The organism is Klebsiella sp. JN_Kp127, assembly GCF_040062505.1.
GTDB lineage: Bacteria > Pseudomonadota > Gammaproteobacteria > Enterobacterales > Enterobacteriaceae > Klebsiella > Klebsiella quasipneumoniae.
Genome location: NZ_JBEAHS010000032.1, coordinates 1 through 55895, shown reverse-complemented (window position 1 = coordinate 55895; position 55895 = coordinate 1). Strand labels below are relative to the sequence as shown.

At 55.7% G+C, this 55895-nt stretch carries 55 protein-coding genes, 1 other RNA gene, 1 pseudogene and 1 other annotated feature; of the genes and pseudogenes, 23 read left to right on the top strand and 34 right to left on the bottom strand.

Translation table 11 applies throughout. The features are described from left to right. The first annotated feature begins 550 nt into the window (after positions 1-550). Positions 551-871, top strand: coding sequence for a hypothetical protein (locus tag ABLV04_RS09925; RefSeq protein WP_064154444.1), 321 nt, complete (start codon positions 551-553; stop codon positions 869-871). Between the two features lie 98 nt (positions 872-969). Here ABLV04_RS09925 and ABLV04_RS09920 read toward each other — a convergent pair whose 3' ends face one another. The 3 genes from ABLV04_RS09920 to ABLV04_RS09910 form a co-directional block, all read right to left on the bottom strand. Continuing rightward, positions 970-1218: a GlsB/YeaQ/YmgE family stress response membrane protein gene (locus ABLV04_RS09920; RefSeq protein ID WP_004203110.1), complete on the bottom strand. Its 249-nt coding sequence runs from the start codon at positions 1216-1218 to the stop codon at positions 970-972. A gap of 203 nt (positions 1219-1421) precedes the next feature. Further along, positions 1422-1832 (bottom strand): 1,4-dihydroxy-2-naphthoyl-CoA hydrolase, encoded by a 411-nt coding sequence (gene menI, locus ABLV04_RS09915; RefSeq protein WP_023290099.1) that lies wholly within the window; start codon positions 1830-1832, stop codon positions 1422-1424. Further along, positions 1829-4885 (bottom strand): FAD-binding and (Fe-S)-binding domain-containing protein, encoded by a 3057-nt coding sequence (locus ABLV04_RS09910; RefSeq protein WP_032453253.1) that lies wholly within the window; start codon positions 4883-4885, stop codon positions 1829-1831. The genes menI and ABLV04_RS09910 overlap by 4 nt, the downstream gene beginning before the upstream one ends. A gap of 218 nt (positions 4886-5103) precedes the next feature. Here ABLV04_RS09910 and ydiK point away from each other — a divergent pair, with 218 nt between their 5' ends. Then, complete coding sequence (gene ydiK, locus ABLV04_RS09905) at positions 5104-6216, top strand: AI-2E family transporter YdiK (RefSeq protein ID WP_023290101.1); 1113 nt, start codon at positions 5104-5106, stop codon at positions 6214-6216. A 188-nt stretch (positions 6217-6404) separates the two neighbouring features. Continuing rightward, positions 6405-6512: antisense sRNA RprA (gene rprA / locus ABLV04_RS09900), an RNA gene on the top strand. Positions 6513-6598: 86 nt separating this feature from the next. On the opposite strand, the gene ppsA is transcribed toward rprA, so the two are convergent. Continuing rightward, the gene (ppsA, locus tag ABLV04_RS09895) at positions 6599-8977 is read right to left on the bottom strand and encodes a phosphoenolpyruvate synthase (protein ID WP_004203115.1); all 2379 of its coding nucleotides are present in this window, start codon (positions 8975-8977) and stop codon (positions 6599-6601) included. 75 nt (positions 8978-9052) lie between these two features. On the opposite strand from ppsA, the pseudogene ABLV04_RS09890 reads away from it, so the two are divergent. The 4 genes and pseudogenes from ABLV04_RS09890 to hemP all read left to right on the top strand — a co-directional run. Next, positions 9053-9169 (top strand): annotated as a pseudogene (locus ABLV04_RS09890) (hypothetical protein); the annotation flags it as partial. Positions 9170-9316: 147 nt separating this feature from the next. Next, on the top strand, positions 9317-10150 hold the full coding sequence (locus ABLV04_RS09885; protein WP_002909061.1) for a pyruvate, water dikinase regulatory protein: 834 nt from the start codon (positions 9317-9319) through the stop codon (positions 10148-10150). Positions 10151-10304: 154 nt separating this feature from the next. Further along, entirely contained in the window at positions 10305-11351 is a 1047-nt protein-coding gene (gene aroH / locus ABLV04_RS09880; RefSeq protein ID WP_032453261.1) for a 3-deoxy-7-phosphoheptulonate synthase AroH, read from the top strand. 155 nt (positions 11352-11506) lie between these two features. Next, the gene (gene hemP / locus ABLV04_RS09875) at positions 11507-11686 is read left to right on the top strand and encodes a hemin uptake protein HemP (RefSeq protein ID WP_023290103.1); all 180 of its coding nucleotides are present in this window, start codon (positions 11507-11509) and stop codon (positions 11684-11686) included. A 29-nt stretch (positions 11687-11715) separates the two neighbouring features. Here the strand turns inward: hemP and selO are convergent, their stop codons facing one another. The 4 genes from selO to ABLV04_RS09855 form a co-directional block, all read right to left on the bottom strand. Next, a complete protein-coding gene (gene selO / locus ABLV04_RS09870; protein ID WP_023290104.1) occupies positions 11716-13158 on the bottom strand; it encodes a protein adenylyltransferase SelO in 1443 nt (480 codons plus the stop codon). A 113-nt stretch (positions 13159-13271) separates the two neighbouring features. Beyond that, entirely contained in the window at positions 13272-13736 is a 465-nt protein-coding gene (locus tag ABLV04_RS09865) for an NlpC/P60 family protein (RefSeq protein ID WP_002909082.1), read from the bottom strand. Positions 13737-13817: 81 nt separating this feature from the next. After that, positions 13818-14567: a vitamin B12 ABC transporter ATP-binding protein BtuD gene (btuD, locus tag ABLV04_RS09860; protein WP_032453263.1), complete on the bottom strand. Its 750-nt coding sequence runs from the start codon at positions 14565-14567 to the stop codon at positions 13818-13820. Then, the gene (locus ABLV04_RS09855) at positions 14567-15118 is read right to left on the bottom strand and encodes a glutathione peroxidase (protein ID WP_004203124.1); all 552 of its coding nucleotides are present in this window, start codon (positions 15116-15118) and stop codon (positions 14567-14569) included. The genes btuD and ABLV04_RS09855 overlap by 1 nt, the downstream gene beginning before the upstream one ends. A gap of 236 nt (positions 15119-15354) precedes the next feature. Between ABLV04_RS09855 and ABLV04_RS09850 the strand changes: the two genes are divergently transcribed. Then, on the top strand, positions 15355-16155 hold the full coding sequence (locus ABLV04_RS09850) for a MetQ/NlpA family lipoprotein (protein WP_004203125.1): 801 nt from the start codon (positions 15355-15357) through the stop codon (positions 16153-16155). Between the two features lie 45 nt (positions 16156-16200). Here the strand turns inward: ABLV04_RS09850 and btuC are convergent, their stop codons facing one another. Continuing rightward, entirely contained in the window at positions 16201-17178 is a 978-nt protein-coding gene (btuC, locus tag ABLV04_RS09845) for a vitamin B12 ABC transporter permease BtuC (protein ID WP_023290108.1), read from the bottom strand. A 121-nt stretch (positions 17179-17299) separates the two neighbouring features. Beyond that, on the bottom strand, positions 17300-18733 hold the full coding sequence (locus tag ABLV04_RS09840) for a H+/gluconate symporter (RefSeq protein ID WP_023290109.1): 1434 nt from the start codon (positions 18731-18733) through the stop codon (positions 17300-17302). 276 nt (positions 18734-19009) lie between these two features. Between ABLV04_RS09840 and ABLV04_RS09835 the strand changes: the two genes are divergently transcribed. From ABLV04_RS09835 to ABLV04_RS09825, 3 genes are read left to right on the top strand one after another with little or no spacing between them, the layout of a single operon-like run. Beyond that, positions 19010-19924 carry a LysR family transcriptional regulator gene (locus ABLV04_RS09835; protein ID WP_023290110.1) on the top strand — a complete coding sequence of 305 codons (915 nt, stop codon included), beginning with the start codon at positions 19010-19012 and terminating at the stop codon, positions 19922-19924. Positions 19925-19961: 37 nt separating this feature from the next. Continuing rightward, the gene (locus ABLV04_RS09830) at positions 19962-21227 is read left to right on the top strand and encodes a D-amino acid dehydrogenase (RefSeq protein ID WP_322965994.1); all 1266 of its coding nucleotides are present in this window, start codon (positions 19962-19964) and stop codon (positions 21225-21227) included. Next, positions 21224-21577 carry a RidA family protein gene (locus tag ABLV04_RS09825; RefSeq protein WP_077263840.1) on the top strand — a complete coding sequence of 118 codons (354 nt, stop codon included), beginning with the start codon at positions 21224-21226 and terminating at the stop codon, positions 21575-21577. Before ABLV04_RS09830 ends, ABLV04_RS09825 begins: the two co-directional genes overlap by 4 nt. Positions 21578-21629: 52 nt before the next feature. On the opposite strand, the gene ihfA is transcribed toward ABLV04_RS09825, so the two are convergent. The 10 genes from ihfA to ABLV04_RS09775 all read right to left on the bottom strand — a co-directional run bounded on the left by ihfA (position 21630) and on the right by ABLV04_RS09775 (position 30491). Then, on the bottom strand, positions 21630-21929 hold the full coding sequence (gene ihfA, locus ABLV04_RS09820) for an integration host factor subunit alpha (protein ID WP_002909098.1): 300 nt from the start codon (positions 21927-21929) through the stop codon (positions 21630-21632). Positions 21930-21933: 4 nt separating this feature from the next. Next, positions 21934-24321, bottom strand: coding sequence for a phenylalanine--tRNA ligase subunit beta (pheT, locus tag ABLV04_RS09815; RefSeq protein ID WP_023290113.1), 2388 nt, complete (start codon positions 24319-24321; stop codon positions 21934-21936). A gap of 15 nt (positions 24322-24336) precedes the next feature. After that, positions 24337-25320: a phenylalanine--tRNA ligase subunit alpha gene (gene pheS / locus ABLV04_RS09810; protein WP_002909105.1), complete on the bottom strand. Its 984-nt coding sequence runs from the start codon at positions 25318-25320 to the stop codon at positions 24337-24339. A gap of 63 nt (positions 25321-25383) precedes the next feature. Next, positions 25384-25508: a sequence feature (Phe leader region), on the bottom strand. Beyond that, positions 25459-25503, bottom strand: coding sequence for a pheST operon leader peptide PheM (pheM, locus tag ABLV04_RS09805; RefSeq protein WP_001386830.1), 45 nt, complete (start codon positions 25501-25503; stop codon positions 25459-25461). It overlaps the preceding feature by 45 nt. A 118-nt stretch (positions 25509-25626) precedes the next feature. After that, positions 25627-25983 (bottom strand): 50S ribosomal protein L20, encoded by a 357-nt coding sequence (gene rplT / locus ABLV04_RS09800; protein ID WP_000124850.1) that lies wholly within the window; start codon positions 25981-25983, stop codon positions 25627-25629. A 50-nt stretch (positions 25984-26033) separates the two neighbouring features. Continuing rightward, on the bottom strand, positions 26034-26231 hold the full coding sequence (gene rpmI, locus ABLV04_RS09795; protein ID WP_001124225.1) for a 50S ribosomal protein L35: 198 nt from the start codon (positions 26229-26231) through the stop codon (positions 26034-26036). A gap of 92 nt (positions 26232-26323) precedes the next feature. Continuing rightward, positions 26324-26866, bottom strand: coding sequence for a translation initiation factor IF-3 (infC, locus tag ABLV04_RS09790; RefSeq protein ID WP_004189469.1), 543 nt, complete (start codon positions 26864-26866; stop codon positions 26324-26326). 3 nt (positions 26867-26869) lie between these two features. Beyond that, a complete protein-coding gene (thrS, locus tag ABLV04_RS09785) occupies positions 26870-28798 on the bottom strand; it encodes a threonine--tRNA ligase (RefSeq protein WP_017900777.1) in 1929 nt (642 codons plus the stop codon). Positions 28799-29229: 431 nt separating this feature from the next. After that, positions 29230-29463: a hypothetical protein gene (locus ABLV04_RS09780; protein ID WP_023290114.1), complete on the bottom strand. Its 234-nt coding sequence runs from the start codon at positions 29461-29463 to the stop codon at positions 29230-29232. A 269-nt stretch (positions 29464-29732) separates the two neighbouring features. Further along, the gene (locus ABLV04_RS09775) at positions 29733-30491 is read right to left on the bottom strand and encodes a YdiY family protein (protein WP_004203142.1); all 759 of its coding nucleotides are present in this window, start codon (positions 30489-30491) and stop codon (positions 29733-29735) included. Positions 30492-30846: 355 nt separating this feature from the next. Here ABLV04_RS09775 and pfkB point away from each other — a divergent pair, with 355 nt between their 5' ends. The 3 genes from pfkB to ABLV04_RS09760 all read left to right on the top strand — a co-directional run bounded on the left by pfkB (position 30847) and on the right by ABLV04_RS09760 (position 33135). Next, positions 30847-31779, top strand: coding sequence for a 6-phosphofructokinase II (gene pfkB / locus ABLV04_RS09770; RefSeq protein ID WP_023290115.1), 933 nt, complete (start codon positions 30847-30849; stop codon positions 31777-31779). A 93-nt stretch (positions 31780-31872) separates the two neighbouring features. Then, complete coding sequence (gene ghoS / locus ABLV04_RS09765; protein ID WP_023290116.1) at positions 31873-32157, top strand: type V toxin-antitoxin system endoribonuclease antitoxin GhoS; 285 nt, start codon at positions 31873-31875, stop codon at positions 32155-32157. A gap of 105 nt (positions 32158-32262) precedes the next feature. Further along, entirely contained in the window at positions 32263-33135 is an 873-nt protein-coding gene (locus ABLV04_RS09760; protein WP_023290117.1) for a fructosamine kinase family protein, read from the top strand. Positions 33136-33178: 43 nt separating this feature from the next. On the opposite strand, the gene tonB is transcribed toward ABLV04_RS09760, so the two are convergent. Continuing rightward, on the bottom strand, positions 33179-33925 hold the full coding sequence (gene tonB, locus ABLV04_RS09755; RefSeq protein WP_147733279.1) for a TonB system transport protein TonB: 747 nt from the start codon (positions 33923-33925) through the stop codon (positions 33179-33181). 210 nt (positions 33926-34135) lie between these two features. Here tonB and ABLV04_RS09750 point away from each other — a divergent pair, with 210 nt between their 5' ends. Beyond that, entirely contained in the window at positions 34136-34432 is a 297-nt protein-coding gene (locus ABLV04_RS09750) for a YciI family protein (protein WP_002910042.1), read from the top strand. A 685-nt stretch (positions 34433-35117) separates the two neighbouring features. After that, positions 35118-35765, top strand: a complete 648-nt coding sequence (locus ABLV04_RS09745) for a YceI family protein (RefSeq protein WP_072421536.1) — start codon at positions 35118-35120, stop codon at positions 35763-35765. Positions 35766-36042: 277 nt separating this feature from the next. On the opposite strand, the gene ABLV04_RS09740 is transcribed toward ABLV04_RS09745, so the two are convergent. Beyond that, on the bottom strand, positions 36043-36216 hold the full coding sequence (locus ABLV04_RS09740) for a YciY family protein (protein WP_023290120.1): 174 nt from the start codon (positions 36214-36216) through the stop codon (positions 36043-36045). Between the two features lie 143 nt (positions 36217-36359). Between ABLV04_RS09740 and cls the strand changes: the two genes are divergently transcribed. Both cls and ABLV04_RS09730 read left to right on the top strand, forming a co-directional pair. Further along, the gene (gene cls / locus ABLV04_RS09735) at positions 36360-37820 is read left to right on the top strand and encodes a cardiolipin synthase (RefSeq protein WP_023290121.1); all 1461 of its coding nucleotides are present in this window, start codon (positions 36360-36362) and stop codon (positions 37818-37820) included. 34 nt (positions 37821-37854) lie between these two features. Next, positions 37855-38184, top strand: a complete 330-nt coding sequence (locus ABLV04_RS09730; RefSeq protein ID WP_002910079.1) for an HI1450 family dsDNA-mimic protein — start codon at positions 37855-37857, stop codon at positions 38182-38184. A 63-nt stretch (positions 38185-38247) separates the two neighbouring features. On the opposite strand, the gene ABLV04_RS09725 is transcribed toward ABLV04_RS09730, so the two are convergent. From ABLV04_RS09725 to ABLV04_RS09690, 8 genes are all read right to left on the bottom strand, one after another. After that, complete coding sequence (locus ABLV04_RS09725) at positions 38248-39075, bottom strand: ion transporter (RefSeq protein ID WP_048297756.1); 828 nt, start codon at positions 39073-39075, stop codon at positions 38248-38250. Positions 39076-39129: 54 nt separating this feature from the next. Then, entirely contained in the window at positions 39130-40134 is a 1005-nt protein-coding gene (oppF, locus tag ABLV04_RS09720; protein WP_002910083.1) for a murein tripeptide/oligopeptide ABC transporter ATP-binding protein OppF, read from the bottom strand. Continuing rightward, positions 40131-41144: an ABC transporter ATP-binding protein gene (locus ABLV04_RS09715; RefSeq protein WP_065881282.1), complete on the bottom strand. Its 1014-nt coding sequence runs from the start codon at positions 41142-41144 to the stop codon at positions 40131-40133. The genes oppF and ABLV04_RS09715 overlap by 4 nt, the downstream gene beginning before the upstream one ends. Positions 41145-41155: 11 nt before the next feature. Continuing rightward, positions 41156-42064 carry an oligopeptide ABC transporter permease OppC gene (gene oppC / locus ABLV04_RS09710; RefSeq protein WP_004145396.1) on the bottom strand — a complete coding sequence of 303 codons (909 nt, stop codon included), beginning with the start codon at positions 42062-42064 and terminating at the stop codon, positions 41156-41158. 14 nt (positions 42065-42078) lie between these two features. Then, entirely contained in the window at positions 42079-42999 is a 921-nt protein-coding gene (gene oppB / locus ABLV04_RS09705) for an oligopeptide ABC transporter permease OppB (RefSeq protein WP_002910089.1), read from the bottom strand. An 85-nt stretch (positions 43000-43084) separates the two neighbouring features. Continuing rightward, the gene (gene oppA, locus ABLV04_RS09700; RefSeq protein WP_023290124.1) at positions 43085-44719 is read right to left on the bottom strand and encodes an oligopeptide ABC transporter substrate-binding protein OppA; all 1635 of its coding nucleotides are present in this window, start codon (positions 44717-44719) and stop codon (positions 43085-43087) included. A 745-nt stretch (positions 44720-45464) separates the two neighbouring features. Beyond that, positions 45465-46112, bottom strand: coding sequence for a YchE family NAAT transporter (locus tag ABLV04_RS09695; protein ID WP_002910095.1), 648 nt, complete (start codon positions 46110-46112; stop codon positions 45465-45467). Positions 46113-46295: 183 nt separating this feature from the next. Further along, positions 46296-46511 (bottom strand): hypothetical protein, encoded by a 216-nt coding sequence (locus ABLV04_RS09690; protein ID WP_032428896.1) that lies wholly within the window; start codon positions 46509-46511, stop codon positions 46296-46298. Between the two features lie 77 nt (positions 46512-46588). Here ABLV04_RS09690 and adhE point away from each other — a divergent pair, with 77 nt between their 5' ends. Beyond that, entirely contained in the window at positions 46589-49264 is a 2676-nt protein-coding gene (gene adhE / locus ABLV04_RS09685; RefSeq protein WP_023290125.1) for a bifunctional acetaldehyde-CoA/alcohol dehydrogenase, read from the top strand. 146 nt (positions 49265-49410) lie between these two features. Here adhE and tdk read toward each other — a convergent pair whose 3' ends face one another. Then, the gene (gene tdk / locus ABLV04_RS09680; protein WP_032429180.1) at positions 49411-50028 is read right to left on the bottom strand and encodes a thymidine kinase; all 618 of its coding nucleotides are present in this window, start codon (positions 50026-50028) and stop codon (positions 49411-49413) included. Between the two features lie 7 nt (positions 50029-50035). Here tdk and ABLV04_RS09675 point away from each other — a divergent pair, with 7 nt between their 5' ends. Together ABLV04_RS09675 and hns are read left to right on the top strand one after the other, a co-directional pair. Next, positions 50036-50167 carry a hypothetical protein gene (locus ABLV04_RS09675; protein WP_044523854.1) on the top strand — a complete coding sequence of 44 codons (132 nt, stop codon included), beginning with the start codon at positions 50036-50038 and terminating at the stop codon, positions 50165-50167. 422 nt (positions 50168-50589) lie between these two features. Next, positions 50590-50997 (top strand): histone-like nucleoid-structuring protein H-NS, encoded by a 408-nt coding sequence (gene hns / locus ABLV04_RS09670; RefSeq protein ID WP_002910103.1) that lies wholly within the window; start codon positions 50590-50592, stop codon positions 50995-50997. Positions 50998-51120: 123 nt separating this feature from the next. Here the strand turns inward: hns and galU are convergent, their stop codons facing one another. The 3 genes from galU to rssA all read right to left on the bottom strand — a co-directional run bounded on the left by galU (position 51121) and on the right by rssA (position 54226). Then, positions 51121-52023, bottom strand: a complete 903-nt coding sequence (galU, locus tag ABLV04_RS09665) for a UTP--glucose-1-phosphate uridylyltransferase GalU (RefSeq protein ID WP_023290127.1) — start codon at positions 52021-52023, stop codon at positions 51121-51123. Positions 52024-52220: 197 nt separating this feature from the next. Next, positions 52221-53234: a two-component system response regulator RssB gene (rssB, locus tag ABLV04_RS09660; protein WP_032453277.1), complete on the bottom strand. Its 1014-nt coding sequence runs from the start codon at positions 53232-53234 to the stop codon at positions 52221-52223. Between the two features lie 89 nt (positions 53235-53323). Beyond that, on the bottom strand, positions 53324-54226 hold the full coding sequence (rssA, locus tag ABLV04_RS09655; protein ID WP_004203175.1) for a patatin-like phospholipase RssA: 903 nt from the start codon (positions 54224-54226) through the stop codon (positions 53324-53326). Between the two features lie 112 nt (positions 54227-54338). On the opposite strand from rssA, the gene ABLV04_RS09650 reads away from it, so the two are divergent. Both ABLV04_RS09650 and purU read left to right on the top strand, forming a co-directional pair. Further along, positions 54339-54797 carry a YchJ family protein gene (locus tag ABLV04_RS09650; RefSeq protein ID WP_032428898.1) on the top strand — a complete coding sequence of 153 codons (459 nt, stop codon included), beginning with the start codon at positions 54339-54341 and terminating at the stop codon, positions 54795-54797. Between the two features lie 42 nt (positions 54798-54839). Continuing rightward, complete coding sequence (gene purU / locus ABLV04_RS09645) at positions 54840-55682, top strand: formyltetrahydrofolate deformylase (RefSeq protein WP_004203178.1); 843 nt, start codon at positions 54840-54842, stop codon at positions 55680-55682. Positions 55683-55895: the final 213 nt, after the last annotated feature.

The window sequence follows — 55895 nt, the reverse complement described above, 5'->3', positions numbered from 1 at the left end:
TTTTCCACAGGCGACGCAGAGTCAGACCTGGCGCGCTTCAACCGGTAAATGTTGTTGATTCGTTAATGGGTCTATTTTTGCCAGAGTCGGTGATGGAGGGAAAGCGACTTAAATTCATTGCAACATGAGCTATCCTCATGTTGCTCCGCTAAGCGCCAGGTGTACTCGAGGTATCGTCATGATGCCATGGTCAGGGGCGGCAGTTCAGGCCACGTCAGGCTAATAAACGTTTGTGGTGTGAATGTATGCCAGGGTACAATCTTTAACCACTATAATACGTGCTTTAACATAGCCGTCGTACCCGTTTAGCTGGAGCTTTTGTCGTACAGAATGATTGTTGATATCAGTATTATGTCGATGTGCATGGCCGTGCTGCTGATTATGAGCGTACTGCTGAATTAAGAGGCTCCCGAACACAATGACACCCGCTCTCATCTGACCTTCACATTCGCGAGGAATAAAGGAGATTCAGAGGATTCGCGCCGCACGGGATTGTCCCGCCTGCCGCCGCCCTCTACTCTTTTGGTACTTGTTAATCGAGGAATACCAGATGAAAAAAGCTCTCCTTGCCCTGTTCGCTATCGCCGCCGTGGCCGCCGCCAGCGCGTTTGCCGCCGATAAAACCGACGCCCCGACGCCCGTTGTCGACAACGGCGGTCGTCCTCCGCTGGAGATGGGTCATGGCCCCCAACCGCCGTTCCCGCCACCGTTTCCGCCGCGCAAGCCGGTGCTGTTTTCAGCAACGGTCGCGACCGATACGCCGGCGGAAACCATTAACAAACTGACCGCCCTGATCCCCACCGGTCAGGCGAAGCACTACGAAGTTCACGTTGAGGTGGTGCCGGTTGCGGAGGATGCCGACGGGAAATAGCCCTGGCGTGGGCGCTCTGCCTGAGTCCTGAGATAATAAAAAAGCTGCCGCTTATCGCGGCAGCTTTTGTTAGCTTGAATAAAACAGAATGCAGAAAATTAGCTGCGCACTTTACGGTAGATAAACAGCACGACCAGCGCACCGATTACCGCCACCACGAAGCTGCCGAAATTAAACCCGTCGACTTTGCCAAAACCAAAGAAGGTACTGATCCAGCCGCCGACCACGGCGCCGATGATCCCCAGAATAATGGTTACAATAAACCCGCCGCCGTCTTTCCCCGGCATAATCCACTTGGCTAAAATACCGGCAATAAGTCCAAAAATGATCCAGGAAAGAATACCCATGGTTAACCGTCCTCTTGTTACCTTTAAGCATTTCGTATTGAAAAGAGTAGCATATATAACGAGATTGGATCGGTAATAATCTATTTATTAGATAATTTCTTGCCGCCGCGCGGTAGCGCTGCTGGCCTGATGTTTCGCGCTGACGGCCCCGCCCCCGCTTATTCCCCTGAAAAAAGGGAGGCTATTCGCCTCCCGGTCATGACTTATATTACCGCGGTGGTTAGCCGCGATGAACAGCATAATCGCGACTGTTCGTCGAAGATTTCAATTTGCCAGACCTGGTGGCGAGTCCCGACGTGCAGCGCTTTGCACACGCCCCGCACCCGGCCCCCGCGCGCCGAACGAATGTGGTTGGCGTTAACCTCCAGCCCCACCACCTTCTGTTCGCCTTCGCTGCACAGATAACCCGCCACCGACCCCAGCGTCTCCGCCAGCACCACCGACGCCCCGCCGTGCAGCAGGCCAAACGGCTGCTGTGTGCGGCCATCCACCGGCATGGTGGCCTCCAGCGTATCGTCGGTAAAGGTCTCAAAACGAATATCCAACAGCCCTACCATGTTTCCCTCACCGAGCCGGTTGAGCTGCTCCAGCGTGGCCTGACGTTTCCAAATCATCCGATTATCTCCAGTAACGCCTGCAGCGGGTGGCGAACGCCGCTGCCTTCAATGCGCTTCACCTGGCTGCGGCAGGAGTAGCCCGTCACCAGACAGCGGTTACGCGGCAGCCGCTGCATCGCCTGCTGCCAGGAGAGCGCGTAAATGGCCAGCGAGTTGGCATGGTTTTTCACTTCATGACCATAGGTGCCTGCCATCCCGCAGCACCCGACGCTGACGTTTTCCAGCTTCGCGCCGAAGTGGGCAAAAATCTCTGCCCACTGCTTCGTCGCCGCCGGCAGCGCGGTCACTTCCGTACAGTGACCGAACAGGTACCAGGGCTCGCCGCCCGGATCGGGACGGGCGTCGGCGGTCAGGACCTTCGGCAACCACTCATGGACTAACAGCACCTGAAAATCGCCGCGCTTGTCGCCAAGCGTTTGCTTGTATTCATCGCGGTAGCAGAGCACCAGCGCCGGATCGACGCCGACCAGCGGCATACCCAGCTGCGCCACGCGGTTAAGGAAGTCTGCCGTTTTCTGCGCGGTGCGCGCGAAGCGGGTCAGGAATCCTTTAATATGCTGCGCCTTGCCGTTCGGCGAGAACGGCAGCAGCACCGGCTGATAGCCTAAGGCCTCAACCAGACGGATAAAGTCAGCCACCACCTGGGCGTCGTAATAGCTGGTAAAGGGATCCTGTACCACCAGCACCATCTTCGCTTTCTGCTCGGCGCTCAGCGCTTCGAGCTGCTCAAGGGTCATGTTGGCGGAGCGGTGGCCGGCCATCTGCTGCTTCAGCGACGGCGCCGAGAGCAGCGGCAGATCGACCATCCCGATATGCTTCTCCGACAGCTTTTTCAGCCACGGCTGGTTCATGAAGAAGTTAAAAGTCTTCGGCGCCTGGGCCATCAGCGGCGCATAGGACTCCACCGACGCCACCAGATGATCGCGCACCGGCCGCAGATAGCGGCTGTGGTACAGCTGCAGGAAGCGTGAGCGGAACTCCGGGACATCGATTTTGATCGGGCACTGGGTCGAACAGGCTTTGCAGGCCAGACAGCCGGACATCGCCTCTTTGACCTCGTGCGAGAAATCATATTCCCCTTTGCGCGCATGCCAGCTGTTGCGCGTGCGCGCCACCAGCGAGCGCAGGCTAACGCCCTGCTCCGGCAGCGCCTTCTCCAGCTGATTGGGATCGACGCCGCGATCCGCCAGCAGACGCAGCCATTCGCGGACCAGCGTCGCCCGCCCTTTCGGCGAGTGGATGCGCTGGTTGCTCACCTTCATCGACGGACACATCGGGCTTTTTACGTCAAAGTTGAAGCACAGCCCGTTGCCATTACACTCCATCGCCCCGCGCCAGGCGCTGCGCACCGCGATAGGGATCTGCCGATCCCAGGTGCCGCGCTTCACCGCGTCGACTTTCATCATCGGCGCGTCGATCCCTTCCGGCGGACAAATTTTCCCCGGGTTCAGGCGGTTATCCGGATCGAAGACCGCTTTGATCTTCCGCAGCTCGCCGTACAGCGCCTCGCCAAAGAATGCCGGGCTGTACTCGGCGCGGAAGCCTTTGCCATGTTCCCCCCACAGCAGACCGCCATATTTCGCCGTCAGCGCTACCACATCGTCGGAGATCTGCTTCATCAGCACCTCCTGCTGCGGATCGCACATGTCCAGCGCCGGGCGCACGTGCAGCACCCCGGCGTCGACGTGGCCAAACATGCCGTAGCTCAGGCCGTGGCTGTCGAGCAGCGCGCGAAACTCGACGATATAATCCGCCAGGTGTTCGGGCGGGACGCAGGTATCCTCGGCAAAGGGGATCGGCTTGGCGGCGCCTTTGGCATTGCCCAACAGGCCTACCGCCTTCTTGCGCATGGCGTAGATGCGCTCCACACCATCAAGATCGTGACAGACCTGCCAGCCGATGACCCCCGCCTCGCTGCGGGCCATCAGCTCGTCCAGACGCTGGCACAGCGTGGTGACCTGCTGGTCAATCAGCGCCGCGTCATCCCCGGCGAATTCGACGATATTGAGCCCGAGCATCTCTTTATCCGGTACGTCGGTGATCAGTTCGTTCACCGAGTGCCAGACGATATCCTCGCGCGCCAGATTGAGAACTTTAGAGTCGACGGTCTCCACCGACAGGGCCTTGGCCTCCACCATAAAGGGCGCATTTCGCAGCGCAGAGTCAAAGGAGTCATATTTGACGTTGACCAGCCGGCGTACCTTCGGCAGGCGGGTAATATCCAGCCGCGCTTCGGTGATAAACGCCAACGTCCCTTCCGAACCGGTTAAAATACGCGTCAGGTCGAACTCGCTCATCTCATCGTTAAAGACGTGGCGCAGATCGTATCCGGTGAGGAAGCGGTTGAGTTTGGGAAACTTATCAATGATTAGCTCGCGCTGCGCCTTGCAGCGCTGGTAGACCGTGTTGTAAATCCGCCCTATCGTCGAGGGCGTATTGCCAAGCGTCTCCGCCAGCGCCACCGGCACCGCCTGGGTATCGAGGATATCCCCGCCCATCAGCACCGCCCGCAGGCCAAGCACGTGATCCGACGTTTTACCATACACCAGCGATCCCTGACCGGAGGCGTCGGTGTTTATCATCCCGCCCAGGGTGGCGCGGTTGCTGGTGGAGAGCTCAGGCGCAAAGAAGTAACCATAGGGTTTAAGAAACTGGTTCAGCTGATCTTTGATGACTCCGGCTTCGACGCGCACCCAACCCTCTTCGGGGTTGATTTCAATAATGCGGTTCATATAGCGGGACATATCGACGATAATTCCGCCGTTCAGCGCCTGGCCGTTGGTGCCGGTGCCGCCGCCGCGCGGGGTGAAGATCAGCGATTTAAAGCGTGGTTCGGCGGCGACCCGCGCCAGTAACGCTACGTCTGCCGTGGAACGTGGAAACAGGACCGCATCCGGCAGCAGCTGATAGACGCTGTTGTCGGTGGCCATCGTCAGCCTGTCGGCATAGCTGGTGGCGGTATCGCCGGTAAAACCCTGTTGCTCCAGTACCTGCAAAAAATTCAGCACCAGTTGAACTACCCCTGGCGCCTGAGAAATTTGTGGGATCATCACACTTGACCCTGCCTGACTATGTTGTGTTTGAAAATATTGTGTTGGTGCTAACTAAACGTTTGCGTAGCGCATTCAACTTTTTATCACATTTTTTTCATATGCGCCCACGTGTTTTCTGTGCAAAATCAGCCCGGCAAAATTATTGATATTATTATCAGTACATGGATTTACGCGGCGCCAGCTTTTTGGCGCGACTGGAAAGGTAAAAATTCTCTATGATTAACCCCCATCAGCCTCGGGACATACCGCAAATACTGCTGTCGGTGCTGTTCCTGGCCCTGATTATCATATCCTGCCTGTGGGTTGTGCAGCCGTTTATTCTGTCCTTCGCCTGGGCCGGCACCGTGGTGATCGCCACCTGGCCGGTGCTGCTGCGTCTGCAGCGCGTGCTGTTCGGCAAACGGATGCTGGCGGTGCTGGCGATGACCCTGCTGCTGTTTTTGCTATTCGTGATTCCTATCGCTCTGCTGGTCAACAGCCTGGTGGATAACAGCGTTCCGCTGATCAAACTCATCAGCAGCGGAAATGTGACGCTGCCGGATTTCGCCTGGCTCAACAGCGTGCCGCTGGTCGGCGATAAGCTCTACGCCGCCTGGCATGGCCTGCTGGATATGGGCGGCTCGGCGATTATGGCCAAGGTTCGCCCCTACATTGGCACCACCACCAGCTGGTTTGTCGGTCAGGCGGCGCACATCGGCAAGCTGCTGGTCTACTGCGGCCTGATGCTGTTATTCAGCGCGCTGCTTTACTGGCGCGGCGAGCAGGTAGCCTACGGTTTTCGCTATTTCGCCACGCGCCTGGCGGCTAAACGCGGTGACGCCGCCGTGCTGCTGGCCGGCCAGGCCGTGCGCGCCGTGGCGCTGGGCGTGGTGGTGACGGCCCTCACTCAGGCGGTGCTGGGCGGGATCGGCCTTGCCATCTCCGGCGTGCCCTACGCCGCCCTGCTGACCGTGGTGATGATCTTTACCTGTCTGGTCCAGCTCGGGCCTTTGCTGGTTCTGGTGCCGTCGATTATCTGGCTTTACTGGAGCGGGGACACCACCTGGGGCACTGTGCTGCTGGTGTGGAGCTGCGTGGTCGGCACCATGGACAACGTTATCCGTCCGGTGCTTATCCGTATGGGCGCCGACCTGCCGATGATCCTCATTCTTACCGGCGTCATTGGCGGGCTGATCGCCTTCGGCATGATCGGCCTGTTTATCGGTCCGGTGCTGCTGGCCGTCTCCTGGCGCCTGTATGACGCCTGGGTGCACGAAGTGCCGCCGCCGCCGAAAGACCCCGATGTCGTGCTCGAAGAGCTCAGCGAGCTGGAGGCCGGGCGCAAGTAATGCCCTGTCAGGCGGGGGGACCCGCCTGTCTCCCCCAGGACAATTGTTAAGCAAAATTTATTGATCGCCGGCAAAACGCCAGCCTTGTATGCCCCGCACCCGCTTTTACCCTCCCGGTCCTTCACAACAATTTAACTATTGAGAGGAATCTGATCGACGGCAAAGGCCCCGCTGCCTACTATTAGCTCACGGTTATAAATCAACACCTTGATTTATAAGCATGGAAATCCCCTGAGTGAAACAACGAATTGCTGTGTGTAGTCTTTGCCCATCTCCCACGATGGGCTTTTTTTTGTCCTGCGCATCGCGACGCCGGGCGGCCTGACACCGACAAAAAAAATCCCCGGCATCGCTGCCGGGGATCTGTACTGTCAGGGCGAACTTATTTATTCAGTTCCGCCAGACCTAACCAGGTTTGCACCACGGTATCCGGGTTGAGGGACAGGCTATCAATCCCCTCCTCCATCAGCCAGGCGGCGAAATCTTCATGGTCAGACGGCCCCTGGCCGCAGATGCCGACGTATTTACCCTGCTGCTTCGCCGCGCGGATCGCCATCGACAGCAGCGCTTTCACCGCGTCGTTGCGTTCATCAAACAGCTCAGAGACCACGCCGGAGTCGCGGTCCAGACCGAGCGCCAGCTGGGTCATGTCATTCGAGCCGATGGAGAAGCCGTCGAAGTACTCGAGGAACTGCTCGGCCAGCAACGCGTTCGACGGGATCTCGCACATCATGATGATCTTCAGCCCGTTCTCGCCGCGCTTCAGCCCCTGACGCTCCAGCTCTTCGACCACCGCTTTCGCCTGGGCGACGGTACGGACGAACGGCACCATCACTTCGACGTTGGTCAGCCCCATGTCGTTACGCACGCGCTTCATCGCTTCACATTCCAGCGCGAAGCAGTCGCGGAAGCTTTCGGAAACGTAGCGTCCGGCGCCGCGGAAGCCGAGCATTGGGTTCTCTTCTTCCGGCTCATAGCGCTCGCCGCCCACCAGGTTGGCGTATTCGTTCGACTTGAAGTCAGAGAGGCGCACAATCACCCGTTTCGGATAGAAAGCGGCGCCAAGGGTGGCGATCCCTTCGGTCAGGCGGCCAACGTAGAACTCTCTCGGCGAATCGTAGCCTTTCATCAGCTCGCGGATTTCGTTCTGCAGACCCGGCTCCTGGTCGTCAAACTCCAGCAGCGCGCGCGGGTGAACGCCAATCATGCGGTTGATGATAAATTCCAGCCGCGCCAGACCCACGCCTTCGTTCGGCAGGCAGGCGAAGTCGAAGGCGCGATCCGGGTTGCCGACGTTCATCATCACCTTCAGCGGCAGATCCGGCATGTCGCCGACGCTGGAGCTCTTGACGCTGAAGTCCAGCAGCTCGGCGTAGACATAGCCGGTGTCGCCTTCGGCGCAGGAGACGGTCACGTTCTGGTTTTCCTGAATGCGATCGGTGGCATCGCCGCAGCCGACCACCGCCGGAATACCCAGCTCACGAGCGATGATCGCCGCGTGGCAGGTACGTCCGCCGCGGTTGGTGACGATCGCCGAGGCTTTCTTCATGATCGGTTCCCAGTCCGGGTCGGTCATATCGGTAACCAGCACATCGCCTGGCTCAATGCGGTTCATCTCGCTGATATCGTGGATCACCTTCACTGGACCGGCGCCAATGCGGTGGCCGATGGCGCGCCCTTCGGCGATGATCTGCCCCTGAGCGTGGAGGGTATAACGCTCCATCACCTGGCCGCGGGAACGCACGGTTTCCGGACGCGCCTGGACGATAAACAGCTTACCGGTGTGGCCATCTTTCGCCCACTCGATATCCATCGGACGGCCGTAGTGCTTCTCGATCTGCACCGCCTGCTTCGCCAGCTCCTGCACCTCCTCGTTGGTTAACGAGAAGATATCGCGCTGCGCCTGCGGCACATCTTCGATACGCACCTGCTTGCCGTGCTCCTGAGTCGGCGCGTAAACCATGCGGATCTTTTTCGACCCCATGGTGCGGCGCACGATCGCCGGGCGGCCAGCGGCCAGCGTCGGTTTGTGGACGTAGAATTCGTCCGGGTTCACCGCGCCCTGCACCACCATCTCGCCCAAACCCCACGCCGAGGTGATAAACACCACCTGGTCAAAGCCGGATTCGGTATCGATGGAGAACATGACGCCGGAGGAGGCTAGATCGGAGCGGACCATCCTCTGCACCCCGGCGGAGAGCGCCACGCCGCGGTGATCGTAACCCTGATGCACGCGATAGGAGATCGCGCGATCGTTAAACAGTGAAGCAAACACGTGCTTCACGGCAACGAGCACGGCGTCAAAGCCCTGCACGTTGAGGAATGTCTCTTGCTGCCCGGCGAAGGAGGCGTCCGGCATATCTTCCGCGGTGGCGGAAGAGCGCACGGCGAATGAGGCCTCGGCGTCATCGGCGGACAGCAGGTCATAAGCATCGCGAATCGCGTTTTCCAGTTCGCTCTGGAAGGGGGTATCGATGATCCACTGTCGGATCTGCGCGCCCGCTTTCGCTAATGCGGAAACGTCGTCAATGTCGGTTTCATCCAGCAGCGCATAAATGCGCTGGTTAACACCGCTTTGGTCCAGGAACTGATTGAAAGCATCAGCGGTGGTGGCAAACCCGTTAGGTACGGACACACCCATACCGGACAGATTCGTAATCATTTCACCAAGGGAGGCATTTTTGCCCCCAACTCTGTCTACATCATTCATGCCGAGTTGGTTATACCAAAGCACCAGCGGTGACGAGCCATTGTTGGACATCGAGACAATCCTTTTGTGATTTAATACCAGTGAAAAAAATTTCACGATCGACTGCAAGATTATCCTGACATATTTATGGTGCTGAAAAAAACGGTGAATCGTTCAAGCAAATTATTTTTTCTTTTTTCGGACTGTTCCCCCGATATAGATAACTCAATGATTTTTAGGAATTATGACAAAAAACGCTGGAAATTACGGCAAAAAAAAGAAAATGAACCACCCTTTTCATAAAAAACAAAAATAGCGTTTCAATTTTAAGAAGAGACAAATCAAACAGGGATATGCTTAAATTTAATATCCGCTTTCAGGCAATTAAACTCATTATACCGGATGGTCAAAATGGAAAGTGCTGTAGATCGCCACGTATTTTATATTTCTGACGGTACCGCCATTACGGCGGAGGTGCTGGGGCATGCCGTCATGTCGCAATTCCCGGTCGCCATCAGCAGCGTGACCCTGCCGTTTGTGGAAAATATCAGCCGCGCGCGGGCGGTGAAAGAGCAGATCGACGCCATTTATCAGCAAACGGGCATCCGCCCGCTGGTGTTCTATTCCATCGTTATTCCGGAGATCCGCGATATCATTCTGCAAAGCGAGGGCTTTTGTCAGGATATCGTTCAGGCGCTGGTGGCCCCGCTGCAGCAGGAGCTCAACCTCGACCCGACGCCAGTGGCCCACCGCACCCACGGCCTGAACCCCGGGAACCTGATCAAATACGATGCGCGCATCGCCGCCATCGATTACACCCTCGCCCATGACGATGGCATCTCGCTGCGCAACCTTGACCAGGCGCAGGTGATCCTCCTCGGCGTGTCGCGCTGCGGCAAGACGCCCACCAGTCTGTACCTCGCTATGCAGTACGGCATTCGCGCCGCCAACTATCCGTTTATCGCCGACGATATGGACAATCTGGTTCTGCCGGCGTCGCTGAAACCCCTGCAGCATAAGATGTTCGGCCTGACCATCAATCCGGAGCGTCTGGCGGCGATCCGCGAGGAGCGCCGGGAGAACAGCCGCTACGCTTCGCTGCGCCAGTGTCGGATGGAAGTGACCGAAGTGGAGGCGCTGTATCGCAAGAATAAAATTCCCTGCCTGAACAGCACCAACTATTCCGTTGAGGAAATAGCGACAAAAATCATGGACATCATGGGGCTGAATCGCAGGATGTACTAATAAACTAGTACATTATTAAAAATTTGTTTATGCTATCACCCGTGGCCTATACAGGATCATGCCCTGCTCTTGCAATAAGCAGGGATTGGTTTATCGTGATGCGCATCACTTCCCGGCATTTTCGCTGGCGAAGAAACAGATTTTTGAGACCCCAATGAATAAAACAGACGAATTGCGTACCGCGCGCATTGAAAGCCTGGTAACGCCCGCGGAGCTGGCCCAGCGCCATCCCGTCACCGCCGACGTGGCCGCCCACGTCTCGGCCTCCCGTCGCCGCATTGAAAAAATCCTCAACGGCGAAGACCGCCGCCTGCTGGTGATTATCGGCCCCTGCTCCATTCACGACACCGACGCGGCGATGGAGTATGCCCGCCGCCTGCAGACCATGCGCGAGCGCTACCAGCCGCAGCTGGAGATCGTGATGCGCACCTACTTTGAAAAACCCCGTACCGTGGTGGGCTGGAAAGGCTTAATCTCCGACCCGGACCTCAACGGCAGCTATCGGGTCAACCACGGTATTGAACTGGCACGGCGCCTGCTGCTGCAGGTTAATGAGCTGGGGGTGCCGACGGCCACCGAGTTTCTCGATATGGTGACCGGTCAGTTTATCGCCGATCTCATCAGCTGGGGAGCCATCGGGGCGCGCACCACGGAAAGCCAGATCCACCGTGAAATGGCCTCGGCGCTCTCCTGCCCGGTCGGGTTTAAAAACGGTACCGACGGCAATACGCGCATCGCCGTAGACGCCATCCGCGCCTCCCGCGCCAGCCATATGTTCCTCTCTCCGGACAAGCAGGGGCAGATGACGATTTACCAGACCAGCGGCAACCCGTACGGGCATATCATTATGCGCGGCGGCAAACGGCCGAACTATCACGCCGAGGATATCGCCGCCGCCGGCGAAGCGCTGCGTGAATTCAATCTGCCGGAGCAGCTGGTGGTCGACTTCAGCCATGGCAACTGCCAGAAGCAGCATCGCCGTCAGCTGGAGGTGTGCGCCGATATCTGTCAGCAAATTCGCGCGGGCTCTACCGCCATCGCCGGCATTATGGCGGAGAGCTTCCTGCAGGAAGGGACCCAGAAAGTGGTTCCCGGCCAGCCGCTGGCCTGGGGCCAGTCGATCACCGATCCCTGCCTGAGCTGGGAAGACAGCGAACGTTTATTGAGCGAACTGGCGGCCGCCACGGCCACCCGTCTGTGACCGCTCCGCCCGCCGCGCCTGCGGTGGGCGATCCCCTTCTGACATTCCCCTACCAAATTCGGTAACACGATAAATAACGCTTGCCGTCAAAAACAACATTATTGATAATGATTATCATTGTTGCTTTGATTTTTATTTTGAGAGCTATGACGCGTATGGATAACACTGCCACAGCTGAAAAACCAAAAGACAATGCCCCCTATCCCGTGGCGACGGACAGACAGATCAGCAGTCGGGTTCTGTTAGGCAGCGAAGGACGGGTAGTCATTGAGCATGGCGGCCAGCGCTATCTGTTGCGCCAGACCCACGCCGGGAAGTTGATCCTGACCAAATAATCGCCCCGCAGCGCGCGGGGCGAGGCGAGTTAGCTCGAGCAGCTGACTTCCAGACGTTTACCCCAGTCCGGCGGCCGGCGGACGTAGTCGTCCTCGCGATCGGTGAAGGGATCGGCCAGCGCGGCATGCAGACGTTCCAGCTCCCCCATATCGCCAGCCTCAGCCTGCTCGATCGCCCGCTGCGCCAGCCAGTTACGTAACACCAGCGCCGGGTTGACGCCCTGCATCCGCTGCTGGCGCTGGGCATCCTCCACCTGTTCATCACGAAGCCGCGCGCGATAGCTGGCGAACCAGCTGTCGAATGCCGCACGGTCGATAAACTCGTCGCGCAGCGGCGTGGCCGCGCTGAGCTGTTCGCTGTGGCTCAGCAGGCGGAACGTTCGGGTATAGTCGCTTCTCTCGCGGATCATCAGGGCAAACAGACCGTCGAGCAGATCGTTATCCCCTTTCTGCTGAGTGAACAGGCCAAGTTTGTCGCGCATCCGCTGGCCATAGGCGGTCAGCAAGGCGTGCTGATATTCATCCAGCGCCGCGTTCAGCGCTTCGGCGCTGATAAACGGCGACAGCGACTGGGCCAGACGCTGCAGATTCCACAGCCCCACCGCCGGCTGGTTTTCAAAACTGTAGCGCCCCTGGTAATCGGAGTGGTTGCAGATAAAGTCCGGCTGAAAATCGTCAAGGAAGCCATACGGCCCGTAGTCGATGGTCAAACCGAGAATTGACATGTTGTCGGTATTCATCACCCCATGGGCAAAGCCCACGGTTTGCCAGCTGGCAATGGTCTGCGCGGTACGCGTGACAACGTCACGGAACCATAACAGGTACTTGTCCGCTTCATCCTGCAGCTGCGGCCAGTGGTGACGAATGACATAATCGGCCAGCTGCTGAACCTTCTGCGGCTCGCGACGATAGTAAAAATGTTCGAAATGACCAAAGCGGACATGGCTCTCGGCCACCCGCATCAGCATCGCGCCAGGCTCCACGCGCTCGCGGTAGACCGGGGTATCGCTGGTGACCATCGCCAGGGCGCGCGTCGTCGGGATCCCCAGGGCGTGCATCGCCTCCGACGCCAGGCTTTCCCGGATCGTCGAGCGCAGCACGGCGCGGCCGTCCCCCATCCGTGAATAGGGGGTCAGGCCGGCGCCTTTCAGATGCCAGTCGTAACGGCGGCCATCCGCCAGCTGCTGCTCACCGAGCAGGATCCCGCGTCCGTCGCCCAGTTGGCCGGCCCAGGCGCCAAACTGATGGCCACTGTAAACCTGCGCCAGCGGCGACATGCCCGGGAGCAGCGCTTCACCGCCCCAGACGCCGGCCCCGCTTTCCGGCGCAAACAGCGCGTCAGGGACGCCCAGCTGTTGCGCCAGCGGAGCGTTGCGCCAGATGAGTCGGGCGTTATCGAGCGGCGTCGGTGACAGGGAAGTGTAAAAGTCCGGCAGTTCATCCCGCCAGTGGGTGGTAAAAGAAAGGGTCATGGTTCCTCCTCTCTCCAGTGTAGTGCCTGGAACAGCGGATTAACACGGGCGGAGTGCAGGGTTATCGGCATAAAAAAGGGAAGCGCTCGCTTCCCTCCGGCCGCTGAATGACGTCAGATACGCCGCGCCTGCCAGAATTTTTTGTTCCAGTAGACGTTATCCAGCGAGGAACGGGTGACGCCCTGACTGGTGGAGGCATGAATAAACTGGTTATCGGTATCGTAGATGCCGACGTGCAGGCCGCTTTCGCCTGAGCCGGTTTTGAAGAACACCAGATCGCCGGGCAGCAGATCGCGCTTATCAATACGGGTGCCGATTTCCGCCTGCTCGCGGGTTTCGCGCGGCAGCTGGAGGGCAAATTTATCGCGAAACGTGCGCACCACAAAGCCGGAGCAGTCGACGCCGCGCGGCGTCATGCCGCCGTAGCGATACGGTGCGCCGCGCCAGCTGCGCAGCTGCTCGTTCAGATTCGCCACCACCGTAATGGAGTCAGCCAGCCGAGGATTCGGCGGCGGTGCCCGATGGCTGCTGCAGCCGGCTAAAATTAACGCCGCCGCCAACATGAACCAGAAGCGCATTTCAGATGATCCCTCTGTCCCTAGTCTCTTTATCGCAATAATTTAGCTTGTTTATCAATATAGTGACAAGATAACTGCGTGCTACTGTGACGCGATGAGCATAATATGACCGGCCACCTCCACGCGCTGGAACGGGATCGCATAGGCAGCGGTTAAATTTTCCTCGTTCAGCACCTCGGCGGTCTCCCCGCAGGCGATGGCTTCCCCCTGGCAGAGCAGCCAGCTCTGTCCGGCATGGCGCAAAGTGTGGTTGAGATCGTGACTGCTCATCACCACCGCAATTCCCGCCGCGCTCAGCTCGCGTAACAGCCGATCCAGCGCCGCCTGCTGGGCCACATCCAGACTGTTCATCGGCTCATCCAGCAGCAGCAGCTGACCCGCGGGATTGCTTAAGGGATCGATCTGCAGGATCACTGCCGCCAGCCGCACGCGCTGCCACTCGCCGCCCGACAGCTGATTGACCTGACGGCCCAGCTTATTGTCAAGGCCAAGCCTGGCCGCGATATCGTTCACCCGGGCGCTGTCGCCCTGCTGCTGCCTGTGCAGCGCCAGATAATGCCACACCGGCATGGCGAACGGCGGGGTCTGCTGCTGGCACAGATATCCGCGGCGGCGCGCCAGCTCCGTCGCCGGCCACTCGTCAAGCAACCGTCCGTTAAAATGAATCGTGCCGGGACCGTCGGACAGCCCCGCCATGCGGGCCAGCAGCGTGCTCTTCCCTGCGCCGTTCGGCCCCACCAGGTGGACGATCTCCCCGGCGCGAAAGGCCGCAGAAAACGGGGCCAGACGCCCCGCCGCTTCTACATCCTGTAGCTGCATCAGAAACGACATTATTTCGCCAGCGCTCCTTTAATCGCCGCCACCAGCTGCGGATCGTCCGGCGTCATATCCGGAGAGAAGCGCTGAATGACGTTGCCCTGGCGATCGACGAGAAATTTTTCGAAATTCCACAGAATGTCGTCCACGTACAGCGGCGCGCGGCCCTTGCTGGCCATCCGCTCATAAAAACCGCTACCTTCCGGGGCCACCGCCTTCGGCGCGGCGGCAACCAGCTTTTGATAGAGCGGTGCGCGATGCTCGCCGTTGACGTCAATCTTGCTGAACAGCGGGAAGGTGACGCCGTAGGTGGTGCTGCAGAAGGTCTTAATCTCTTCTTCACTCCCCGGCTCCTGGCCGAGGAACTGGTTGCAGGGGAAGCCCAGCACGCTGAAGCCCTCGCCGGCAAACTGCTTTTGCAGGTCCTCCAGTTGCTCATACTGCGGCGTCAGGCCGCATTTGGAGGCCACATTGACGATCAGCAGTACCTTGCCGGCAAAGGATGCCAGGGTGGTCTTCTCGCCATCAATGGTCGTCACTTCGGTATTCAGAATGTCATGTTGCATAGCCTGTCCTCAATGGATAAACCGGTTTCCGGTGAAGGTGATCCCTATCTACTGTAGCGGATTCAGCGCCCGCCATTCTACTGCCAATCCCCGCGAGTTGTCGCATGATGTAACAGCGCTTCGCTGCCCGTCGGCAACATGAAATCCTCTCAATTGGGCAGGCACCTATTTACGTGTACAGTGTTCCATGAATGTAATATGGTTTCGTTACTTGTTAATTTAAGAGAGTTTTGTTGATGAAGAAGTTGTTTAGCCTGGCGTTAATCGCCGCCTCTGTCGCCCTGCTGAGCGCCTGCTCTCCGGATGAAGATAATAAAGTGAAAGTCGCTATCAATACCGGGCCGGACGAAGCCATCTGGAAAGTGGTGGAGCAAGTGGCGAAGGATAAATATCACCTCGACGTCGAAGTGGTCTCCTTCAATGATTACGTGCTGCCTAACGAAGCGCTGAACAACAAAGATGTGGATGCCAACGCCTTCCAGACCCTGCCGTACCTTGAGGCGCAGTCGAAAGAGCGCGGCTATAAATTCGCGGTGGTCGGTAAAACCTTTGTCTTCCCTATCGCCGCCTATTCACATCGTATCAAAAATATCAGCGAGCTCCCCGAGGGAGCGACGGTGACCATCTCTAATGAAACCACTACCCTGGGCCGCAGCCTGCTGCTGCTTCAGGCGCAGGGGCTGCTCAAGCTGAAACCGGGCGTCGGCTATTTACCCACCACGCTGGATATCATCGACAACCCGAAACAGCTGAAAATTGTGGAGGTGGATACCCCGCAGCTGACCCGCACCCTGGATGACCCGAACGTCAGCCTGTCAATCATTAACACCAACTTCTCCGCCCAGGCGGGCCTGTCGGCCGCCCGCGACGGCCTGTTCATGGAGGGACCAGATTCCCCTTACGTGAATGCGATTGTCGCCCGCGAGGATAACAAGGACAGCAAGAAAATTCAGGAACTGAAAGCCGCCTTCCAGACCAGTGAAGTCGCGGAAAAAGCGAAGGAAGTCTACAAAGGCGACGCGATCAAAGGCTGGTAAGCCCGAGCCGGCGCCGTCCCTGCAGACGGCGTCGCGCTATTCCCGTCACCGCGAGCGCAGCAGCAACCAGATAAAGACCGGCGCGCCCAGCGTCGCCGTCACCACGCCAATCGGCAGCTCAGCGGCGGAAAGCGCCAGCCGGGCGATAATATCCGCCCCCAGCAAGGCGCTTGCCCCTGCCAGCATGCAGGCCGGGAGCAAGACCCGGTGATCGCTCAAGCCGCATAGCCGCAGAATGTGCGGAATTACCAGGCCGATAAAGCCAATCGCCCCCGCCAGCGCCACGCTCACGCCGACCATCCAGCCGGTCGCCACCACCAGCAGCTTACGCCACAGCCACAGCGGCAGCCCGAGCTGACGGGCGGAGACTTCGCCCAGCGCCAGTAAATTCAGGGGTTGCGACTGCAGACAGACCCAGCAGAGCGCTGGCAGGAGGGCTATCATCAGCCACAGCTGCTGCCAGTCGACGCCGCCAAACCCGCCCATCATCCAGTACATCAGCTGACGCAGATCAAAAGAGGTGGAGAAGTAGACCGCCCAGGTCATCAGGGCGCTGCAGATGATCCCCAGCGCCACCCCCGCCAGCAGCAGGCGGCTGGTGGAAAGATGGCGGCGGGCAAAACGCAGCAGAATAAAGGTGATCAGCAGCGCGCCCAGGATCGCGCACAGCCCGAGCGCCCAGCCCGGTAACAGGCCTTTACCCAGCAGGACGGCGGCAATCAGCCCGACGCCCGCGCCGTTGGAGACGCCCAGCAGACCCGGTTCCGCCAGCGGGTTTTCAAACAGCGCCTGCATTATCGCCCCGGAGAGCGCCAGCGCCGCCCCCACCAGCAGCACCGCCAGGGTCCGCGGCAGGCGGATCTGCCAGATAAACAGCTGACCTTTGGCGCTGAGCCACTCGCCGGGCGGGATCCATTGATCCCCCGCGCACAGGCTGATCAGCAGGGTGACCAGCAGCAACAGCGTTAAACCAAGGAGCCAACGCCGGCTGCGGCGCTGTTGAAGATGGGCGAGAGTCAGCATAGATTCCATTACGCAGTGGGAACAAGAGGCTGATTTTACGGTGGGTGTCGCGGTGAGAAAAGGAAAACCTCACGACCAAAGGTCGACGCGGAGGACGCTCCCCCCCGTCGACCATCCCGCTTTACACCAGAATCTGAAACAGCAGCGCGAAGAGAATGATGTTCGCCACCACGATTGCCCAGCCGTTATAGAGCATATACTTCAGATGTGTAGACTGCGCCAGCCCCATCTGGCCGAACATGTCCGATGAGGGAAACGGCCCGAACCAGTCCACCTGAGACGAGGCCAGCAGCACCGCGGTGGTCCCCTGCGGCGGCACGCCGGCGGCCATCAGCATTGGGCCAAAGATTTTATGCGTAAAGGTCATCTGGGCTACCGCCGCGCCGGGCACATGGCCGATAATATTGAACGCGAAGATGCTAAAGCACAGCCAGGCCGGGGAGATCCCCTCCAGCAGCGGCTGGGTATACTCCAGAAGCCCCTGATAGGCGTGCAGGCCATCCATCAGCTCAAGGATCGGGTTATACAGCCAGTAGAGAATAAACATCCACACCAGACGACCGCAGCCGTGATACAGCGCCTGCAGGATCTGCGTCGGCCGCAGGCCGCCCACCAGCCCGGTCATCAGCGCCACCAGCAGCATGACGATAATCGCAAAGCTGAAGCCGGCTTTAATCACCACCCCAACCACCGCCATCACGATGATGGTCGCGGCGAAAGCCAGCGCGCTTAATTTACGCCGGCGCTGCTGCGCGGCGCTAAGGTCCTCTTGCGGCTTTTCCGAGAGATCGACCTCATAGCGCAGTTTGCCTTCGGTCATCTTCTGGATCCGTCCGGCCATGATCCAGCCGGCTAACAGGGTGACGGCGCTCATCGGCAGGCCGACATACAGCAGATAATCCGGATAGCTCAGTCCGCCGAGGCTGAGGATCGTCACGGTGCTGGGGGTGAAGGGCCCGGTAAAGAGTCCAACGGAACCGGCGGTCATCATCAGCGCGGCTACCGTCGGCGGCGTTAAGCGTACCGCCGCCGCTACGGGGATAATCACTGCGACAATAATCGCATTGCCGCCGGCCATGGTGCCCAGCGAACCGCAAATTAAAATCGATGACACCACAATGCCGAACTTGACCCGCGTCTGGCTCGACAGCCCAATACGGTGGACCACGAATTTCACCAGTTCAACCGCCGCGCCGGTGCGGGTGGCCACTTCCCCCACGCCGGCGCCGAGCATAATGATAAGCCCGACGGTGGCAATAAATGACCCGGTGGACTTCGCCAGCATCGCGCCCATTTCCGGCAGACCGGTCGAGGTCATGATCATGGCGATAATAATCGAGGAGATGACTGCCAGCACTATATCGACGCCGATCAGCGATAATATCGCTAACGCCACCAGCGGCGTAAATCCCAGCAGGCCAAGCTCGCTGCCCGGTCGACCGTGGCACCACAGCGCAATCAACACGAACAGCAGCAATAACAGACCGGTAATAACGTTTTTTCGCGTGATATTTCGTCTGACAGGCGTATTGCCTGCGAGCGTTGAGTCACTCATAACACTCCTTAATGCCAATCAATCCCACCATGATGGTCAGGTGGTGTATGGGGGCCTGCTCAGAAAATATCCTCCCTCTTTTTCATTATTGGCCGCGGCCTGAGGGTCTGTTGGGGTACAAAGGAAACGATTCTGAGAGCGTTTTATTCCGCCATCAGGCGGGGCCAGCAGCACAATATGTAACCAATGCGCTGATTGGTGATTAAATTTATGTTAACTTAGTGTTAGTAGAAAATGACTTTTTATCGGTAGGCTATAACCCTGAGTTAACTGTTCATGAAACTGCGTCATCTGGAAATCTTCTATGCCGTCATGACCTGCGGCTCTCTGTCACGGGCGGCGGAATCGCTCAATATCTCCCAGCCAGCGGCCAGCAAAGCGTTAAAAAGCGCCGAACTGAAGCTGGGCTTTACCCTGTTTCAGCGGGTGCGCGGCAAGCTGCTGCCGACCAGCGAGGCGATCACACTTTTCGAAAAAGCGCAGACTATTTATCAGGACCTTGATAACCTGCGCCTGCTGGCCGATAACCTGGCCCGCGATCCGCGCGCCAAAATCACCTTAGGCTGTCTGCCGAGCCTGGGGTTAAGCCTGGTGCCGGAGCTGGTGACCGATTTTTATCAGCAAAACAGCAACCTGGTGATGACGCTCACCACCGAGCACACCGAGACGCTGGTCAGAAAACTGGATTTACGCGAGATAGACTTAGCGCTGACGCTGCAGCCGGTGCAGCAGGGAGAGATCCTTACCACCCTCATTGCCGAAGTGCCGCTGGTCTATATCGACCGTCATTATCGTCAGGGAGCGGTGGATATCAGCCAGATCGACCAGCAGCGCTGGATCTCGCCGGGGCCGCACTCGCTCTCCGCCGCCATCGCCACCCGTCGCGACTTTTCCACTACCCGGCTGAATGTCCAGACCTACTACATGGCCACCGAGTTCGTGAAGCGCGGCATGGGCTGCAGCATTACCGATATCTTTTCTGCCCAGCACAACCTGGCTCCCGAGATGATCCATCCCATTACGCCGCCGATGGCCATTAACCTCTGCCTGCTGCGTCGGGCCGACGTTTCCCTGAGCCCGATGGCGCAAAAATTCGTCGATTTTCTCTGCCAGCGCCTGCGCCAGCAGCTCAAGGAGATTAACCTGCGGTTATACCCTGACCATAAAAAGTCAATTGCGCCGCCAGGGTAAATGCTTTGACATAACCCGATAAATTGAACAGCGGTGGATATATCGGGTTATGAACAAACGCATTGTCATTATCGGCGGCGGCGTGGTCGGTCTGGCCACGGCCTGGGAACTGATTAAGCGCGGCCATCAGGTGCAATTACTGGAGCGCAACGGCGAACCGGCCAGCGCCACCAGTTTTGCCAACGGCGGACAATTAAGTTACCGCTACGTCGCCCCCCTTGCCGACAGCGGCGTTCCCCTGCAGGGGATAAAATGGATGGGCAAAGCCGATTCGCCGCTCAATATGCGTCTCAATATCTCTTTACAGCAGTGGCGCTGGCTGCTGCAGTTCCTGCGCGCCTGTAATAGCCAGACCAATAAAATAAACGGCGCTCATATATTGCGTCTGTCGCTGCTCAGCCGGCAGGTCATGCAGTCGTGGCGGGAAGAGGATAATCTTGCCGATTTTCACTGGCGGCGCAGCGGAAAATTAATTATCCATCGCCGGGAATATGATTTTACTAAAGCGGCAAAAGGGATAGATCCTCAGTATCAGCAGGCGCTGAATGCTGAAGCCTGCCTGCAGCTGGAACCGGCGCTAAAACATATCAGCCCTTCGCTGCAGGGCGGAATTTATTCGCCGGGGGATGAAACGGCGGATTGCCATCAATTTTGCCTTGCGCTGATCGACAAGCTCACCGCCAGCAGCCGCTTCAGCCTGCTGACCCACTGTGAGGTGCAGCGGCTCGCCAGGCGCGGCGGACGCGTCAGCGCCCTGGAGACCAGCCGCGGGACCATCACCGGCGATGAGTACGTCGTCGCCGCCGGCAACGGCAGCGGTCCGCTGCTGGGGCACATGGGCGTTCGCGTGCCGCTCTGCGCCCTGAAGGGGTACAGCCTGACCCTTCCCTATCCGCAGCAGGCGGGCATTGCGCCGGACATCAGCGTCACCGATTACGGGCACAAAATCGTTTATGCCCGCCTGGGCCAGCAGCTGCGCATCGCGGCGATGGTGGACATCGGCTACGACGGCGACACACTGCGCGAGAGCCGCATTCAGGCGCTGAAAAAAATCGTCTCCCGCAGCTTTCCCGAACTCGAGGGGTTGGACCAGGCCGAAGCCTGGACCGGCATGCGCCCTTCAACGCCAGCCGGGCCACCGCTACTGGGACGCGCCGGCTACCCCAACCTGTGGATGAATCTCGGCCAGGGCAGCCTCGGTTTTACCCTCGCCGCCGGCAGCGCGGTGGTGCTGGGCGCGTTAATCGACAATCAGATGCCAGACATTTCTTTAGAAGGTCTCACATGGAAACAAACCGCATGACAATCATTCGCAATCATCCTCAACCTCGTCTTTCCGCCAGCGTTGCGTATGGCAATCTGCTGTTCCTCTCCGGACAGACGCCGAAAAGCAACGAGGAGGACATCGCCTTGCAGACCCGCGAAGTGCTGGAGAAAATCGACGCCCTGCTGGCGGCGGCCGGGAGCGATAAGCGGCACATTCTCTCCGCGCAGATCTGGCTGAAAAATATCAAGCGTGACTTTGCCGCGTTCAATGAGGCGTGGGTGGAGTGGATGCCGGAAGGCCATAGCCCGGCGCGCGCGGCCGTGCAGGCGGAGATGGCGCGACCAGAAATCCTGGTGGAGATCATGCTCACCGCCGTTAAAGCGTAAGATTCGACAGAAAAGAAAAAGGCCGCAATGCGGCCTTTTTAATTAGTTCAGATTATTTGTCTTTAGGCGACGCGTTTTCGACACGGCTTTTCAGCTTCTGACCGGGTCTGAAGGTCACCACGCGCCGGGCTGTAATGGGAATATCCTCCCCCGTCTTCGGGTTACGTCCCGGGCGTTGGTTTTTATCCCGCAAATCGAAGTTGCCGAACCCGGAGAGTTTGACCTGTTCTCCGTTTTCCAGAGCACGACGGATCTCTTCGAAAAACAACTCGACCAGTTCTTTGGCATCCCGCTTGCTAAGCCCAAGCTTATCAAACAGATATTCTGACATTTCAGCTTTTGTAAGCGCCATAGGTTCAATCCCTCAATGATGCCTGGAATCGCTCTTTTAATGCCTCTACACATCTGGCAACGGTAGCGGCAATCTCCTCTTCTTCGAGTGTACGGCTGGTATCCTGCAGGATCAGGCTAATCGCAAGGCTCTTATACCCTTCCGCCACACCTTTACCACGGTACACGTCAAATAAGTTTACGCCAACTACCTGATTTACGCCAACTTTCTTACATTCGGCTAAAACATCGGCGGCAGCCACGTTTTCCGCGACCAGCACCGCGATGTCGCGACGGTTCGCCGGGAAGCGGGAAATGTCGCGCGCCTGAGGCACCACGCGGTCTGCGAGCTTGTTCCACTCCAGTTCAAACACCAGAGTGCGACCGTTCAGATCCAGTTTACGTTCCAGCTCAGGATGAACAACCCCAATGAAACCAATGCGTTCACCTTTAAGATAAATCGCTGCGGATTGCCCCGGATGCAGCGCGGTGGTCGCTTCAGCACGGAATTCGATATCCGCTAATTTTCCGGTTAAATCCAGAACGGCTTCCAGATCGCCTTTCAGATCATAGAAATCGACCGTCTCTTTCGCCAGTGTCCAGTGCTCTTCGTAGCGGTTGCCGCAGATCGCCCCGGCCAGCATCACATCCTGACGAATGCCCAGCGGCGCATTGGTGTCCGGCACAAAGCGCAGACCGCTCTCAAAGATGCGAACCCGGCTCTGCTGACGGTTCTGGTTGTAGACCACGGTCCCCAGCAGGCCAGTCCACAGCGACAGGCGCATGGCCGACATTTCGCTGGAGATCGGGCTTGGCAGGATCAGCGCCTCTTCACCGGCGTGGATCAGCTGCTGGACTTTCGGGTCGACGAAGCTGTAGGTGATCACTTCCTGATAGCCTTTGTCATTCAGCAGCGTTTTCACGCGCTTCAGCGACAGGTCGGCTTCACGGTGGGTACCCATGATCAGACCCGCCTGCACCGGCTCATCAGGAATGTTGTTGTAGCCATAAACGCGAGCCACTTCCTCGACCAGATCCTCTTCGATCTCCATGTCGAAACGCCAGCTCGGGGCCACCGCCTGCCATTCGCCCTCGCCCACCGTCACTTCGCAGCCGAGGCGCTGAAGAATGTCAGTGACCTGCGCGTCGTCGATATGGTGGCCAATCAGGCGATCCAGTTTGCTGCGACGCAGAGTGATGGTGGCGCGTTTTGGCAGGGTCGCTTCGTTGGTCACGTCAATCACCGGGCCGGCTTCGCCGCCGCAGAGGTCGATCAGCAGACGCGTGGCGCGCTCCAGCGCTTTATACTGCAGGGCCGGATCGACGCCGCGCTCATAGCGATGAGAGGCATCGGTGTGCAGGCCGTGACGGCGCGCGCGGCCGGTAATGGACAGCGGGCTGAAGAAGGCACACTCCAGCAGTACGTTCTGGGTTTCGTCGTTAACGCCGGAGTGTTCCCCGCCGAAGATCCCGCCCATTGCCAGCGCTTTGTTGTGGTCAGCAATGACCAGGGTATCGCTGTCGAGCTTCGCTTCGGAGCCATCGAGCAGGACCAGGGTTTCGCCCTCTTTCGCCATGCGCACCACGATCCCGCCTTCGATACGGTCGCGGTCAAAGGCGTGCATCGGCTGGCCCAGCTCAAGCAGCACATAGTTGGTCACGTCAACCACCGCGTCGATGGAGCGGATACCGCAGCGGCGCAGTTTCTCTTTCATCCACAGCGGCGTCGGCGCTTTGACGTTGATGCCTTTTACCACGCGGCCCAGATAGCGCGGGCACGCCTGCGGGGCGTCAACCTGAATCGGCAGCACATCGTCAATGGTGGCGGCTACCGGGGTGATTTCCGGCGCGTTCAGCGGCGCCTTGTTCAGCACGGCCACATCGCGCGCGACGCCGATGATGCCCAGGCAGTCGGCACGGTTCGGGGTGACGCTGATTTCGATGGTGTTATCGTCAAGCTTCAGATATTCGCGAATATCGGTACCGATCGGCGCATCCGCCGGCAGCTCGATAATTCCGCTATGATCATCGGAAATGCCCAGCTCGGAGAAGGAGCACAGCATCCCCTCTGACGGCTCGCCGCGCAGCTTCGCGGCTTTGATTTTAAAATCGCCCGGCAGCACGGCGCCGATGGTCGCCACGGCGACTTTCAGCCCCTGACGGCAGTTTGGCGCGCCGCAGACGATGTCCAGCAGGCGTTCGCCGCCGACGTTGACTTTGGTGACGCGCAGTTTGTCGGCGTTCGGGTGCTGACCGCACTCCACTACTTCACCGACAACGACGCCGTTGAAGCTGCCGGCAACCGGCTCAACGCCGTCCACTTCGAGGCCCGCCATGGTGATCTGATCGGAAAGCGCTTCGCTGTCGATCGCCGGGTTAACCCACTCGCGTAACCACAGTTCACTGAATTTCATTGTTCTGTCCTGCCCTTATTTAAACTGTTTGAGGAAACGCAGATCGTTTTCGAAGAACGCGCGCAGATCGGTGACGCCATAGCGCAGCATGGTCAGACGCTCCATGCCCATGCCGAAGGCGAAGCCGGAGTACACTTCCGGATCGATACCCACGTTGCGCAGCACGTTCGGGTGCACCATCCCGCAGCCCAGCACTTCCAGCCATTTGCCGTTTTTACCCATCACGTCAACTTCCGCGGACGGCTCGGTGAACGGGAAGTAGGACGGACGGAAGCGTACCTGCAGATCTTCTTCAAAGAAGTTGTTCAGGAAGTCGTGCAGGGTTCCTTTCAGGTTGGTGAAGCTGATGTTTTTATCAACGATCAGACCTTCCATCTGGTGGAACATCGGGGTGTGGGTCTGATCGTAGTCGTTACGATAGACGCGGCCCGGCGCGATAATACGGATGGGCGGCTGCTGGTTTTCCATGGTGCGGATCTGCACGCCGGAGGTCTGGGTGCGCAGCAGGCGAGTGGCATCGAACCAGAAAGTGTCGTGGTCAGCGCGCGCCGGATGGTGGCCCGGGATATTCAGCGCATCGAAGTTGTGGTAATCATCTTCGATTTCCGGGCCCGTCGCCACGGTAAAGCCGAGCTCACCGAAGAAACTTTCAATACGGTCGATGGTGCGGGTGACCGGATGCAGACCGCCATTCTCAATGCGGCGACCCGGCAGCGAGACGTCGATGGTCTCTGCAGCCAGACGAGCATTCAGCGCCGCGCCTTCCAGTTCGGCTTTGCGCGCGTTCAGCGCCTGCTGTACCTGCTCTTTCGCTTCGTTGATGACCGCACCGGCTGCCGGACGCTCTTCCGGCGGCAACTCACGCAGGGTGGTCATTTGCAGGGTCAGATGCCCTTTCTTACCCAGGTATTCCACGCGGACGTTGTCCAGCGCAGCAACATCTGATGCCTCGTTAATGGCTGCCTTGGCACTGGCAACCAGCTCTGCGAGATGTGACATGGTTTTCCTCATTATGTCGGTGCAGACACCGGTTATAGTGAAATTAATATTCCGAATCCATATACGAAAAAAGCCTCCACAGGGGAGGCTTTCTGGCGCTGTTTTCCGTTTCTTCTTTCACGCGCTAGCCTCCTGAGTTCAGGTGCTAAAGTAAAAAAAGAAGCGGAAAATAGCAGCATTCATGCTTGCATTACCTTGTCTGGTAAGAAACGTCAGACCTGTATTGAAAAGCCTGCGCCGATAAAAGTCAATGTATTGATGGTGTTGAAACGAAAAGAGGGAGACAAGCTCCCTCTTTCAACTGGCTTATGCCAGAGCTGCTTTCGCTTTTTCGACCAGAGCGGTGAACGCTACTTTGTCGAATACGGCGATGTCAGCCAGGATCTTACGGTCGATTTCAACAGAGGCTTTTTTCAGGCCATTGATGAATTTGCTGTAAGAAATACCGTTCTGACGTGCTGCTGCGTTGATACGTGCAATCCACAGTTGACGGAACTGACGTTTACGTTGACGACGGTCACGGTAAGCGTACTGACCAGCTTTGATAACAGCCTGGAAGGCAACGCGGTATACGCGAGAACGCGCACCGTAGTAGCCTTTAGCTTGTTTCAAAATTTTCTTGTGACGTGCACGTGCAATTACACCACGTTTTACGCGAGCCATGTGTGCTCTCCTGTATCTATTCTAAGTTAAAAAAGTTAAACGTTAACGACTTATGCGTACGGCAGGCACGCGATAACCAGGCCCAGATCGCCTTTGGAAACCATGGCTTTCGGACGCAGGTGACGTTTACGCTTGGTAGCTTTTTTAGTCAGAATGTGACGCAGGTTAGCGTGCTTGTGCTTAAAACCACCTTTACCGGTTTTTTTGAAGCGCTTAGCAGCACCGCGTACGGTCTTAATTTTTGGCATTTTAATAACTTCCACTTCGCATTGTTAATAAACGAAACAAAGGCGAACAAAACCAGTGAGCCGAAGCCCACCGGAAATGTTTCTTGATGGCCTTACTGTTTCTTCTTAGGAGCGAGCACCATGATCATCTGGCGGCCTTCGATCTTCGTTGGGAAGGATTCGACTACTGCCAGTTCAACCAGATCGTCTTTCACGCGGTTAAGCACTTCCATACCGATCTGCTGGTGGGCCATCTCACGACCGCGGAAACGCAGCGTGATTTTGGCCTTATCGCCATCTTCGAGAAAGCGAATCAGGCTGCGGAGTTTTACCTGATAGTCACCTTCATCAGTACCAGGGCGGAATTTAATTTCCTTAACCTGGATAACTTTCTGCTTCTTCTTCTGTTCCTTAGAAGACTTACTCTTTTCATAAAGGAACTTGCCGTAGTCCATGATACGACAAACTGGCGGCTCGGCGTTAGGGCTGATTTCAACTAAATCTACTCCAGCCTCTTCAGCCTTTTCGATAGCTTCTCTCAGACTCACAATACCCAGCTGCTCACCTTCCAGACCTGTTAAGCGAACTTCCTGGGCGCGAATCTCGCCATTGATACGATTCGGACGTGCCGTTTGAACTCGTTTTCCGCCTTTAATACCTTATTCCTCCAGTTGTTGAAGACTGCGGCTGCGAATCTCTTGTTGCAGCTTCTCGATCACTTCATTTACGTCCATGCTGCCGAGGTCTTTCCCGCGACGGGTGCGCACGGCCACTTTGCCGGCTTCGACTTCTTTGTCGCCACAGACCAACATATACGGGACACGACGTAAAGTGTGCTCGCGGATTTTAAAGCCAATCTTCTCATTTCTCAAGTCTGCTTTTACACGAATGCCCGCATTTTGTAGTTTACGCGTCAATTCGTTAACGTATTCAGCCTGAGAATCGGTGATATTCATGACCACCACCTGCACTGGTGCAATCCAGGTTGGGAAGAAGCCAGCGAACTCTTCGGTCAGGATGCCAATGAAGCGCTCCAGAGAACCGAGAATCGCACGGTGGATCATGACCGGCACCTGACGCTCGTTGTTTTCGCCCACATAGGAGGCGCTTAAACGCTGCGGCAGAGAGAAGTCCAGCTGTACCGTACCGCACTGCCATGCACGATCGAGGCAGTCATACAGGGTAAATTCAATTTTCGGGCCGTAGAACGCCCCTTCACCCAGTTGATATTCAAATGGGATATTATTTTCTTCCAGCGCCACCGCCAGATCCGCTTCCGCGCGATCCCAGGTCTCGTCGCTGCCGATACGTTTTTCCGGGCGAGTCGACAGTTTGACGACGATCTTCTCGAAGCCAAAGGTGCTGTACATATCATAAACCATACGAATACAGGCGTTCACTTCATCGCGAACCTGATCTTCAGTACAGAAGATATGCGCATCATCCTGGGTAAAGCCGCGAACGCGCATCAGACCGTGCAGCGCGCCTGATGGTTCGTTACGGTGGCAGCTACCAAACTCCGCCATACGCAGCGGCAGATCGCGGTAGGATTTCAGCCCCTGGTTGAAGATCTGCACGTGGCCCGGGCAGTTCATCGGCTTAATGCAGTATTCACGGTTCTCAGAAGAGGTGGTGAACATCGCATCTTTGTAGTTGTCCCAGTGGCCGGTTTTTTCCCACAGCACACGGTCCATCATGAACGGACCTTTGACTTCCTGGTACTGATACTCTTTCAGTTTCGAACGGACAAAGGTTTCCAGTTCACGGAAGATAGTCCAGCCGTCGTTGTGCCAGAACACCATCCCAGGCGCCTCTTCCTGCATATGATACAGGTCGAGCTGCTTACCGATTTTACGGTGGTCGCGCTTAGCGGCTTCTTCCAGACGCTGCAGATAAGCATTCAGCGCTTTTTTATCTGCCCACGCGGTGCCGTAGATACGCTGCAACATTTTATTGTTGCTGTCGCCGCGCCAGTAGGCACCGGCGGTTTTCATCAGCTTGAAGTGATGGCAGAAGCGCATGTTCGGCACGTGCGGACCGCGGCACATATCGATATATTCTTCATGATGATACAGGCCAGGCTTGTCATCATGGGCAATGTTTTCGTCAAGAATAGAAACTTTATAGCTTTCGCCGCGCTTCACGAAGGTTTCACGCGCTTCGTGCCAGCTCACTTTCTTCTTGATGACATCGTAGTTTTTCTCGGCGAGCTCATGCATACGTTTTTCGAGCGCGTCGATATCTTCCTGAGTCAGGGTATGGTCGAGGTCTACGTCATAGTAGAAGCCATTATCAACAACCGGACCGATAGCCATTTTGGTGTTGGGCCACAGCTGCTTGATGGCATGACCTAACAGGTGCGCGCAGGAGTGACGAATGATCTCCAGCCCTTCTTCATCTTTAGCCGTGATAATAGAGAGGGTGGAATCAGTTTCAATCGGGTCGCAGGCGTCTACCAGTTCACCGTTTACCCGCCCGGCGATGGTGGCTTTCGCCAGGCCCGGGCCGATATCCAGCGCGACGTCCATCGGGCTGACAGCGTGATCAAAATGGCGTTGGCTGCCATCAGGAAGCGTAATTACAGGCATTTTATGTCCTTATTTGCAGTGGTGCCCCACACGAAAGAGCACATACAAAACTATATAATCATCATTATCATCAGGTTAAGGCGCAGTTCCCGCTTCACTCTGCGAAAAGAGGAGCACGACCGGAGCGATCGTTCCCGCCTGCTGCCGCCTGCTGATAACACCGGGGAGTAGTTTACACATCATTGGTACGTGATTAAAGCCGTAATAGCATAAATGATGGCGGAATGTGGAGAAAACAAGAGCCGCGCGGATAAAAGCAGAATATCCGTCAGGAAGACGCGAAAATAATCACCAGCGAAGCCGGATGATATTATGCGGACAAACTAAAAGAGACGCCTTGATATTGCCTGCGTGATGTTTAGCGCGGGTCGTTAAACCGGTACCACTCTACCCGGCTTAATAGTCCGCCCGTGAAGCAGTAGCCTGCGATATTAAGACCACTCGCCTGCTACCAGCGTATGCACATTAAAGGCATCGCTCATGGATTGTCCGGTACTACGGGAACCGGGGGCAATATTCGAACCGGCCTCAACGTCGGTTGCTTTGGCGATACCTACCTGCGTATGGTCCTGGTTACCCGACGGCGGAACTGGCGTGGCGGCTGATGCGCCAAAGGAAAGCACGCACAGCGCCAGGGCTGCGATGGTAAATTGGCTGTTTTTCATGATGTTTATTCTCTTATTACGGAAGACGGACCGAACAATGTCGCCATTCGGTCAGTGACTCTTAGTATAGATCCAGATCACATATTTGTCCGTCGAATATTTAGCTTTTCGTGTCAAATAGAATGAATATTTGTCAGCAAACGGAGAATAATGGAGAAAAGATGGAGACCCGTTTCTTTTTATAAAAACTAAAACGAATTGCCAGAAAAAATAATGTCACTTATTGCTAAATCTAAAACGATCAGGCCGGGAAACCCGGCCTGAAAATATTACATCTTATACCCGAGGGAGAGCGAGGTCCGGCGATCGGTATGCTCCGGCGCAGACGCAGGCGGCTCCGAGTTCCAGGTGACGTTGTACGCCACTTTCAGCGCAAAGTGGGCGTTAATCGCCACGTTTAACGCGCTCTCTGAGTTGACCGTGGTGTCCTCGGCGCCAAACACCGATACCCCTTGAGTAAATTTGGCGTTGTCGGTCATCTGCCAGGCCCAGGTTCCGGAGGCGTAACCCAGCGGCTGAGTGTCGGTATCCCCGTCGGTGTATTCGTCATAGCGGACGCCAGGACCAAATTCAAACCGCAGGCTATGCACTGGTCCGTTGAGGATTTGACGACCATAGCCCGCCGTCAGAACATCGCGCTGCTGATAGCCGTTGTAGCGGTCGGTTAGCCAACTGCCCTGCCCAAAGACGTAGTTCATATCGGTCAGGTTATAGCGGCTACGGCCACCGACAGCATATTTCTCTGAGGAGCGCTCATCGTTGGACGAGGTGTTGCTGGCGTTGCCCCACAGCGACCAGGCGGTGGTATTGCCATACCAGGTCAGGGTGGAATCGGCCGTCATTGAGGAGTTCTTGGTGTTGCCGGACTGCGCCAGGTAACCTGCGTTGACCACTCCTTCGAACGGTTTTTTGGCAGCGGAAGGGTCATCCATGACGGTAAATACAGAATCATCGGCCATTGCGCCAACAGACGCAAAAAGCCCCCCCGCCAGCATGACCGCTGCGGGTACTGTCTTTAAAAGCTTCATTATAACTCTCTAAAATACATTTTTTAGGACAGTACAAATGATGAACAGGCGTCACTTTGCCGGCTCATTGAATTTAGCGTCCGTACAACATAAAAGAGACCTGTGGGTCCCGGAAACTTTCGCGAGGATCGCGGAGTGCAGGTCCTAAGAAAGGTAGCAAATTATAAAAAAGCACGAATAACATAGCAATCATTTACTCTTTCGTTTTTTGAATAAGACAGCTCCGGAAACAATCTTTATTTCATAATGAAAATACAGGCTTCTTTGCAAATCTCTCAGGGACAGCACTTTCCCTCCCTGGATCATCGTGCCATGCTTAAATAAAGTACAGTCGCCGTATTAAGGAGGAGAAGGAATGACCAAAATTTATACGCTCACGCTGGCCCCCTCGCTGGATAGCGCCACCCAAACCCCGCAGATCTACCCGGAAGGGAAACTCCGCTGCAGCGCGCCGGTATTTGAACCCGGCGGCGGTGGGATCAACGTCGCCCGCGCCGTGACCTTTCTCGGCGGGAAAGCCACCGCCATTTTCCCTATTGGCGGCGCCACCGGCGAGCACCTTGCCGCCCTGCTGGCCGATGAGCAGGTGCCGGTCGAGACCGTCGAAACCCGCGACTGGACGCGACAGAACCTGCACGTTCACGTAGCCGCCAGCGGCGAACAGTATCGCTTTGTGATGCCCGGCGCCGCGCTGACAGACGATGAATTCCGCCGTCTGGAAGAGAAAGTCCTGACCATCGACCCCGGCTCTCTGCTGGTGATCAGCGGCAGTCTGCCGCCAGGAATCAGCGTCGAAAATCTGATGCAGCTGGTTAAGCATGCGCAACAGCAGGGCCTGCGCTGCATTATCGACAGCTCCGGCGACGCGCTGGCCGCCGCGCTGGACGTCGGCAATATTGAATTAGTGAAGCCAAACCAGAAAGAGCTCAGCGCCCTCGTGCAGCGCGATCTGAGCCAGCCTGATGACGTCCGCCTTGCTGCTCAGTCGTTGATCCAGTCCGGTAAAGTTCGCCGGGTGGTGGTCTCCCTTGGTCCGCAGGGGGCGTTGGGGGTTGACGCCAGCGGCAGTGTTCAGGTGGTGCCGCCGCCAATGAAAAGCCAGAGCACCGTCGGCGCCGGCGACAGCATGGTGGGCGCCATGACCTTACGTCTGGCGGAGAACGCCAGCCTCGAAGACATGGTACGCTTTGGCGTCGCCGCCGGTAGCGCCGCGACCATCAACCAGGGCACCCGCCTCTGCTCGCAGGCCAATACGCAAAAAATCTACGATTATCTCTGCGGGCGTTGATCTCCCCTGCCCCTCCCCGCTGGCGGAGGGGAACCACGATATTTGCAGGATGGTCTATGCTGGAAAGGCCATGCATAACAACGGGGTGTAGAAATGAGCAATGATATTACCGCCTGGGTCGTCAGCGTGAACTTCCACGAACAGGCGCTAACGGAGATCAATGAGGTCAGCAACCATTTTACCCGGGCAGGGTTTGTACTGACGCTCAATGATGAAGAGGGCACTCCCCATGAGCTGGGCACCAATACCTTTGGCCTGCTGAGCGCCCAGGCAGCCGAGGAAGTGAAGGCCCTTAGCGCCGGACTGGCGGAAGCGGCCCTTGGCCGCCCGGCGGAGATCGCCGTCAGCACATTCGCTGAATGGTTAAAAGCTCAATAAGTGCGTTTAGCGCAACGTAAAGCGTCAGTTGTGCGTCAGTTCCAGGTTTACCCGGTAGTAATGCGCTAACCTTATGATATGGTGGAAAACATGGGGAGAGACAGCATGTGGCAAGCAATCAGTACTCTTTTACGCGATTGGCATACCGAAGACGCTGAAATCGAACTGAAAACCGAGCTGCCCGGCGGAGAGATCCATTCCGCCTGGCATTTGCGTTTCGGCGGCAAAGATTACTTCGTGAAATGCGACGAACGGGAACTCCTGCCTATCTTCACCGCCGAGGCCGATCAGCTGGAGCTGCTGTCGCGAAGCAAAACCGTTCGCGTACCGCAGGTCTTTGCCGTCGGCAGCGATCGCGACTACAGCTTCGTGGTCATGGAATACCTCCCTCCCCGTCCGCTGGATGCGCATAACGCTTTCCTGCTGGGCCAGCAGTTAGCCCACCTGCATCAGTGGAGCGATCAGCCGCAGTTCGGTCTGGATTTTGATAACGATCTTTCCACCACGCCGCAGCCCAACGCCTGGCAACGTCGCTGGTCGGTGTTTTTCGCCGAGCAGCGTATCGGCTGGCAGCTGGAGCTGGCGGCGGAGAAAGGGTTGCACTTTGGCGATATCGATACCTTAGTCGATGTGGTACAGCAGCGGCTGGCCAACCATCAGCCGCAACCTTCGCTGCTACACGGGGACCTGTGGTCCGGCAACTGCGCCTTAGGGCCGGATGGCCCCTACATCTTCGACCCGGCCTGCTACTGGGGCGATCGCGAGTGTGATTTAGCTATGCTGCCGATGCACCCGGAACAACCCCCGCAGATCTATGACGGCTATCAGTCCGTCTCACCGCTGCCGGCTGGTTTTCTCGAGCGTCAGCCGATCTACCAGCTTTATACCCTGCTGAACCGGGCGATATTGTTCGGGGGCCAGCACCTGGTGACGGTCCAGCAGGCGCTGGACGATGTCTTGATGGAAAAAACGCGTTAGACAAGGTTTACGGCGGACCTCCCCGGTCCGCCGCCCTGCATTATCAGTTAATCTCGACGCCGTTGAGACGGAATTTAATGGTCATCGTCACGCCGGTTCCCGGTTTTGCCTGCTCGTAACGCCATCTGCGCATCGCGCTTTTCACCTCGCGCTCAAACATATTCGCCGGCTGGGCGGAGAGGATCTGCAGATTATCAATTCGGCCATCAGGCGTGACGTCAAACTTCACCCGCACCGTTCCTTCAATGCGCAGCGCCTGAGCGCGCGCCGGATAGGTCGGCTGAACGCGGCTGATCGCCCGCGGGCCGCTCGGGGCAGTGACGGTGGGTTTGGCCGCTGCGGTGGAGGTGCTCGGCGCGGTGCGCGCTGGCGTCGTATTGTTGTTTTCAAACGGTGAAGCCGGACGCGGCTCCGCGGCCGGTCTGACGTCCCGCTTCGGCTGCTCAACCTTTTTCTCCGGCCTGGGCTTCGGTTTAGGTTTGGGCTTCGGCTTAGGTTCTGGTTTATGGATCACCACCGGCGCCTCTTTCGGCGGCTCAGGGACCACCTCAGGCTCCGGCTCCGGTTCAGGTTCAACAACGGGCTGCACGACGGGTTGCGCCGCCGGGGGCGGCTCAAGATCGGCCGGCGCCACCATCGTGATCTCTATCGGCTGCGTCGGGGAAGGCTGTTCAATAACCTGATGTACCGAGGTATAAAGCAGCCCCGCCACAACGGCACCGTGGATAGCCACGGATAACAGCGTTGGCCACGGGAAGCGGCGAGGTAAATCAAGGGTCATTGCGCTCATAGTCGTTTCTGTTGAAAAATGATGCTCCGATTTTAAATGCAAATAGCAATCATATTCAATAAGCCGTCTTAACCTGAGTCAATTTTTGCCACCATTTGCGGAAAAAAGCCGCGTCGGCGGGGCATTCGACGCCGGGGCGCATCTTTGCATTGCAGTCCATCGTCGTTTAACTTAACGTAATTCGCCTGTTTAATGATAAGGAGCTTTGCCGTGCTTTACGTTATCTACGCTGAAGATATCGCCGATTCTCTGGAAAAGCGGCTCTCGGTTCGCCCCGCGCATCTTGCGCGTCTACAACTTTTACATGATGAAGGTCGGCTGCTTACCGCCGGGCCAATGCCGGCCGTTGACAGCAACGAACCGGGCGCAGCCGGATTCAGCGGCTCAACGGTGATCGCTGAGTTTGAATCGCTGGAAGCGGCTCAGGCCTGGGCTAATGACGATCCGTATATCGCCGCCGGCGTCTACCGCCAGGTCTCTGTTAAACCATATAAGAAGGTATTTTGAAAATACCCTTTTCTTTTTCTGGTTAACGGCAACAACGCACCAGGCCATCAGATGAAAGGGCGCATTTTGCTACATCACATTAAAATGTCGCCCTTTTTAACCGCACGCAAGCGTTGGCTGTTATCCGCCTGAGACGCCAGGAAGATGAGCACATCCCTTCTCCTTCGACAACATCATCGACCCTCACCTCGCCTTTTGCGGCCATTGAAAATGCTGGACCAAACGTCGACGCCGGGCATGATTTTGAATTGCTAATGTATTGAATCAGTCTGCAACAGAGGTCTTGCATTGGATTTAGCGCTTGCTTTACAAGCCAGCACATCCTGACATCGCCCGGTAAATCCAAAACACAATTGAAAGAAGATCGTTAAAGAGAGATAGATGCTGATCAACAGATATAAAGGCCTGGAGTAAATAAGCATGCATATCCCGTTCCGCAGGTATGGGACCCCATATCACCATCTTACTGCATTCAGAAACGCGGTGGCTTGAAAGCGTCTGAAAATAAATGAAGTGCGCTGATACAGGCACATATCAATATGGAATGAACGTATAAAACTACGCAACCAGATTTACGTTGCAGATGATCATTTTTTAAAGTCGATTAATTTCGCTGCGTAAACTTCACGCAGAGTAATTGTAGGGTGATTTTTGGTTGATTAAAAAATTTGAACGGGAATAACAAATGTTTTCAATAAGTGCCACATTTTTTTGGGCTACCATTTATGTACCTGACGCTTATGAGGATTTTTATGTGAATACCCTGAAAAAAACCGCATTGCTTTCTCTGCTTGCCTTATATATTCCTGTGTCACAAGCCGCAGCGACAGAATATAGCCTGGATCCGCAGCATACTTCCGTTGTTATTGCCTGGAACCATTTTGGCTTCTCTAACCCTACAGCGTATATCTCTGATGTTTCAGGGAAACTGTCTTTTGACAAAGACAACCCGGAGCAATCCTCTGTGCACGTCACGCTGCCAGTCAAAACCATTGACACTCACGTCAAAGCGTTAACGGATGAGTTTTTAGGCAAAGAGTACTTCGATGTCAACACGTATCCTGAGGCCACTTTTCAGAGCACCCGAGTGGAAAGTAAAGGCGGCAATAAATATGATGTTGAAGGTAACCTGACCATTAAGGGCATCACCAAACCGGTTGTATTGCATGCCACTTTGAATAAACAGGATATGCATCCGATGGTGAAAAAACAGGCCATTGGTTTTGATGCCACAGGGGTAATAAAACGTTCAGACTTCAAGCTTGATAAATATGTTCCGGCGGTGAGTGATAACGTGACTATCACGTTATCCACGGAAGCCTATGCCAAATAAATTACCGCCCGCAAAAGCGGTGCGTTTTATTCAGGGTGGGTATCCTGATAGTGAGCATGACATTGAAAAACGATCGACGACCCCACGCCCTGTCCGGACTTCCACACGGCGGTGAATACCTGTTGCGGAAAAAGGCGTTCTGTCGATAATCCCCCGTCATACCCTGACAGGCATCGCATAGATATTTCAATAGGCGATCTGGCGATGTTAAAAGGGAATGCCGCGCAGAGCGGGAAAACGACAACGGCACCGCGTTCGGTGCCGTTGTTCTGCTCGTTTAACAGTCGGGGAAGATAAACAGCAGAGCATGACGCTGCCGTTTCACCAGTCCCTTCCTGATAGCGAGGATCCGCATATTGCGGCGTGATTGGGCTTCCAGCCAGCGCGCTTTACGGCGATTCACCTGTCTCAGCATGCGCCAGCGCCCTACTTCCGTTCTACTACGCTTCATTGCAACGACTCTACGAGTGAAAACAGCCCCCATTATAAACCTCTGCCGGCGACTGACCACCGCTTTCGCTGCGTTTTTATTTGCCAGAAAAATACTGATGCGTAAACTCATCACATAACGTCATTCAAAAGGATTTTACATCTATGACAACCTTTTACACGGTGGTGAACTGGCTGGTCATTCTGGGGTACTGGCTGTTGATCGCCGGTGTAACATTACGAATTCTAATGAAACGCCGCGCTGTGCCGTCCGCCATGGCATGGTTATTGATCATTTATATCCTGCCGCTGGTGGGGATCATCGCCTATCTCTCCTTTGGCGAGCTGCATCTTGGCAAGCGGCGGGCAGAACGCGCGAGGGCGATGTGGCCTTCCACGGCCAAATGGTTAAACGACCTCAAAGCCTGCAAACATATCTTTGCCGAAGATAACAGCCCGGTGGCCGAGTCCCTGTTCAAGCTTTGCGAACGGCGCCAGGGCATTGGCGGCGTAAAAGGCAACCAGCTGCAGCTGCTGACGGAATCTGACGACGTCATGCAGGCCCTGATCCGCGATATTCAACTGGCTCGCCATAACATAGAGATGGTCTTCTATATCTGGCAGCCAGGCGGTATGGCCGACAGCGTCGCCGAATCGCTAATGGCCGCCGCCCGTCGCGGGGTTCACTGCCGGTTAATGCTCGACTCCGCGGGCAGTGTGGCCTTTTTCCGTAGCCCATGGGCGGCGATGATGCGTAACGCCGGCATTGAAGTGGTCGAGGCTCTCAAGGTCAATCTGATGCGTGTGTTTCTGCGCCGGATGGACCTGCGCCAACATCGTAAAATGGTGATGATCGATAACTATATCGCCTACACCGGCAGCATGAATCTGGTCGATCCCCGCTACTTTAAGCAGGACTCGGGGGTCGGGCAGTGGATTGACCTGATGGCGCGCATGGAAGGCCCGGTGGCGACCTCAATGGGCATCGTCTACTCCTGTGACTGGGAGATCGAGACCGGAAAGCGTATTCTGCCACCGCCGCCGGACGTCAATATCATGCCGTTTGAAGAGGCCAGTGGGCATACCATCCACACGATCGCCTCCGGTCCGGGCTTTCCGGAAGATCTGATCCATCAGGCGCTGCTCACCGCCGCCTACGCGGCGAAAGAGCATTTGATCATGACCACGCCCTACTTCGTACCCAGCGACGACCTGCTGCACGCTATCTGTACCGCCGCCCAGCGCGGCGTGGACGTGAGTATTATTTTACCGCGCAAGAACGATTCGCTGCTGGTGGGCTGGGCCAGCCGGGCCTTTTTCACCGAGCTGCTGGCGGCAGGGGTGAAGATTTACCAGTTTGAAGGCGGCCTGTTGCATACCAAGAGCGTGCTGGTCGATGGCGAACTGAGCCTGGTGGGAACCGTGAATCTGGATATGCGCAGCCTGTGGCTCAATTTTGAAATCACGCTGGTCATCGATGACGCCGGCTTCGGCAGCGATCTGGCGGCGGTTCAGGATGACTATATCTCGCGCTCGCGCCTGCTGGACGCCCGTCTCTGGTTAAAACGTCCGCTGTGGCAGCGGATCGCCGAGCGACTGTTTTACTTCTTCAGCCCGTTGCTGTAAAACGTGCCCATCAGATACCGAATGAGTAGCAATCATGGATATGGATTTAAACAACCGCCTGACCGAAGACGAAACGCTTGAGCAGGCATACGACATCTTCCTCGAACTGGCGGCCGATAACCTCGACCCGGCGGACATCATTCTGTTTAACCTGCAGTTTGAGGAGCGCGGCGGCGCCGAGCTGTTCGACCCATCCGCAGACTGGGAAGAGCATGTGGATTACGATCTGAACCCGGATTTCTTCGCCGAAGTGGTGATTGGCCTGGCGGATACCGACGGCGGGGAAATCAATGATATCTTCGCCCGCGTGCTGCTGTGCCGCGAGAAAGATCACAAGCTGTGTCATATTCTGTGGCGTGAATAACGCTGACCCGCCAGTGAAAAGCCTGCCGCGTTCCACCCGGCAGGCTTTTTTTATGCCGAGAGTTTACTTCGGTAAGACATGACCGCAGGCGTGGCAAAACCGGGCGTTATCGTCATGGTCGCCCTGCTGGCACTGCGGGCATACCCGCTGCTGGCGCCGCCGGTTCAGGGCGCTGGTCATATGGGTGGTGATAAGCCCGGTCGGAATGGCAATAATGGAGTAGCCGATCAGGATGAGAATGGAGGCCAGGATGCGGCCCAGCGGCGTGTGCGGCGTAATATCCCCGTAGCCGACGGTGGTGATGGTCACAATGGCCCAATAGACCGAAGCGTTGAGCGTGGTAAAACCATACTCTGGCCCTTCTATCAGGTACATTAACGAGCCGAAAATCACCATCACAATGGCGATAAACGAATAGAACAGGATCAGCTGATGGCGCGCGCTGACAATCGCCCGCCAGAACACATTGAGCGAAGGCATAAAGCGCAACAGTTTGAGAATACGCAACGCGCGGATCGCCCGCATTGCCCGCCAGGCAAAGACATAATTGAGGCTAATTTCCGGCCACAGCCACATCACGTATAGCGGCAGGATGGTCGCTAAGTCAATAAACCCCCAGAAGCTGAAAATGTAGTGGAGCGGATTGGGCCATGTCGCAATACGCAGCAGATACTCCAGGGTAAAGACCGCGGTCACCATCAGCTCCAGCCAGACGAATAAATGCCATTCATCTAATGTCAGATGATATTGCGTGCCCAGCCCCGATTCGACAAATATCACCACCACGCTGAGCAAGGCGAAAAGTCCGCACAGCCCTTCGAAGCGGCGGCCGGAACGTCGGTTTTGATCGAAAAGCAAATGATAAAGCCGCAGGCGAGCGGCAGAAAGCATACCCACTTCGTTAACCTCGCAAAAAAAAGGGCTGACCTGCGTCAGCCCCTGAGATTATAACGGGTCTACCTTAAGGCAGGAAACCGCATGGCGGAAACTGCCCTCCAGCACCGGGCGGGTTTTGGCGCACTCCGGTCCGGCGAGCGGACAGCGGGTGCGGAAGACACAGCCCGACGGCGGATTAATCGGCGAGGGTAATTCGCCCTCCAGCAGCTGGATGGTTTTCGTTTTTTCGAGGTCCGGATCGGGGATCGGCACCGCCGACATCAGCGCTTTGGTATAGGGGTGTAGCGGATTATGGTACACCTCATCGTAGGTTCCCAGCTCCACCGCATGGCCCAGATACATCACCAGTACGCGATCGGAGATGTGCTTAACCACCGCCAGATCGTGGGCGATAAATATCAGCGACAGTCCCATTTCACGCTGCAGCTGCTGCAGCAAGTTGACCACCTGAGCCTGGATGGACACATCAAGCGCGGACACCGGCTCATCGCAGATAATCAGCTTCGGCTCGAGGATCAGCGCCCGCGCAATGCCGATGCGCTGACACTGACCGCCAGAGAACTCGTGCGGATAGCGGTTGATCAGGTTAGGCAGCAGCCCGACTTTCATCATCATCGCCTTCACGCGATCGCGCACTTCCTGACGCGGCATCTTCGGATGATAGGTACGCAACGGCTCAGCGATGATTTCTCCGATGGTCATACGCGGGTTCAGCGAGGCCAGCGGATCCTGGAAGATCATCTGGATATCGCTGCGCACGTCGCGCCACTCTTCCTGCTTCATGCCCAGCAGATCTTTACCCAGCCAGGCCACTTTGCCATCGGTAGCCTTCACCAGACCAATAATGGCACGGGCGAAAGTCGATTTACCGCAGCCGGACTCCCCCACCACGCCGAGGGTCTCACCTTCATAGAGACGCAGCGTCACGCCATCTACGGCTTTCAGCGTTTTCGACGGCTGCCAGAACCACTGTTTGCCATCTTTAATATCGAAATGCACCTTCAGGTCGGCAATTTCGAGCAGGACTTTTCGTTGTTCAGTTACGGCGTTCATAGCAGCTCCCCCACCGGTTTAAAGCAGGCGCGCAGGCGGCCTGGCGCGAACGACTCCAGCGGCGGCGCGCTGCTGCACTGTTCCATTGCGTGCGGACAGCGCGGCTGGAATGGGCAGCCCTTCGGCAAACGCAGCAGGTTTGGCGGGTTGCCCGGAATGGTCAACAACGCATCGCCTTCGGCATCCAGACGAGGAACCGCATTCAACAGCCCAATAGAGTAAGGGTGAGACGGCTGATAGAAGACATCGCGCGCCTGACCATACTCCATGGTGCGGCCCGCGTACATCACCAGCACTTTATCGCAGATCCCCGCCACCACTCCGAGGTCATGGGTGATCATAATGATGGCCGTATTAAATTCGCGTTTCAGCTCATTCAGTAACGTCATGATCTGCGCCTGCACGGTGACGTCCAGGGCGGTGGTCGGCTCATCGGCAATCAGCAGCCGGGGCCGGCAGAGCAGCGCCATGGCAATCATCACGCGCTGGCGCATCCCGCCGGAGAACTCGTGTGGGAACATTTTCATGCGCTTGCGCGCTTCCGGCATTTTTACCGCGTCGAGCATCTTCACCGATTCTTCAAACGCTTCGGCTTTGCTCAGCCCTTTATGCAGCATCAGGACTTCCATTAACTGCTCGCCCACCCGCATATACGGGTTCAGAGAGGTCATCGGATCCTGGAAAATCATCGAGATTTGCTCGGCGCGCAGTTTATTTAGCTCACGCTCAGGCAAATTGAGGATTTGCCGACCGTTAAAGGTGGCGGAACCCCCGATTCGGCCGTTGGCCGCCAGCAGTCCCATCAGGGCGAAGGCGGTCTGCGATTTACCGGAGCCGGACTCCCCGACAATACCGAGCGTCTCCCCCGCCTGCAGGGTGAAGTTCAGATCATTGACGGCGGTGACATCGCCATCCGGCGTATTAAAGGTGACGCGAAGATCTTTCACGTCCAGCAGCAGGCCGCTGTGGCTCTGCGCTTGCGGCGCTTTTGCCGTTTCAATCATGGTCATGGCAGCGCTCCTTAGCGGTCTTTCGGGTCGAGGGCATCACGCAGACCATCGCCGATAAAGTTGAAACAGAACAGGGTCACCACCAGGAAACCCGCCGGGAACAGCAGCAGCCAGGGCGAGACTTCCATTGAGTTGGCGCCATCGCTGAGCAATGCCCCCCAGCTGCTGAGCGGCTCCTGCGTCCCCAACCCCAGGAAGCTGAGGAAGGATTCAAAGAGGATCATGCTGGGGACCAGCAGCGAGGCGTACACCACCACCACGCCCAGCACATTAGGAACGATATGGCGCAGCACGATGCTCGCTGTGGAGACCCCGCCGACCTGCGCCGCCTCAATAAACTCTTTGCGCTTCAGGCTCAAGGTCTGTCCGCGTACGATACGCGCCATATCCAGCCAGGAGACCATGCCGATAGCGACAAAAATCAACAGGATATTCTGGCCAAAAAAGGTCACCAGCAGGATAACGAAGAACATAAACGGGAAGGAGTTGAGGATCTCCAGCAGACGCATCATTACCGAATCCACTTTGCCGCCGAGATAACCGGAAAGCGAACCGTACAGCGTGCCGAGGATCACCGCCACCAGCGCCGCCGCCACCCCGACCATCAGCGAAATACGCCCGCCGATCGCCACGCGCACCAGCAGATCGCGACCGGAGGAATCGGTCCCGAAGTAGTGGCCAGAGGCCATGTCCGGGGCGTTGGACATCATGCCCCAGTCGGTGTCGAAATAGGAGAATGACGACACCATCGGCGCGAAGGTCACGAACAGCGCAATAAGCACCAGCATAATCAGGCTGGTGACCGCGGCGCGGTTGTGCATAAAGCGGCGACGCGCATCCTGCCAGAGGCTACGCCCCTCCACTTCCAGCTTCTCACTGAAGTTTTCCAGCGCCTCGCTATTTTTCTTACTTAACATCATGGCGAACTCCGGCTTCAGTAGCGAATCTTCGGATCGATAACGGCGTACAGCACGTCAACGATGGCGTTGAACAGGATAGTCAGGGCGCCAACCAGGATCGTCAGGCTGAGCACCAGCGAGTAGTCGCGGTTAAGCGCCCCGTTAACGAACAGCTGGCCAATCCCCGGCAGGCCGTAAATGGTTTCAATGACCATTGAGCCCGTAATGATGCCCACGAAAGCCGGCCCCATATAGGAGAGCACCGGCAGCAGCGCCGGCTTCAGCGCATGGCGCAAAATAATGCGGCGCATCGGCAGCCCCTTCGCCCGCGCGGTGCGGATAAAGTTAGAGTGCAGCACTTCAATCATTGAGCCGCGGGTAATACGCGCGATACTGGCGATATAGGCCAGGGAAAGCGCCACCATCGGCAGGATCATAAATTTCAGCGCCCCGCCGTTCCAGCCTCCGCCCGGCAACCAGTGCAGGGTAATGGCAAAGATCATCACCAGCAGAGGCGCCACCACAAAGCTCGGAATAACCACGCCGGTCATGGCTACCCCCATCACCGCATAGTCCCAGCGGGTATTCTGCTTCAAAGCGGCAATAACGCCCGCAGCGACACCGATCACAACCGCCAGCAAAAAGGCGGCGAAGCCCAGTTTCGCCGAAACCGGGAAGCTGGCCGCCACCAGATCGTTGACCGAATAATCTTTGTATTTAAAGGAGGGACCAAAATCGCCATGCGCCAGCTGCTTCAGGTAATTGAAGTACTGCGTCATGATGGGGTCGTTTAAATGGTATTTTGCTTCAATATTCGCCATGACTTCCGGCGGTAGCGTGCGTTCCCCGGTAAAAGGACTTCCCGGAGCCAAACGCATCATGAAGAATGAGATGGTGATAAGAATAAATAGCGTCGGAATCGCTTCCAGACAGCGACGTAAGATAAATTTTAACATTGCCCGTACCTTCTGGCGTGTGCCTTTGCACTGCTCTCAAATAAGACACGATGGAGCGAGCACAGGCCCGCTCCACGTATTGCCATTAATGTTTGATAACGTAAAGGTCTTTTGTATAGACGTTATCCATCGGGTCTTTACCGGTGTAGCCACCGACCCACGGTTTCACCAGGCGGGCGTTAACATAGTAATAGACCGGTACGATCGCGCTGTCTTTATCCAGCTGCTGCTCTGCTTTCGCATAGGCCGCCGTGCGCTGTGCTTCATCGGATGCTTTTACGGATTCAGCCATAATTTTGTCGAACGCCGGGCTCTTATAGTGCGCAGTGTTCATTGAGCTGTCAGAAAGCATGGTGTTCAGGAAAGAGGTTGGCTCGTTATAGTCAGCGCACCAGCCCGCACGCGCCACGTCATAGGTGCCCTGATGACGGGTATCGAGGAACGTCTTCCACTCCTGGTTGACCAGCTTCACGTCAATGCCCAGGTTTTTACGCCACAGCGAGGCGGCGGCAATCGCCAGCTTCTTGTGCAAATCAGAGGTGTTATACAGCAGGTTGAAGGTCAACGGTTTATCGGCGCTATAGCCGGCTTCGGCCAGCAGTTTTTTCGCTTCTTCATTCCGTTTTTCCTGCGACCAGGTAAACCATTCCGGCTCGGTCAGCTTCGCGCCATCGGTATACGGCGGGGTGTAGCCGTAGGCCGGCAGATCGCCCTGTCCTTTCACCTTATTGGCAATGATATCGCGATCCAGACCCAGCTTCAGCGCGGTACGCACGCGCACGTCGGTGAACGGCGCTTTCTGGTTGTTAATTTCGTAGTAATAAGTACACAGATACGGGTCAACGTGCAGCTCGTTCGGGATCTCTTTTTTCAGTTTCTGGAAGAGCTCGATCGGCAGCTGGTTATAGGTCATATCCAGTTCACCGCTGCGATAACGGTTAACATAGGTCACTTCAGAAGAGGTCGGCAGCCAGGTGACGGTGTTGATAACGGTTTTGGCATTATCCCAGTAATGCGGGTTGCGCTCCATCACGATACGTTCGTTGACCACCCAGTCTTTCAGGGTGTAGGCGCCGTTGGTGACGATATTGCCAGGCTGCGTCCACTTCTCGCCAAACTTTTCAATCGCTGGTTTATAGACAGGAGACATCGCCGGGTTAACCAGCAGTTTGTAAAAATAGGGTACCGGCTCGCTGAGGGTGACTTCCAGCGTATGGTCGTCAATGGCTTTTACGCCCAGCTCGCCTGGGGCTTTCTTGCCGTCAATGATTTCATCAACGTTGAGGATATGACCATACTGCGGGTAGCTAGCATAAGGAGACGCTGTTTTCGGGTCTACCAGACGCTGCCAGCTATAAACGAAATCCTGGGCGGTAACCGGCTCGCCGTTAGACCATTTCGCATCTTTACGCAGATGGAAGGTCCAGACTTTGAAATCTTTATTATCCCAGCTCTCTGCCACACCAGGGATCGGGTGGCCATCTTTCGGCGAGGTATTCAGCAAGCCTTCGAACAGGTCGCGGCTAATATTCGCCTCGGGCACCCCTTCAATTTTATTCGGGTCCAGCGATTGCGGCTCGGCGCCGCTATTTCGCACCAGCGTTTGCTTATCCGAAAGCTGCACACCGGCCGGGACATCCGCTGCCATAGCCATATTGCCAGCCATGAGCGCGGATAGCACTCCTGCGGCGATCAAACGTTTTTTAGTGATGATGGTCATTGTGTTGTAACTCCAGTCATTATAATTACTGGTTTTTTAACCAGCCTGTTTTTTTTCCCGTTTTCGGGATCTGTCCAACGCAGGAGTGTTTGCGATTGGCAGATTGCTATCACCGACTTATTTATTACGACCGCTCGAACGGCAGTCTTAACGTCGATTCGTTCCCCCCTCGCTGGAGGGCAGTTCAGGCGCAATGAGACGATTAAAAATGATTCTCATTTACACGCATAATTCAGCAGACGATAACGGCGGAAAGTACCAAAAGGTAAACACCTCCGCCAATGCAATTTGCAAATATGTTACCGGATTCTCTTTTATTGCCGGCTTTGCCAGCGTCACTAGCGGTTGCCACAATACGCCGATACAAAAATATTCTTATTAATCATACTGTTACGACATTTACATCAGTCATCATACTGAGCAGCGACCACAAGATGATTTTTTGTACAAAAATTTAACAATAGATTACTTTTTAGCACATTCATCTGCAGCCTTGTTAAAATTACTAATATCATTTCGATGATCCGACAGCAAGCGCCAGAGAATGATGTGAAGAAAATAACATCACAGGAGGGAGAGACGTGAGGGGAATGTTAAGAGAAATATTTCATATCTTAATGAAAAATATGAAATTAATAGCGATATCGCAAAATAGTATTCCTACCGCCGGTTCCGCGCTGGTTAATAGGTTTTGCTAATAATCGCGCAGGCGTGAAGGGAGCCTCCCCGCCTGCGTGGCAACGAACTAACTCAGCAGCCCCGGGAAGAGCGCTTTAATCCCCGTCACAATAAACTCAATGCCGAGAGCCATCAGCAGCAGGCCCATAATACGGGTGATAACGTTAATCCCTGTCTGCCCCAGCAGACGCACCAGCCATGGCGCCATGCGGAAAATCCCCCAGCAGCAGAGGGCAAAGACCGCAATCGCCAGTGAAAAACCGACGAGATGCACCCAGGAGTGATACCGCGTACCCCATACGATAGTGGAACTGATTGCCCCCGGTCCGGCCATTAACGGTAGCGCGAGAGGAACGACGCCGATGCTCTCCCTTACCGCCGTCTCCGACTTCTCCTGCTTGTTCTGCTTATCTTCGCCTAGCTTACCGCTGATCATCGACATCGCGATGGTCACCACCAGGATGCCGCCGGCGATACGGAAGGAATCAATGGAGATACCAAAAATCTGCAGAATGCCATCGCCGAGAAACAGTGACGTCAGGAGGATGATCGCCACCGACAGGTTGGCGGTCAGGTTGGTCTTATTGCGCACTGCTGCCGGCTGGTAGCTGGTCATACTAATGAACACCGGAATAATGCCCACCGGGTTAACCAGGGCAAATAAGCCGATGAAAAACTTGAAATATGCAGAAAAATCGAACAGTGATTGAGTCACAATGGGCTCCGCAGCATCATCAAAATTGGCGGTTGACTGTTAACAGCATAAAATAACTGCGCGAAACATACGCTTTTTGCATGCAATATTCATTATAAATATGCATAACCCGGTGATATGTATCGAATGTTAGCTATTTGTAGTTTTAATGCTAATCGTTTTTTTAATTTCAAAACCCTCCCATTACACTTGATCGAACCGGTCAAAAAGCAGCCAGCTGAAAGGTATCAGCAGTGCCAATACTTGATCTAAATCACGTAATTTGTACTCAGAAGTGAGTAATCTTGATGACACCAACAGAGTGGAAGGCAGCAGTACCTGAAAGTTAAAAAGAGAAAGCTTTTTTAGTAAATCGGTAAAACAGCGTCCTGATTTTCCTACATAAACATTTACATGCAAGCTGTTTACAGCCTGTCTATAATGTCGAATCGAGCGACTGATTTACTAAAAAAGTTTAACATTATCAGGAGAGCATTATGGCTGTTACTAATATCGCTGAACTGAACGCGCTTGTTGAGCGTGTCAAGAAAGCCCAGCGTGAATATGCCAGTTTCACTCAAGAACAAGTCGACAAAATCTTCCGCGCCGCCGCGCTGGCCGCTGCAGATGCTCGAATCCCTCTCGCCAAAATGGCCGTTGCCGAATCCGGCATGGGCATCGTTGAAGACAAAGTGATCAAAAACCACTTCGCTTCCGAATACATTTACAACGCTTATAAAGACGAAAAAACCTGTGGCGTCCTGTCAGAAGACGACACCTTTGGTACCATCACTATCGCTGAACCTATCGGCATCATCTGCGGTATCGTACCGACCACTAACCCGACTTCAACAGCAATCTTCAAATCGCTCATCAGCCTGAAGACGCGTAACGCCATCATTTTCTCTCCGCACCCGCGTGCTAAAGAAGCCACCAACAAAGCGGCTGACATCGTCCTGCAGGCTGCCATCGCTGCCGGCGCGCCGAAAGACCTGATTGGCTGGATCGATCAGCCGTCTGTTGAACTGTCTAACGCCCTGATGCACCACCCGGACATCAACCTGATCCTTGCGACCGGTGGTCCAGGCATGGTGAAAGCAGCATACAGCTCCGGTAAACCTGCTATCGGCGTAGGTGCCGGTAACACCCCGGTGGTGATTGATGAAACGGCTGACATCAAACGCGCCGTTGCTTCCGTTCTGATGTCTAAAACCTTCGATAACGGCGTTATCTGTGCTTCTGAGCAGTCCGTTGTGGTGGTTGATTCCGTTTATGACGCGGTTCGCGAACGTTTCGCCAGCCACGGCGGCTACCTGCTGCAGGGTAAAGAGCTGAAAGCCGTTCAGGACATTATCCTGAAAAATGGCGCGCTGAACGCCGCTATCGTTGGTCAGCCTGCGGCGAAAATCGCTGAACTAGCAGGCTTCACCGTACCGGCCACGACTAAAATTCTGATTGGCGAAGTCACCGACGTTGACGAAAGCGAGCCGTTTGCTCACGAAAAACTGTCTCCGACGCTGGCGATGTACCGTGCGAAAGATTTCGAAGACGCCGTGACCAAAGCTGAAAAACTGGTCGCCATGGGCGGTATCGGTCATACCTCTTGCCTGTACACCGACCAGGATAACCAGCCGGCTCGCGTGGCTTACTTCGGCCAGATGATGAAAACGGCGCGTATCCTGATCAACACCCCGGCTTCTCAGGGTGGTATCGGTGACCTGTACAACTTCAAACTCGCTCCTTCCCTGACTCTGGGTTGTGGTTCCTGGGGTGGTAACTCCATCTCTGAAAACGTTGGTCCGAAACACCTGATCAACAAGAAAACCGTTGCTAAGCGAGCTGAAAACATGTTGTGGCACAAACTTCCGAAATCTATCTACTTCCGTCGTGGCTCCCTGCCTATCGCACTGGATGAAGTGATTACTGATGGTCACAAACGCGCGCTGATCGTGACTGACCGCTTCCTGTTCAACAACGGCTATGCCGATCAGATCACCTCCGTACTGAAAGCAGCGGGTGTTGAAACTGAAGTCTTCTTCGAAGTTGAAGCTGACCCGACGCTGACCATCGTACGTAAAGGCGCCGACCTGGCGAACTCCTTTAAACCAGACGTGATCATCGCGCTGGGCGGCGGTTCCCCGATGGATGCGGCAAAAATCATGTGGGTCATGTACGAACATCCGGAAACCCACTTCGAAGAACTGGCGCTGCGCTTTATGGACATCCGTAAACGTATCTACAAGTTCCCGAAAATGGGTGTTAAAGCCAAGATGGTGGCGATCACTACCACCTCCGGTACCGGTTCTGAAGTTACGCCGTTCGCCGTTGTGACCGATGATGCGACAGGTCAGAAATATCCGCTGGCAGACTACGCGCTGACCCCGGATATGGCCATCGTCGATGCCAACCTGGTGATGGATATGCCGAAATCGCTGTGTGCGTTCGGTGGTCTGGATGCCGTGACCCACGCCCTGGAAGCTTACGTTTCCGTGCTGGCTTCTGAGTTCTCTGACGGCCAGGCTCTGCAGGCGCTGAAACTGCTGAAAGAGTACCTGCCGGCTTCCTACCACGAAGGTTCCAAGAACCCGGTTGCCCGCGAGCGCGTACACAGTGCCGCCACCATCGCCGGTATCGCGTTTGCTAACGCCTTCCTCGGCGTGTGTCACTCCATGGCGCACAAACTGGGTTCCCAGTTCCATATTCCGCACGGTCTGGCCAACGCCCTGCTGATCTGCAACGTTATCCGCTACAACGCGAATGACAACCCGACCAAGCAGACCGCGTTCAGCCAGTACGACCGTCCGCAGGCTCGTCGTCGCTACGCTGAAATCGCCGATCACCTGGGTCTCTCCGCACCGGGCGACCGTACCGCAGCGAAAATCGAGAAGCTGCTGGCATGGCTGGAAAGCGTGAAAGCTGAGCTGGGTATTCCGAAATCTATCCGCGAAGCTGGCGTTCAGGAAGCTGACTTCCTGGCCCACGTTGATAAGCTGTCTGAAGATGCATTCGATGACCAGTGCACCGGCGCTAACCCGCGCTACCCGCTGATCTCCGAGCTGAAACAGATCCTGCTGGATACCTACTACGGTCGCGAGTTCGTCGAAGGTGAAGCAGCCGCGAAAGCCGAAGCAGCTCCGGTGAAAGCTGAGAAAAAAGCGAAAAAATCCGCTTAATCGACAAGCATAAACGTTCTGCAAGCCCCGTCATCTGACGGGGCTTTTTTTTGCCCACCGACAGCCAAGCTTTAACGCCTGCTGGCCCAACGGAGCGCAGGCAATAAAAAGGCGCCCACAGGCGCCTGGACGAGCTTCTGCGCGTATTAGCTGGGGCGGTGCTGGTTTTGTACCTGAGTTAACGAGCCGACGCTCAGCGCCTCTTTATAATGCTTACGACAAACTGACACGTACCGCTCATTGCCGCCGATGACGACCTGCTCGCCCTCGTTGTAAGGACGCCCCTCCTGATCGAGGCGCAGCACCATACTGGCCTTCCGGCCGCAGAAACAGATGGTTTTCAGCTCCACCAGCTTATCTGACCAGGCCAGTAAATACTGGCTGCCGGTAAAGAGCTCACCGCGAAAGTCTGTCCGCAAGCCATAGCAAAGCACAGGAATATCCAGCGTATCGACAACTTCAGACAGCTCATGAACCTGCTCGCGCGTCAGAAACTGGCTTTCATCCACCAGCACGCAGTGAATCGGCTTTAGCTTGTGCTCTGCGGCAATATCGTTAAATAGCGACGTCTGTGGATTATACAATCGGGCCGGCGAGGAGAGACCGATACGCGAGCTGACTTTTCCGGCGCCAAAGCGGTCATCAATCTCAGCGGTATAAACGACGGTACGCATCCCCCGCTCCTGGTAATTGTACGAAGATTGCAACAGAGCGGTCGACTTACCTGCATTCATTGCAGAGTAGTAGAAATAAAGTTGTGCCATCGGCTGCGTGACCCCAATCAAAGTGTTTTATCGCGGCGGCGATTGTACCATATTTTATGCGTACAGCCGCCCATTCGACAGGGGTATTGTATCGCAGCTGAAGAGCCTGCAAAGCCAAAGGATTAAGAGGATGAATTGAATTTTCAGGGCCATTATTTGTACGCCCCGTTACGCTACTGGCGGGGTAACCATTGTCTTTTCGTGCTTATAGGGCGGTTACATATGGGGCTATAAGCGGCGCCGCGCGTTGTTTTATATTAAGCCTCATAACCAAAAATGCGCTAATACTGACGAGGGTTATTTACCCATGTAAAGGATAATTTTTCTCACCGAACCTCAGAAAAAGCATACCGTCTCAGTGTTTTAGCTTACCTTCTGCTCATCGCTATAAGGATGAAAGATGTGAAGCGGCACGGGAATTTTAACTTAAATTAATTAATTCTCGCGACAAATAACCAGTAATTTTGAATTCCTTACATTCCCCCCTATTGCACAACGCATTTTATCGCTCTATTATTAGTTCAACAAACCACCCCACAATATAAGTTTGAGATTACTACAATGAGCGAAGCACTTAAAATTTTGAACAACATCCGTACTCTTCGTGCGCAGGCAAGAGAATGCACCCTGGAAACGCTCGAAGAAATGCTGGAAAAATTAGAAGTCGTTGTTAACGAGCGCCGTGAAGAAGAAAACGCCGCCGCGGCAGAAATTGAAGAACGTACGCGTAAGCTGCAGCAATATCGTGAAATGCTGATCGCTGACGGTATTGATCCGAATGAACTGCTGAGCACCATGGCAGCCGTTAAAGCCGGTACCAAAACCAAGCGTGCTGCACGTCCGGCTAAATACAGCTATGTCGACGAAAACGGCGAAACCAAAACCTGGACCGGCCAGGGCCGTACCCCGGCGGTGATCAAAAAAGCAATGGATGAGCAAGGTAAATCACTGGACGATTTCCTGATCTAATCTCCGTTGTTACGATATAAAAAATCCCGCTGCGGCGGGATTTTTTTTGCCCCCAGGGGCCGATATAAAAAACCGGGAGCGCATCTGCGACTCCCGGTTTTGTGCTTTCAGCAGCGCTGCGGATTACTTAGCAACCGCGGTTTCCAGCCAGGCTTTAAAATCGTCACCCAGCGTTTTGTGGCGAATACCATATTCGACGAACGCCTGCATGTAGCCAAGCTTATTACCGCAGTCATGGCTCTTGCCTTTCATATGATAAGCTTCGACCGTCTCTTTTTCGATCAGCATATCAATCGCGTCAGTCAACTGAATTTCATCACCGGCACCCGGAGGTGTCTTCGCCAGCAGCGGCCAGATATCGGCGCTGAGGACATAGCGCCCCACCACCGCCAGGTTGGACGGCGCAACGTCAGCTTTTGGCTTCTCGACCACGCCTACCATCGGCACGCTTTCTCCCGGCTTGAGAGATTCACCTTTACAGTCAACGACACCGTAAGCGGTCACGTCGTCGACAGGCTCAACCATAATCTGGCTGGCGCCGGTCTCATCGAAACGAGAGATCATCTCTGCGAGGTTATCGCGGCTCAGATCGGATTCATATTCATCCAGAATAACGTCCGGCAGAATAACTGCGACCGGCTCATCACCCACCACCGGATGGGCGCAAAGCACCGCGTGTCCCAGACCTTTTGCCAGGCCCTGACGAACTTGCATAATGGTTACGTGCGGCGGACAAATAGACTGCACTTCTTCCAGCAGCTGGCGTTTCACACGTTTTTCCAGCATCGCTTCCAGCTCAAAACTGGTATCGAAATGGTTTTCGATAGAGTTTTTGGACGAGTGCGTTACCAGAACAATTTCAGTAATTCCTGCAGCGATACATTCATTAACAACGTACTGAATTAACGGCTTATCTACCAGCGGCAGCATTTCTTTTGGAATCGCTTTGGTGGCCGGCAGCATCCTGGTGCCTAATCCCGCAACCGGGATAACCGCTTTTCTGACTTTAGAATTAAGGGCAGCCATTGAAATCTCCTGGACTGTTTGTTTTTTAAACTTCTCGTTACAAATAACGTGTCGAGTATATCAGTCAACCGCGTATTCACTGGTCTGAAAAGCTTCCGATAGCCTCGAATTAGGACTTTTACGCATAAAACTGCTCGATGTTACCACCGCTAAAGGACAACGGGTAATCCCGTCTGCTTAGATATAAACGCAATTGCTCACTCCGCAGACAACATTAAGCGTAAACGGCCTCCCGCCCCCCAAATTTGGCACTGCCATGAGGTACAGCGTTGACTAATTTGATTAAGGTAAGCATCACCCAGGGTGCCCAAAGGAACGCCATTGCTAATCTGAATTTGATGCTCACCGGTATTCAGCGTGCCATTAAGTCCCGCCGACACCAGAATTAAATTTTTCAGTCCGCTGTGGTAATACCCCACTAACAAAGGAAACTGGCCGGGAAGGTTTGCCTGACGCAGGAGCTGATTCACCTGTTTTAGCAGACTCCCCATTTCTGGTAGCCGCTGTCCCTGATGCGCCAGCTGCTCCTGTAGCAAGCCATTGAACAACGCGCGCAATAATAAAGCGGCCAGGACGCCATTATCTCCTGCCCGTGTGACATCCAGACAATAGAAGGCCAAATCATTGTCCGAGAGCGGCGCGATATCAAGTACCAGACCGGGTTTATCCGCCGACACCAGCTGGCGATAATGAATGCGGCAGTGCGACATTTCCTGTTGCACCGGCGGCTGTAATTCCTGCAGTAATCGTGAAGCCGCAGTGGGATTACTGACCAGCGCGTCCCAGTCCTCAAATAAACGCTCTTCCTCTTCCACCCGTGAACTGAACATCGCAGGATAGAGGCAGGCATAAACGGTTTCGCGCAGGCGATCGAAATCTTTTACTGGCTTTAACAACACGTCCTGAACGCCAAGCCGCAACGCTTTGGCTATATCGGCCATGTTTTCGGTAGCGGAAATCATCAGGATCGGTAGCTGCTCGCCGCGATTACGCAACGTCTCCACCAGCTCCAGACCGTTCATTCTCGGCATCGAAATGTCGCAAATCATCAGGTCCGGATGCACCTCCGTCATTTTATGCAGGGCATCCTTGCCATCTTCCGCCTGGAAGGTTGTTGCTCCCAGCGAGGTCAGCCATCCATGCAAGAGTGAGCGGAAAACGGGTTCGTCTTCAACTATCAGAATCTGTTTTCCCGCCAATGGCTGCGTCATGATATCTCCCCTGGCTGACGATAATTCAATAGTGGCACGCTATTCTCACTATCGCCTGTCAGAATTTGCTTAAGTCAGGTACTCGTGCGTCAAATCGCGGTACGCACTAAGGGTAATAATTCATCCATTTTCTTTTCTACCGCCAACTGCCCTGCGGTAATCGCCTCGCCGGCGCGATGGAAATCAAGCGTCGAGACTTGCGGACAGTACGGTTGCAACAGGATATCCGGCGGGTCACCCGCCATACGATTGCGTTTAAGACGGTTCTCCAGGACCTGGATAGAGGTGGTCATGATCTCCATCGCCGTCGGCGTCACGGCCGTACGGCGGGAACTCATTTGCGTCAAGCGTGCGCGCAGACGAGTATGCCATGGCCCCTCCTTCGCTTCGGCTTCCCGCCGCGGCGTTTCGAGGGAGAATAAATCCTGCTGCATAAGGTGGGCATCATGTTGCAAATCCACGGCAATCACGATATCCGCCCCCATTGCCCGCGTAAGCGATACGGGAACCGGATTGACCACCGCGCCATCGACCAGCCAGTAACCGTTATGCCTGACCGGCGACATTAACCCCGGCATACTGCAGGAGGCTCGAATCGCTAAGTGCAGATCGCCTTCGGTAAACCACAGCTCCCGGCCAGTGCTTAAATTTGTCGCGACGGCGGCAAATCGCCGTTCGCAGTGTTCGATATCGGTCACGGGCATGATGCGGCGATAATGATTGAACACCTTTTCACCCCGCAATAGTCCACCGCGGCGCCAGGAGAGATCCATCAGTTTCAGAACGTCCCAGTTGCTGAAAGAGCAGACCCAGGACTCAAGGGCCGGGAGTCGGTTACAGGCATACGCCGCCCCTACCAGCGAACCGATAGAGCAACCGGCCACGATATCAATCTCAATGCCGGCCTGCTGGAGGGCGTTGATGACGCCAATATGCGACCATCCGCGGGCGGCGCCCGCACCTAACGCCAGACCAATTTTAAGCTTTCTCATTAGTACTGATAACTATCCTTCCACTCTGAGCGTGGCAACATTGTCACGGCTCAGTTAACATAAAGCCCTTTGGCGTAGAAGCGCCGTTACTCTTTCTTCCATGGAGGCAATTTTGTCGCAATTATGCCCCTGTGGCAGCGCACTGGAGTATAGCTCATGTTGCCAGCGATATCTGTCCGGCGCTGAGCTTGCGCCAGGCCCGTCACAGCTTATGCGCTCCCGTTACAGCGCGTTCGTCATGAAAGATGCCGACTATCTGATCAAAACCTGGCATCCGTCCTGTCAGGCGCAGCAGTTTCGCGCCGAACTGGAGAAAGGCTTTGCCCACACCGAATGGCTGGGTTTAACCCTGTTCGCCAGCGATGATGGACGAGCCGCCAATGAAGGCTTTGTCAGCTTTATCGCCCGCTTTAATGACAATAACCGCCCGGGCGCCATTATTGAACGTTCCAGATTCTTAAAAGAAAATGGACAGTGGTACTATATCGACGGGACACGGCCGCTGATTGGCCGTAACGACCCCTGCCCTTGCGGTTCAGGTAAAAAATTTAAAAAATGCTGCGGCCAGTAACGCTACCGCAGCGCTTGCAAACACTACAGGATTTTCCTCGCGATGCATTCATTACAACGTAAAGTACTACGCACTATTTGCCCTGATCAGAAAGGCCTCATCGCGCGTATCACCAATATCTGCTACAAGCACGAACTTAACATTGTGCAGAACAACGAATTTGTTGACCACCGTACCGGTCGTTTCTTTATGCGCACCGAACTGGAAGGCATCTTCAACGACGCTATTCTGCTGGCCGATCTGGACAGCGCCCTGCCGGAAGGCTCGATTCGTGAACTCAATCCGGCAGGCCGCCGCCGGGTAGTGATTCTGGTGACGAAAGAGGCGCACTGCCTCGGCGATCTGCTGATGAAAGCCAACTACGGCGGGCTGGATGTCGACATTGCCGCGGTTATTGGCAACCATGACACCCTGCGCCCGCTGGTGGAACGTTTTGGCATCCCGTTTGAACTGGTCAGCCATGAAGGGCTGAGCCGCGAAGAGCACGACAAGCAGATGGGCGACGCGATTGCCGCCCACGAACCGGATTACGTGGTGCTGGCCAAGTATATGCGCGTTCTTACGCCGGAATTTGTCGCTCGTTTCCCGAACAAGATCATTAATATTCACCACTCGTTCCTGCCGGCGTTTATCGGCGCGCGTCCGTATCATCAGGCCTATGAGCGCGGTGTGAAGATCATCGGCGCCACCGCCCACTACGTGAATGATAACCTGGACGAAGGTCCCATCATTATGCAGGACGTCATTCACGTCGATCATACTTATACCGCAGAAGATATGATGCGTGCCGGGCGCGATGTCGAAAAAAACGTATTGAGCCGGGCGCTGTATCAGGTCCTGGCGCAGCGCGTCTTCGTCTACGGTAACCGGACGATTATTCTTTAATCGACTGAGAAATGAATTGGTTAGCTTTCCGGCGTTACGGGTAAAAATCAGGCAACCAGTTTATTTTTGTCAAAGGAATGCTTTACAGGGGCGCATCATTTGGTATGATGCGCCCCGCTTCCCGAGAAGGAAGCAGGCCAGTAATAAGCATTACCCCGTGGTGGGGTTCCCGAGCGGCCAAAGGGAGCAGACTGTAAATCTGCCGTCATCGAC

What these genes read in the sequence shown, in the direction of transcription:
- ABLV04_RS09925 (WP_064154444.1), top strand. Translation starts at nt 551, where the DNA reads ATGAAAAAAGCTCTCCTTGCCCTGTTCGCTATCGCCGCCGTGGCCGCC.
- ABLV04_RS09920 (WP_004203110.1), bottom strand. Translation starts at nt 1,218, where the DNA reads ATGGGTATTCTTTCCTGGATCATTTTTGGACTTATTGCCGGTATTTTA.
- menI (WP_023290099.1), bottom strand. Translation starts at nt 1,832, where the DNA reads ATGATTTGGAAACGTCAGGCCACGCTGGAGCAGCTCAACCGGCTCGGT.
- ABLV04_RS09910 (WP_032453253.1), bottom strand. Translation starts at nt 4,885, where the DNA reads ATGATCCCACAAATTTCTCAGGCGCCAGGGGTAGTTCAACTGGTGCTG.
- ydiK (WP_023290101.1), top strand. Translation starts at nt 5,104, where the DNA reads ATGATTAACCCCCATCAGCCTCGGGACATACCGCAAATACTGCTGTCG.
- ppsA (WP_004203115.1), bottom strand. Translation starts at nt 8,977, where the DNA reads ATGTCCAACAATGGCTCGTCACCGCTGGTGCTTTGGTATAACCAACTC.
- ABLV04_RS09885 (WP_002909061.1), top strand. Translation starts at nt 9,317, where the DNA reads ATGGAAAGTGCTGTAGATCGCCACGTATTTTATATTTCTGACGGTACC.
- aroH (WP_032453261.1), top strand. Translation starts at nt 10,305, where the DNA reads ATGAATAAAACAGACGAATTGCGTACCGCGCGCATTGAAAGCCTGGTA.
- hemP (WP_023290103.1), top strand. Translation starts at nt 11,507, where the DNA reads ATGGATAACACTGCCACAGCTGAAAAACCAAAAGACAATGCCCCCTAT.
- selO (WP_023290104.1), bottom strand. Translation starts at nt 13,158, where the DNA reads ATGACCCTTTCTTTTACCACCCACTGGCGGGATGAACTGCCGGACTTT.
- ABLV04_RS09865 (WP_002909082.1), bottom strand. Translation starts at nt 13,736, where the DNA reads ATGCGCTTCTGGTTCATGTTGGCGGCGGCGTTAATTTTAGCCGGCTGC.
- btuD (WP_032453263.1), bottom strand. Translation starts at nt 14,567, where the DNA reads ATGTCGTTTCTGATGCAGCTACAGGATGTAGAAGCGGCGGGGCGTCTG.
- ABLV04_RS09855 (WP_004203124.1), bottom strand. Translation starts at nt 15,118, where the DNA reads ATGCAACATGACATTCTGAATACCGAAGTGACGACCATTGATGGCGAG.
- ABLV04_RS09850 (WP_004203125.1), top strand. Translation starts at nt 15,355, where the DNA reads ATGAAGAAGTTGTTTAGCCTGGCGTTAATCGCCGCCTCTGTCGCCCTG.
- btuC (WP_023290108.1), bottom strand. Translation starts at nt 17,178, where the DNA reads ATGCTGACTCTCGCCCATCTTCAACAGCGCCGCAGCCGGCGTTGGCTC.
- ABLV04_RS09840 (WP_023290109.1), bottom strand. Translation starts at nt 18,733, where the DNA reads ATGAGTGACTCAACGCTCGCAGGCAATACGCCTGTCAGACGAAATATC.
- ABLV04_RS09835 (WP_023290110.1), top strand. Translation starts at nt 19,010, where the DNA reads ATGAAACTGCGTCATCTGGAAATCTTCTATGCCGTCATGACCTGCGGC.
- ABLV04_RS09825 (WP_077263840.1), top strand. Translation starts at nt 21,224, where the DNA reads ATGACAATCATTCGCAATCATCCTCAACCTCGTCTTTCCGCCAGCGTT.
- ihfA (WP_002909098.1), bottom strand. Translation starts at nt 21,929, where the DNA reads ATGGCGCTTACAAAAGCTGAAATGTCAGAATATCTGTTTGATAAGCTT.
- pheT (WP_023290113.1), bottom strand. Translation starts at nt 24,321, where the DNA reads ATGAAATTCAGTGAACTGTGGTTACGCGAGTGGGTTAACCCGGCGATC.
- pheS (WP_002909105.1), bottom strand. Translation starts at nt 25,320, where the DNA reads ATGTCACATCTCGCAGAGCTGGTTGCCAGTGCCAAGGCAGCCATTAAC.
- rplT (WP_000124850.1), bottom strand. Translation starts at nt 25,983, where the DNA reads ATGGCTCGCGTAAAACGTGGTGTAATTGCACGTGCACGTCACAAGAAA.
- rpmI (WP_001124225.1), bottom strand. Translation starts at nt 26,231, where the DNA reads ATGCCAAAAATTAAGACCGTACGCGGTGCTGCTAAGCGCTTCAAAAAA.
- thrS (WP_017900777.1), bottom strand. Translation starts at nt 28,798, where the DNA reads ATGCCTGTAATTACGCTTCCTGATGGCAGCCAACGCCATTTTGATCAC.
- ABLV04_RS09780 (WP_023290114.1), bottom strand. Translation starts at nt 29,463, where the DNA reads ATGAAAAACAGCCAATTTACCATCGCAGCCCTGGCGCTGTGCGTGCTT.
- ABLV04_RS09775 (WP_004203142.1), bottom strand. Translation starts at nt 30,491, where the DNA reads ATGAAGCTTTTAAAGACAGTACCCGCAGCGGTCATGCTGGCGGGGGGG.
- pfkB (WP_023290115.1), top strand. Translation starts at nt 30,847, where the DNA reads ATGACCAAAATTTATACGCTCACGCTGGCCCCCTCGCTGGATAGCGCC.
- ghoS (WP_023290116.1), top strand. Translation starts at nt 31,873, where the DNA reads ATGAGCAATGATATTACCGCCTGGGTCGTCAGCGTGAACTTCCACGAA.
- ABLV04_RS09760 (WP_023290117.1), top strand. Translation starts at nt 32,263, where the DNA reads ATGTGGCAAGCAATCAGTACTCTTTTACGCGATTGGCATACCGAAGAC.
- tonB (WP_147733279.1), bottom strand. Translation starts at nt 33,925, where the DNA reads ATGAGCGCAATGACCCTTGATTTACCTCGCCGCTTCCCGTGGCCAACG.
- ABLV04_RS09745 (WP_072421536.1), top strand. Translation starts at nt 35,118, where the DNA reads ATGTTTTCAATAAGTGCCACATTTTTTTGGGCTACCATTTATGTACCT.
- ABLV04_RS09740 (WP_023290120.1), bottom strand. Translation starts at nt 36,216, where the DNA reads ATGAAGCGTAGTAGAACGGAAGTAGGGCGCTGGCGCATGCTGAGACAG.
- cls (WP_023290121.1), top strand. Translation starts at nt 36,360, where the DNA reads ATGACAACCTTTTACACGGTGGTGAACTGGCTGGTCATTCTGGGGTAC.
- ABLV04_RS09730 (WP_002910079.1), top strand. Translation starts at nt 37,855, where the DNA reads ATGGATATGGATTTAAACAACCGCCTGACCGAAGACGAAACGCTTGAG.
- ABLV04_RS09725 (WP_048297756.1), bottom strand. Translation starts at nt 39,075, where the DNA reads ATGCTTTCTGCCGCTCGCCTGCGGCTTTATCATTTGCTTTTCGATCAA.
- oppF (WP_002910083.1), bottom strand. Translation starts at nt 40,134, where the DNA reads ATGAACGCCGTAACTGAACAACGAAAAGTCCTGCTCGAAATTGCCGAC.
- ABLV04_RS09715 (WP_065881282.1), bottom strand. Translation starts at nt 41,144, where the DNA reads ATGACCATGATTGAAACGGCAAAAGCGCCGCAAGCGCAGAGCCACAGC.
- oppC (WP_004145396.1), bottom strand. Translation starts at nt 42,064, where the DNA reads ATGATGTTAAGTAAGAAAAATAGCGAGGCGCTGGAAAACTTCAGTGAG.
- oppB (WP_002910089.1), bottom strand. Translation starts at nt 42,999, where the DNA reads ATGTTAAAATTTATCTTACGTCGCTGTCTGGAAGCGATTCCGACGCTA.
- oppA (WP_023290124.1), bottom strand. Translation starts at nt 44,719, where the DNA reads ATGACCATCATCACTAAAAAACGTTTGATCGCCGCAGGAGTGCTATCC.
- adhE (WP_023290125.1), top strand. Translation starts at nt 46,589, where the DNA reads ATGGCTGTTACTAATATCGCTGAACTGAACGCGCTTGTTGAGCGTGTC.
- tdk (WP_032429180.1), bottom strand. Translation starts at nt 50,028, where the DNA reads ATGGCACAACTTTATTTCTACTACTCTGCAATGAATGCAGGTAAGTCG.
- hns (WP_002910103.1), top strand. Translation starts at nt 50,590, where the DNA reads ATGAGCGAAGCACTTAAAATTTTGAACAACATCCGTACTCTTCGTGCG.
- galU (WP_023290127.1), bottom strand. Translation starts at nt 52,023, where the DNA reads ATGGCTGCCCTTAATTCTAAAGTCAGAAAAGCGGTTATCCCGGTTGCG.
- rssB (WP_032453277.1), bottom strand. Translation starts at nt 53,234, where the DNA reads ATGACGCAGCCATTGGCGGGAAAACAGATTCTGATAGTTGAAGACGAA.
- rssA (WP_004203175.1), bottom strand. Translation starts at nt 54,226, where the DNA reads ATGAGAAAGCTTAAAATTGGTCTGGCGTTAGGTGCGGGCGCCGCCCGC.
- purU (WP_004203178.1), top strand. Translation starts at nt 54,840, where the DNA reads ATGCATTCATTACAACGTAAAGTACTACGCACTATTTGCCCTGATCAG.